Raw genomic sequence first — 57671 nt, 5'->3', positions numbered from 1 at the left:
GTTTGACTTTTATCCCCTTTGGCTCCGGAATAAGACGAACCAGCCAGTAAAAAGCCACCTTCTTTGGTTTCAGTAAAACTTCCTAATTGATCATCGCCGTTGCCTCCGTAGCGTTTGTCCCAGATTTTAGTACCGGTTGAACTGATTTTGACTAACCAGTAATCTTTTAAACCCGGACTATTCTGGCTTACATCGCCGTTTACCGGAGATTTGGTAGTGCCACCAAGCACGAATTCGCCGGTAGAGAGTTGGATAATTTTTACAAATTGATCGAAGTCACTGCCGCCGTAGGTTTTATCCCATTGTTTGTTGCCCAAAGCATCAGTTTTAACGATCCAGAAGTCACGATCGCCCTGACTAGGTTGGCTCTTGTCGCCACTTTTACCCGATAAAGAAGAACCCGCCAGTAAGTAGCCCCCATCTTGCGTTTGAATAACCCGGTTTAGGTAGTCCTGATCGGAGCCTCCGAAGCTTTTATCCCAGAGTTTTTTACCATTTTTATCAGTTTTTACAATCCAATAATCGTTTTTGCCCTTACTGTTTTGTGATTTATCGCCGCTCACCTTGGAATCAGAGTAACCGCCAGCTAAGTAGCCGCCATCGGAGGTTTTAATAACATCGGTTAAGTTATCGGTGCCTGAACCGCCAAAACGCATGTCCCAAGCTAAAGCCGGTGCATTCTTTTCTTCTTTTAACTTGATAACCCAAAAATCCTTTATTCCTTTAAGAGGTTGGCTTTTATCGCCATTATTTTCGGAGTAAGAAGAGCCTCCCACTAGGAAGTTGCCATCTGAAGTTACTAAGAGTGAACTTAATTGTTCATTGTTATTGGTACCCCCCAAGGTTCTATCCCAACTTATTACACCGTTGAAGTCTATCTTTATCACCCAATAATCACCTAAGCCTCGCTTTTCTTCACTTTTTTCGCCACTCACGCCAGAGTTGGTAGTACCACCGAGCAGGAAACCTCCATCGGGCGTTTTTATTAAAGCAGAGAGCAAGTCAGAACCATTTCCGCCAATAGTTTCATCCCAAACCTTTTTTCCGGCTTCATCTATTTTAACCACCCAGAAATCATTACCGCCCCGGCTTGCCTCACTCTTATCTCCACTTTTACCTGAATTGGAATAACCGCCTAAAAGGTAACCGCCATCTGTAGTATTCGCCAAAGCCGATAGATTATCATATGCATCGCCGCCAAAAGATTTATTCCAAAGTTTTAGTCCCTGACTATTAATTTTTACAACCCAGTAATTGCCTTTATCTATTGAAGTTGTGCCTCCTAATAAGAAGCCGCCATCCGAAGAAGGAACTATTGACTGTAAAGTACTGAGGTCGTTGCCTTCGTTATCATAAGCTTTGTCCCAAATCTTGTTACCATCCCCATCTATTTTTACAATCCAAAATTCCTGACCACCAATACCTGCTTCGGTTTTATCACCGGATTTGCCGGAGATCGACGTGCCTCCTAGTAAATAATTTCCATCGGGAGTGGCGATTAAAGTGGTAAGCACATCGCCTAGGTGACCGCCAAAGGTTTTATCCCAGATTTTATTGCCGTTTGCAGATATTTTAACTATCCAGTAATCTTCATATCCTCGGCTGGCTTGTGTTTTATTACCATTCCCGTTTGATTTAGAAGAACCTCCTAGTAAGTAACCTCCGTCGGGGGTGGCCAAAATTGCTTTTAGTTCATCCCGGTCGTTGCCACCAAAGGTTTTATCCCAAAGTTTTTCGCCATTGGCATTGGTTTTTACAATCCAATAATCAGTTATAGGTTGCTGATCAGAAAAGCATTGTTCCTCTAAAATAGAACCCAGGTGGTCGTCGCTTTTGTCATTCCCTTTTTTAGAATCGGAAGTGCCTCCCAGCAAATAACCCCCATCTGAAGAGCGAACCATAGCTGTAAGAGAAGAGGTACCAAAAATTTTATCACATTCATTTCCCTGGCTTTGGTATTCGGTACGAATGCCGCCAAAAGATTTATTCCAAAGCCGGGTTACGGGCGGAACCTGTACCACAAAAGTTTGAGTAACGGCGGGAGCGGCGTAATACTTGGCGTTACCAGTTTGTAAGGCCTCCATGGTAACCGTGCCACTTCCACCCTTAAACGTTACCGTGTTGCCTTTAACCGTAGCCGGACCGGAAACAACCCGAAAGGTAACGGGTAAACCAGAACTGGCAGTAGCTTTTAGACTAAGTGTTTTTTGAGTTGCAAAATTTACTTCCGGCAAAGCGGCAAAAGAAATGGTTTGTTTAGCTTTGGTATCATTATCTAATTTTACTACCCAATAATCATAACCGCCTTTACTTGCTTCTGTTTTAGTTCCGGAGATAGGAGATTTAGAATAACCACCTATAAGATAACCGTTATCCTTTGTTTGTATAACATTTTCTAAAGCATCTTCGGCGTTCCCTCCTAAAGTGAGATCCCAGGCTTTTGAACCATTAGCGTTTAATTTTACTACCCAGTAATCAAAAATGCCCTGGTTATCTTGCGTTTTATCGCCGCTATTGTTGGAGCGAGAGCCACCACCTAGCAGGTAACCCCCATCGCTGGTAGGTTGCAAAGCATGTAATTGATCGCTATTGCTTCCGCCAATGGTCTTGTTCCACTCCTGAGTACCTTTGTTGTTTAATTTAATTACCCAGTAATCAAAACCACCTTTGCTTTTTTCTGATTTAAATTCACCTAGGCCAGCATCGGCATAACCGCCTACAATATAGCTCCCATCCGGGGTTTGCCGGATGGTGCTTAAGAGATCATCTGCTTCTACGCCAATGGTTTTATCCCAGGCTATAGTCCGGTCTGGGTTCAGTTTTACCATCCAAAAATCACTTAAGTTTCCATCATTTTTTTGATCTTCCGATTTGTCCCGGCCTTTTCCAGAGTCCGAATTGCCACCTACTATAAAGCCGCCATCTTTGGTTTGCTGAAGGGTAGTTAAATTATCATTACTATTTCCGACAATGGTTTTATCCCAAGCTTTAGAGCCATCGGCGTTTAATTTAACTAGCCAAAAATCGCCAAAAAGGCCAGCTTCAGTTTTATCACCGCCAAACCCAAAGGCGCTTCCTCCCAAAATATAGCCTCCATCACTAGTTTGTTGCAGTTCAGTTAGAGAGCTACCGCCTTTCTGTACCCCAAAAGTTTTATCCCAGGCAATAGTGCCATCTGGTTTGAGTTTTACCACCCAGTTTTCTTTCGTGCCGGTTTTATCGCCGGACGCACCGCCTACAGAGTAACCTAATAAAATATAACCACCATCACTAGTCTGCTGTAAAGCATCTAACCGGTCGTTGGCTGCACTGCCAATCGTTTTATCCCAGGCTTTGGAGCCATCGGCATTTAGCTTAACAATCCAAAAATCGCTTTGGCCATTTTTCGGCTGGGACTTATCGCCATTCTTTCCGGATCCAGAAGTGCCTCCCAGAATATAGCCACCATCACTGGTTTGCGTGGCGGTTGTGAAATAATCATTTAAATCGGCTCCTATGGTTTTATTCCACTGAACATTCTGGGCAGAAGCCAAGAATGGAAAGCCTATGGCTAATAGTAAAGAAAACTTTAAAAAGTGCTGGAAAGTAAACTTACCAGGCTTTTTGTGAAGCCAAACGATGTTTTTTAAAAGTATTTTCATAAGCTTGGTAAAATTTGAATGGTAGAGAAAGGAACCCGAATAAAAAAATTTGGCTACCGGAAAACTTTTCCGGTAGCCAAAGATAAATCTACTATTTTGTTAAGAGTAGTTTGTGTTGTTGCCGTATGGTAGGTGTTTGCAATTGAATAAAATACAAATTTGCCTTGTAGCTGGAACCCTGCCATTGCACTTGGTAGGTTTGATTCGCTTGTGCTTGGCCGTTAAACAAAGTGGTAATTTCTTTGCCCTGGCTATTGTATACTTTTACCGAAGCAGTTTGTGTATTAGGTAAAGTAAATTTGATGGTTACTTTATCCTGGGAAGGATTGGGATAGGCAGTTAAATTTACTTTTTCGCTTGTTAAAATAGACGAAGAAACGGAATTAGTAACTCGTGCTGCTATAGTAGCCAGAGTAGACAAACTATCCGGTGATACTTTTACTAACCAGAAATCCGTTTCGCCTTGGCTGGGCTGGGTTTTATCCCCGCTTTCACCCGAAGCGGAACGGCCACCTATTAACAAGCCGCCATCTTGCGTTTGAAACACAGTCCGAACTTCTTCGAAGCTGCTGCCCCCATAACGTTTGTCCCATTGTTTAGCACCGGAAGCATCTATTTTAACTAACCAGTAATCATTTGATCCCTGACCAGCCTTGGTTTTGTCGCCACTCACCTCTGACCAAGAGCTACCCGCTAGAATAGTACTTCCGTCAGCCAAAGTAGTGCTAGCTTCTAATTGATCGTTGTCGTTGCCTCCAAAGGCTTTATCCCATAGTTTATTGCCTTGCGCATCTATTTTTACTACCCAGTAATCATTTTTACCCTTGTTGGCCTGGCTTCTCTCCCCGCTAATGGAGGAAGAGCTGGTTCCGGATAAAATAAATGTTTCTCCGTTACTGCGACTCACCGATGAAATAGCATCTTGGTTACTGCCACCGTAGGTTTTATCCCACAGCTTTTTACCGTCTTTATCTACCCGTATTACCCAGAAGTCGCTGCCGCCCCGGCTGGCCTGGTACTTGTCTCCGTTAGCACTGGAAAATGATTCGCCGCCCAGTAAAAAGCCGCCGTCGCGGGTTTCGGTAAAACTGCCTAAAGTTTCTTCGCCGGTGCCCCCGTAACGCTTATCCCATATCTTGGTGCCGGTGCTACTAATTTTCACTAGCCAATAATCATTTCGGCCTTGGGTATCCTGGCTTTTATCACCGCTCACGGGTGAGTTGCTGTAACCTCCTAACACGTATTCGCCCGTGCTCAACTGCACTATTTTTCGTAACTCATCGTAACCGTTGCCACCAAAAGTTTTATCCCATTGTTTGTTGCCTTGGGCATCTACTTTTACTACCCAATAATCCCGATCGCCGCGACTAGCCTGGGTTTTATCTCCGTTTACTCCGGAGAGTGAAGAACCGCCGAGTAAATAGCCGCCATCCCGGGTTTGAATGATTCGATTGAGGTAATCGTTCCCCGATCCACCGTACCGCTTGTCCCAGAGTTTACGGCCGTATTTATCAGTTTTTACAATCCAGTAATCATTCTGACCCCGACCTGCCTGGCTTCTTTCCCCGGAAATAACGGAGCTAGAGTATCCACCAGCCAAATAACCGCCATCGATAGTTTTAATAGCGGTGGTTAAGTTGTCGGTACCAGAGCCGCCGTAGCGCATATCCCAGAAATTAGCATTTAAAGGAACGCTCACTTGAAAACTGCGGGTAACCGCTTCTGCCTGGTAATATTCATTGTTGCCGGCTTGGGAAGCTTGTACCGTTACGGTTCCCGGACGACCAGTAAGCGTAAGTATGTTGTTTTGGATGGTGGCCGGGCCGGATAGTAAACTAAAAGAAACCGGTAAGCCGGAACTGGAGGTGGCTTTTAACGTAACGTTTTTTTGCGTGGCATAATCTACGTCTGGCAGCGGAGCGAAGGTAATCTGCTGGTTCTTTTTGGCGTTGTTATCCAGTTTTACTACCCAGTAATCGTACCCGCCCCGGCTCGGCTCGGTTTTGTTGCCTCCCGTTTCTGGAGTGGACCCGGCGATAATATACCCACCATCTTTGGTTTGTTGCAAAGAACTTAAGATATCGTAGCTTTCGCTGCCTAAAGTTTTATCCCAGGCTTTGGAACCATCGGCTTTCAGTTTAACTACCCAATAATCATCTACATATTCGCCCCATTCATCCACAAGATCGCCCCGGTTTTTTTCGGTTTTATCACCACTGATGCCGGAGCGGGAAGTTCCGCCGAGTAAATAGCCACCATCATCGGTCAGCTCCAACGTTGCTAAAACATCGGTTACTGTTCCACCAATGGTTTTGTCCCACTGCTTGTTGCCTTGAGCATCTGTTTTTACTACCCAGTAATCTTCATAGCCACCTCTTGGCTCTTCTGATTTGTCGCCGGATTTACTTGAAAAAGAATTACCTCCCAGAATATAACCCCCATCATTGGTTTGTCGAAGTACAGCCAAAGCATCATTATCGGATCCTCCAATGGTTTTATCCCAATCCTTAGAACCATCAGCTTTTAATTTTACCATCCAAAAGTCGGAGGAGTATAGTTTACCTTTATTCGCCTGACTTTTATCGCCGCTGATGTCTGACTCAGAGGTACCACCCAGGATGTATCCACCATCGCTGGTTTGCCTTACAGATTTTAAAAAATCAGCGCCTGAACCGCCAATCGTTTTATCCCATTCTTTACTACCATCAGCTTTTAATTTTAAAACCCAGAAATCGCTTTTAGGATATTGGTCGCTTGGATCCCGTGAAGCCTCGGTTTTATCGCCCGAAATACCAGAGGCAGAATTCCCGGCTAAAATGTAGCCGCCATCTTTGGTCTGCTGCAAAGAGTAAAGTTGATCATCGCCGGTGCCGCCATAGGTTTTATCCCAAACTTTCGTGCCATTAGCACTTAATTTTACTACCCAGTAGTCATATTCGCCCTTACCGTCAGCGGATTTATCGCCGCTTTTAGTAGAAGAACTATATCCACCCAGAATATAACCGCCATCACTGGTCTGTTGAAGTGCCATTAAATAGTCATTTCGGTTTGCGCCAATGGTCTTATCCCATTCTTTACTGCCGTCGGCTTTTAGTTTCACAATCCAGTAATCTCGGTAAATACCGCCGGCGGCATCCTTATTATTTTGGGATTTATCGCCACTTTTATTTGATTCTGAAAAGCCCCCAAGAATATAGCCACCATCGCTGGTTTGCTGAACAACTCTTAAACGGTCGTCTTCACTTCCCCCTAAAGTTTTATCCCATTGAATATTCTGGGCAAACGAGATGGAAGAAAAAAAAATAAGTGTAATTAAAAGAATAGCTAAGCGGAATGGGTAAGATAACCTGCCTGGCCGTTGTGGGAGCAGGGTGAGCCATGTAAAACGTGTGTTCATAAAATTATATTAAAGTTTAATTGCCAGTATATAGGAATATCCTTTCACTATTAAATTCTAATAGTGGATTCTCTATATTAAAACAGGTAAATGTACCAGTAATTAGAATAGGGCGGTATCCCTAAACTTAGGTATTTTTATACCTGAAATATTAAATTTTTGTTAAATAATTGTTTAGGAAAAGGAAAATACAGGAATAATAGAAGGATTCTGGAACAAAATAGTATTTACGGAAAAGGTAGTATTTCCTTTTAAATGATTAAAGGAACTTGAACAGTTTAAGTGTAGAATTTATTAATAAGAAATAGTATTGTACCAACAAGGATTTTGTTGAAAAAGCAACGTAACCGAACAGGTTACTACCAGCCGATAATTATTCGATTATGATTCTGGACGATTTTAGTTAACGTAAAAATAATATTTTTTGTTGACTGATTTTTTCGGGAGTTTGCAGACGTAACAGGTACAAACCATTGGGTAAATGGGGCCCAGGTTGCCACTGCCATTTTAAAAGCTGACCGGCAGGTGCTATTGCCCGGTATAAAGTTGTTATTCTGCGTCCTTGGCTGTCAAGGACTTGGACATTTACTAATTGCGATTTGCTGGTTTGATAGGTAATGGAAAGTTGTTGCGAAAAAGGATTAGGGTAAGTTCTCAAATCAGGTTCGGCGGGTAAAGTAACTTCCGAAGTGGAAAAAAAAGTAAATGCTTCGGCTGGGATGCGGGGAGTAGTAGTTGCCGGTACTTTTACCAACCAAAAATCGGTGCGACCCTGGCTGGTTTGGGTGTGATCACCACTTTGGTCTGAGTTTGAGCGGCCACCCAATAAATAACTGCCGTCGTTTTCCATCCATAAAGTACGTAGCTCGTCGCTACCAGTGCCACCAAACCGTTTGTTCCATTGCAAAGTGCCCGCGTTATTTGTTTTTACAGCCCAATAATCGCAGCTGCCCTGGCTAGGCTGCGTTTTATCGCCGCTGGCTCTGGAAAAAGAAGTGCCACCGAGCAATAAACTGCCATCTACCGCTATAGCTACCGATCTTAGTTCTTCGTTTTGATTGCCGCCGTAGGTTTTATCCCATATTTTTTGACCAGTATTATCTACTTTTAAAATCCAGAAGTCTTTGCCGCCCTGGCTATTTTGGCTTTTGTTGCCACCTTCCGGCGAGTTGCTGGACCCCGCTAACAGGTAATGATTATCTATTGCCGCTATTGTAGAAAGATTATCTTCGCTGGAACTGCCGAAACTTTTATCCCAAAGTATTTGCCCCTCGGCATTTATTTTAACTATCCAGTAATCAGAACTGCCCTGGCTAGGCTGGGTTTTGTCGCTGCTTTCCCCGGATAAGGAAGTACCGCCTAATAGTAAGCTGCCGTCGGGGTTAATCAATACGTCTTGCAGGTAATCGTTGGCATTACCGCCGTAGCGATAATCTGCTATTTTATTGCCGTTAGAATTTAATAAAACAATCCAAAAATCATAGCCGCCACGGCTGTTTTCGCTTTTATCATCGCCGGCCGGAGAAATGCTGTAACCGGCCAAAACAAAATTTCCGGAAGGTAGTTGCCGTATTTGACGTAAATCTTCGAAACCACTACCGCCATAAGTATGGTCCCATTCTTTTTCGCCTGTAGAGCTAATTTTTACCACCCAAAAATCCCGATCGCCCCTGCTCACGCCGGTTTTATCGCCACCCACCCCAGACTCTGAACTGCCGCCCAGCAAATAGCCGCCATCGGGGGTTTGTAAAAAACAGTTAAGATAATCGTTGCCAGTGCCGCCAAAACGTTTGTTCCAGATTTCCTGGCCGGCGGCATTGGTTTTAACTACCCAATAATCGAAACCTCCCTGGCTCGGTTGGCTTTTGTCGCCATTTTGGCCGGACCTGGAATAACCACCTAAAAGGTACCCATTATCGCCGGTTTTTATAAAATTAGTAAAATTGTCGTGGTCGGTTCCGCCAAAACGAACGTCAGTTATCGAAGTAACCGGCGGAAAAGCTTCGATTAACTTTACCAGCCAATAATCCCGGCTACCCTGGCTATTTTCGGTTTTATTGCCGCTAATGGTAGAGTTAGAAGTGCCGGATAACAAGTAACCTCCATCCGGGGTAGGGAGTATGGCTGCGAGTAAATCAGAATCGCGGCCACCCAAAGTTATATCCCATATCTTTTTACTAGCCTTTAAGCAAACCAGCCAATAATCTTCGTAGCCTTTGTTTTCTTCGCTTTTATCTTTGCCGGCTCCGGAAAAGGAAGTACCACCTATTAAAATATTTCCCTCCGGGGTAGGAGCAATAGTACTCAGAAAATCGTTTTTTTTACCGCCTACGGCTACTATATTGTTTTCTACTCCGTTTTCATCAATGTTGGCTACCAGATAATCATAATCAGTTTGACCCGTTGAATTTCCGATGGTAGAACCTCCCAGAATAAATTGAGAACTTACCGGCTCAAATAGAATAGTAGTTAAATAGCTATCAAAATTGGTAAAGCCATAGGTGAAATCCCATTTTTTATTTCCCTGGCTATCCATTTTAATAACCCAGAAATTATAGGTATTGAGGTTTTGCGCATTATTGGCAGCCGTTTTATCGCCGCTCACGAGGGAGTTAGAAGAACCACCGAGTAAATAATCACCATTGGGAGTCGCAATTATAGAAGCCAGGTTATCCATGTGGGTGCCGCCAAAGGTTTTATCCCATTCTTTATCCCCGTTTCGGTTTATTTTAACAATCCAATAATCGGAGCTGTTTTCGCCCCGGTTAATGTCGCTTTTGTCGCTGCCCATACCCGAAAAAGAAGTGCCTCCCAGTAAAAAACCACCATCGGGAGTAGCTATTATGGCTTCCAGGTCATCGGCGTTATTGCCACCAAAAGTTTTATCCCAGATTTTATTTCCGTACAAGTCAATTTTTACAATCCAATAATCGCTGTAGCCCCGGCTGTTTTCACTTTTATCCTCACCGGCAGCCGAATAAGAGCTTCCTCCTAAAAGGTAACCACCCTCGGGTAAAGAAATAATTACTTTCAAGTAATCACTTCCTCTTCCACCTAAAGTTTTATCCCATACTTTCTTGCCGTTGGCATCGGTTTTTACCAGCCAAAAATCTTCGGAGGTATAATAACACGGGCCAAAGCTGCAATTAACATCGCCTTTATTTACTTCGCTTTTATCTCCGCTTTTGGTGGAATAAGAAGAGCCTCCCAGTAGATACCCGCCATCCAAGGTGGGGGCTGAAGCACTAAAATAATCGTTCACGCTGCCGCCAAAAGTTTTATCCCATTGTTTGGTCACTTTGCTTTGCGCGTTTGCCCCACTGGACTTTAAGAGAAAAAATAAAACAAAAATGAAACTCAGACGAAGGGGAGAAATTGAAGAATTACAACCAAAAAGAGTAAGCAATTTTTTCATAGTACAGTATTAGCCCGTTGTAAGTAATTGATAGATAAAAAGTAATCATAAATTACGTGGATTGCACTTTAGAACAGCAGAAAAAAACGCATACTGCGCTTATAAGCAAGCAGGATTTATAAAAAGCGGAAATTTTATTTATTAAAGTTGCTTAAGGAAGGTATAAGGAGAGAAGTAGCTTATTTTATTACGTATCTTAATTAAAACAAAGAAGTTAAAACCCCAGCAATATCTTATTTACCCGCGCGATCGTTTTATTTTATTTGCTACAATGCGCGGCTCGCGGGTAAGAATTGTTTTAATGTTTAATCGTACTAAATCGCCCATGTTTTTACACCTTAGAAAATCTTCAGATTGATGGTGTTGCGCTAATTCCTGTTTTAGTTGCTCAATTTTGTCGGGGGTAGACAAGGTGTCGGTGCGCATACTGTCAATTAAGTCTTTTAAACGATAACGGGCTAGTTTTAAGCGTTGGTACAACAAGGTGCGTTCTTCGCTTTGGTATTGCTGCACGGTTTGCGGACTAAGCAATTCCATTACTAATTCTACCACTTTGTTATTATCTTTAAAAAACTGGGGCAGGTATTTAAGGCGGCGGCCTTCGTACGATTGCTGGTCGAAATCAATGGAACGTACCCGGTATTGCTCGTCTTCAAAATCGGGAGTTACATCAATTACGTAGTTGTACGAACGCATGTCGCCGAGCAGCCGGATAAAGCAGCGTTCGTTAAATTTTACAAATTCTTTGGCAATGCGTACTTTGTTGGTGTTGGGCCGGTCGAGGTGTTCTTTAATAAAAACATCACCGGGAATACCCGCAATGTGTTCCTCAATTATAGTTTCGCCGTCTACCCGGTAATTAATGCGGCTCGGCGATAAAATATGTTCCAATTCTAAGCCGTACACCCGCGATGCATCGGCGCGCTTTACGTAAAAATAATCGTAATTATCGTTGAGTTGGTTTTTTATTTGAATCCGGAACGGGTTAGTGTTCCCGAAGGTGCAATAATCAATGCGCGATACCCGCAAATGCTCCATTACCGAAATATCGCCGGCGGTTTTAAGCAAGGCGTAGTTCATGGTTAAGCCCTGACTTAGTTCCTGTTGCCGGCTTTGTTCGTACAATACCGTTTCCCACAAAGTATCTTTACCCGACTTATCGTAATACGGAAACGATTCGCTGTTATGCAGTAAATCTTCGTACCGCACAGGTAGCTTGGCTTCGCGGTCGTAAGTTTTCAGGTATTTACGAAGCCGTTTTGAAATAGGGTAAACCAGCTTTTTCTGCGTTACAACAACAGGTTCTTTAATCGGCATAATTAGGAAATTGCTTTTAGTAAAAATAAGTAGTTGTTCGTTGTTTGCCTTATAGGGCCTTGTAAGCTATACGTTAATTACATCAAAGCACTTAACCTACTCAACTGGAATTCTAATGGTTCTACTTTAATGCAGTTATTTAAATCTTCCGACAGGGTTATTTTACCGGTTTTATAAAAGTAATTATGGAGATTTTTTTATTTTAAAACGTCATCCTGAAAGGATCTAATCAGAAGAAAAGTAAAGGAGTAAGTTTGGTAATTACCTGTTGCTTAACTGATATTTCTGTATGAATCAGGCTCCCGTATTTACTAATTATTGTTAGATATTTTCAGGATGACGTAAAAAGTTGAAAATATATGAAACTGAAGTTTTAATTTTTTTTGATTAAATTAAGGAACTGACCAAAACTAATTTACTATTCTGGATTTACAAATTGCAGTAATAAGTGTCTGATATTAAATTAGTTAATTTAAAAAAGTCTAACATCTACTAGCTTGATACTTGTGTCTTTTTACTTAATTTTTCTGAGCGGTAGTTTTTAGAATAGCGTGATAAGCCGGTTTAGGCTGATACTGGCGGTCGAAAAGCAGCGGATAACTGGTACGCCCTCTAATTGGCCAATTGTTGAGCCAGGAATTGGAATCGGTTACGCCCCAGAAAGTAATCCGGCCAATTTTATCGCGGTGTTTCCTAAATAAAGTAAATAAATCAGCGTAGCGTTTGGTTAATTTTTGCTGTACAGAGTCTGGGAGCCCGTTGGTGTACACGTTAAATTTCTGATCAGTGGTAAAGGTTTCCGCAATATCCGCACCTTGCCGGCGACTCGGGTTAGGGAGCACATCAATGTCTAATTCGGTAAAATTAACTTCTACCCCTAACTTCGAAAAAGCGACAATACTTTCTTCTACTTGCTCAATGGTGGGTACCGTTAAACCATAATGTCCCTGCATACCAATTGCTTTTACTTTTATGCCTTTGGCTTGCAAACTTTTTACTAAACGAATTGTGCCTTCGCGTTTATCGGGGCGGTATAAGCTATAATCGTTGTAATATAATTCCGCTTGTGGGTCAGCTTTATGGGCGTATTCAAAAGCTTTTTGAGCAAAATCTTCCCCGATAATGGAAAGCCACTTGGTTGGCCGCATCTTACCACCTTCGTCGGCAATAGCTTCGTTTACTACATCCCAACCGTTAATTTTACCTTTGTAGCGACCTACTACCGTTGAAATATGATTTTCCATCTGTTTTAAAAGCACTTCGCGGGTAACCGGTTTACCGGCTGCGTCTTCAAAAACCCAGTCGGGCGTTTGCTGGTGCCAAACCAAGGTGTGGCCCACAATAAACATCTTGTTCTGCTGGCCAAAAGCTACGTAATCGTCGGCGGGCTTAAAATTGTATTCATCAAATTTAGGATGTACCGGCCCCCATTTAAGTGCATTCTCCGGACTAATGGTGTTAAATTGTTTTTTTATTAATTCCTGAGCTTTGGAATCCTTGCCAGAAACTTGTGGGTTGTTCACGGCCGCCCCTACGTAAAAATCCTTTTTAAAAGCTTCTTTTAAAGTAGGTTCCGATTTTTGCATCATCCCCAAACTAAAAGCCGCTAAACAAGTGGTAATCCAAATTTTATTGTTTTTCATGAGTAATGTAAAATGAGAAAATTATGTATGCTTTAAGTTTTATTAGTTGTAATAAGTAAGATTCTAAACAGATTTTAATGGAAAGAAGAAGTCTCTTCGGAAAAAAGTAACATTTGACATACAGACCTTAAACGTTTTATTCTAAGGTTTAGCAATGTAAATTGTCAAAATTCAAACCTGAAAATTAAATACCCGGAACAAATTTGGGATCTTGTTTTAGGTAATAATCCAGGGTTTGCGTCGGTTTTTCTAAACCTGCTGGAATAGGCTTACCAGAGAACGTTTGAAAGTAAAGTACGCACGCATCGCGCCACCAGCGAGCTTCTTTTTCCTGAATGTTCAGTAACATTTTTACGTGGTTAAATCTTTCGGCATCTACATAAGCCTGAGTACTTTGCCAGGTTTGCCGCATTTTACCTACTTCAGCAGCACCATTGTAGTAGCGGTGGCATAATTCATCCCACAAGCTACGACCCGATTTAACTTTATAATCCCATTTTAGGTGATGAAACCAGAGGAGAAATTCTTCGGGGCAGGTTTGTGGATTGCCAAATTTTTGCTGAAAAGCCGGGGCATATTGCGAAAGCGCGTTGCTTCCCGTTGAAGTCCGATCAAAACCAATTCCCTCGGGTGAGGCTTTATGGTAATACACCGATGTCCAATCGGCGCGTTTTTTATCTTTTATCCAGGGACCGGGACCATAGTGGTGGTCGTAGCCCATAATGTGGTGTAAACCCAAAGGCGTCATGTAATTTACTAAAGTTTCCCGCGACTGCAGCATCATGGCTTTTACTGGTTTAATAAAAGCTTCTTCGTTCGTGAACGTCATGCGCAACCATTCATCGGCCATTTTATCCGAAGATAAAGTATGATCCCAGGCTAAACGCCCAAAGCAATACCAATTGGCTTGACCGAATAAATGTCCGGTCCAGTTGCGGTCGTTGCCAATATTAGCTACACCGGCAATGCCAGTAAGTTGATACTGGTGCAAACTACCGTCTATTACTTTCGCTACTGTAGAGCCGGTGCCCTGTACGTAGGTGTCAGCCTCTAACGTTTCTTTGTAAAGCGGTGCCTGGTAAACCAGGTTGGTGGCCTGGCCTAAGTATTCCTGGGTAATCTGAAATTCCATCATTAAAGGCGTTTTAGGCATAGCACCAAATAAAGGATGAAACGGCTCGCGGGGTTGAAAATCAATCGGGCCATTTTTTACCTGCACCAATACATTCTTCCGAAAGCTTCCGTCCAGTGGTTTAAATTCGGTAAAGGCTTGTTTGGCCCGGTCGTCGGGTACTTTATTATCATACACAAAGGCACGCCACATTACAATTCCGCCTTTATCGGCTACGGCATCGGCTAACATATTGGCACCATCGGCGTGGTTACGACCGTAGTTCTGCGGGCCGGGCTGCCCTTCTGAATTAGCTTTTACCAGAAAACCGCCAAAATCGGGTACGTACGAGTAAATTTCAGCCGCTTTATTTTTCCACCAGGTTTTTACTTCCGCATCCAGCGGATCGGCCGTTTTTAAACCGCCAATTTCAATGGGAGCACTAAACCGAGCTGTTAAGTAAACTTTTAATCCGTAGGGGCGAAAAGCATCGGCCAGGGCTTTTACTTTTACTAAATAATCTTTGGTTAAAATTAAAGCGTTGGCATTTACATTCGTCAACACAGTGCCGTTAATCCCAATAGAGGCATTTGCCCGGGCATAATCCAGGTAGCGTTGGTCGATGTAGTCGGGCAGTTTATGCCAGTCCCAGATAGAAAAACCCGCGTAACCTCGTTCAACGGTGCGGTCCAGGTTATCCCAGTGATTTAAAATCCGGTTTTTAATTTTGGGCGCGCTGCTGATAGATAATTTACTAATATCCTGCTGCGTTTGCAGTAATTTTAAAAACTGAAACGAACCGTATAAAACGCCGATATCGGAATTGGCCGTAATAACCGTAACCTTTTTTCCATTAACGGTAGTAGATAAAATCAAAAATCCATCTGGGCCCAGCGGGTTTAGTTTGGCTGCTAAATTTAAATTTTTAATAATAGGCGAGTTCTGCGGGGTACCAATTATTAAAGCTCCGGTGCCTACAGTGGTGGAAGTTCGGAATGGCTTACCTGTTAAACCAGATAATGCTAATTCTAATTCCTGGCGGGCAACGGTTAGAGTAGGGGAGTTGCCTGCCGTAACTAAACTAGTTATATTTTCCTGATACTGCTGCCGCTTTTGCGGGTTTTTTAGTAAATCGTAGCGTTGCCAAAGCCGGTATCCATCGTCGGCGCGAGCAGGAAAGCTAGAGCAAACGGTGAACAGGAAAACCAGGAATGCAGGTAAATTTTTAAATTTCATACGCTTCATCTTCATTCGTCAGCTGCCTTAAGCATAAATTGGAAAAGACAGCAAATAAATATCTATAATGGCTAAAGTTTAACTAAAACAAGGCAGGTAATACTAAAGCAAATTTAAAATTACAGCTTTCTTTGATTTGTTGCTGTTGAGTCTAACAGAAAAATGAAAATTACTTACCAGGAATTTACTGTTTTTTCATTCAGACCACAGAATCTTATAAAAAAGTAATTAAGGCATAAAAGGTTGGCGGAGATGAAATCTTCAGGAATGAATTTCTGAAATAATTTAGTAATTAAATTAACCAGTTTAACGCCAATCTTAATTTGGGTAAATGATTGCTTTCCGCTACTTTCGGGAGTTAAACTTTACTCGCTACGCTATGAAAATGAGACAAACCTGGCGTTGGTTCGGCCCAGCCGATCCGGTAACGCTGCAAGATATTCGCCAAACGGGCGCCGAAGGAATTGTTACGGCTTTGCACCACGTGCCGCACGGCGCCGTTTGGCCCGTAGAAGAAATAAAAAAACGCCAGCAGGAAATAGAAGCCTTTGGTTTATCCTGGGATGTTGTAGAAAGTGTAACCGTACACGAAAGTATTAAAACCCGCTCCGGCGATTACCAGCACTACATTGATTTATACAAAGAATCGATACGAAATATAGCAGCCTGCGGCATTAAGATTGTGACCTACAATTTTATGCCCGTAAACGACTGGACCCGCACCGACCTGAACCTGGTAATGCCCGATGGCTCCAAAGCTTTATATTTTAATTGGTTCGACCTGGCCATTTTTGATATTCACTTGTTGCAGCGGCCTAATGCCGAGCAGGATTACCCGGAATATGTAGTTAGAGAAGCGGAAAAGCGGTTTCAGGAATATACCAAGGAAAAACTGGAGCAACTAGTGTACATTATAATGTTTGGCATTCCGGGCGAACAAAAGCAAACGCTGGAACAAATGCAAGACAACCTGGCCCGTTATAAAGATATTGACCGGAATGTTTTACGCGAAAATTTAAAATATTTTCTGCAGGAAATTTCCCCGGTAGCCGAAGAAGTAGGCATAAAACTAGCCATTCACCCCGACGATCCGCCCTATCCTATATTAGGTTTACCCCGCGTGGTAAGTACCCTGGATGATTTAAATTACATTCTGGAATCTGTACCGAGTCCGAGTAATGGAATATGTTTTTGTACCGGTTCCTTAGGAGCAAACTTAAAAAACAATTTGCCTGATATGGCAAAGCAAATTGGTAAACGGATTCATTTTGTGCATTTGCGGAATGTGACTAAAGACGAACACGGCAATTTTTTTGAGGCCGATCATTTAGGCGGCGATGTAGATATGTATGCGGTGGTAAAAGAAATTCTTACTATTCAACAGCAAGTAGCCAATCCTATTCCTTTCCGCCCCGATCATGGCCACCAAATGCTCGACGATCTGGCAAAAGTTACTAATCCGGGTTATTCGGCTATTGGGCGGTTACGCGGTTTAGCGGAAATAAGAGGCTTAGAGTTAGGTATTTGCCGTGCCCAAGGTTGGGAATAATCTTAAAATTTTGCAATGATAAGAAGTTGTACTTAGAGTTAGCAAAGCGCTTTAAGTACTTTTTGGATTGTCAATCTCTATTCGGCGATTATTAGAATTTAGCTTTACGCCAATCGGAGATTGGCTGTCCATAAATGGGTAGAGACCGCTTGCGCGAACTCTACCCATAACTACAATAGTTTTAGTAAAAAATGTTGAAGCTGTGGGTATATTTTATAAAGACAATGCTAAAATGTGCTGGCTTTAACTTCTGCTGCCAAGCTTAGTAATTGTTGGTGAATTGCTAAAACCTGCGGAATAACCAATTGTTGCTCGTCATTATAAACTACAAAATCCGCCCGTTTTGATTTTTCGGAATCATCGAGTTGTTTTTGCATAATGGCTTCTACGTCGGCAATAGTACGGTGCGTATCGCGTTTTTGCGTGCGGGCCAAACGAAGCGCCGCCGGAGCCAACACTAATATCATTTGGTCTACTTGTTTGTGCGCTTCCGTTTCGTACATCAGCGCTGCTTCTTTAATAAGGTAGGGTGCATTGGTTTGCGCAGCAGCCCAATCAGTAAAATCCTGTTTTACCCGTGGGTGAACCAGGCTGTTGAGTAAAGTTAATTTCTCCGGATTATTAAATACCAGTTGGGCTAAATATTTTCGATTTAATTGCTCTGTAGTAGCATCAAAAACCTGCAAACCAAAAGCATCAATTAATTCCTGGCGCAAGCCTAAGTGGTGTTGCATTACCCATTTTGCCCGGTAATCGGAGTCATAAACCGGAATTCCTAGTAACTCAAACAAACGGCAAATTATACTTTTGCCCGACCCAATACCGCCGGTTATGCCCACTTTTAACATTTTATTTAGTAGCGCGGGTAAGTTTTACCACCGGAATAACTTTTATTTTGTTAGGCTGCAACACTATTCGGTGCACGTTGGCCGGTTTACCCGTTAGTTCTACCGTAACCATAGAATCTTTGGGATTTAACTGCGCGCAATTGGCCACTAAAGAAAATTGAGTAGGATCAATCTGAACACCTTGTTCCGGAAGAAAACTGTACTTTATAGTAACGGTGGCAGGTTGTAATCTAACGGAATCACTGGGCTTGTTTTGCAAGGTAGGTATCATTATTAGATTTTGCCAGGCCAATGGTTTTACGTCAAAAGCAATTTCGGCTTCTACAATATCGCTTTTTACCAAAGCTTTATACGGATAATCCAGAGGTACGTAACTTTTAAACGGACCTTTAATGGGAGTTTTAGGTACAGAAAGTATAAAAGGATTTGGTAAAGAATCTAAAACAGATACCGGACCTTCAAATTCAACTTCGCTGGGCGTAATAGTAATAGGTTTTACCAGCGTATAATTTTGATTAATGGGCAAATGCAGGGTATCAATCGCTAAAGGAATCTTTCGCTTTACCTGTTTATCAAATTTAAAGCGAAGACTATCCGTTACAATAAAATTAAGTTGCAATCCGTCTAAAGCATTTGCTACGTTAGAACGAAATAAGTTGGCCGAAATGGATTTTTGCCGGATGATGCCTTCCATGGGAATATCAGCCGGTTGTACATCCAACATCAGGTATTTGCGCAGTAATTTCCAGCCTTTACCGCTTACGTTCAACACAATTTCTTCGGGCAAAGGCCGCAACGGAATGTACTCCCGTTGGTCATATTCAAACCGGACAGGGTAGGTTATCCGGATGTTCGTATAATTTTTATTTAACGCGTTCAAAAGCCAAAAGGTAGAGGCTGCCATAAAGCATAGCAGCACTACCCGCCAGTATTGTTCCCGGCCGTTAAATGGTTTTAAGAACCATAAGACGATATTTTTGGCTCGTGTTAATGGCAATTTAAGCTTTTTCGTTCGCTTTCGTGGTAGATTCTACCGCAATGGCAGATTTATCAAATTTAAGTCGTAGCCCTTTATCTACTTCAACCCAAACGGTGGTATCATTAATTTCCACGAGCTTCCCGTGCAAGCCTCCGATAGTTACCACGTTCATTCCTTTAGTAAGCGCCTCCCGGAATTTTTTAGCGTCGCTTACTTTTTTCTGCTGCGGCCGGATCATGAAAAAATAAAATACGAGCACAATGGCTCCAATAAAAATTATATTGGAAATATTGCTGGGGGTATTAATCTGTAATAATATATGCAACATGCTCCTGTGATTATTGGGTTCTTAAGGGACCATTGGCCGCCAGATCGGGTAAAACATTGGTTTTAATAGAAATCTGGTTCATTGCCGGTTGAGTATTGGCCTGAATGGTAATTGTTTTAGATACCTGACCCGATTTACCGTGGCTATCGAACTGCACATCTATTTTACCGTCGGCTCCAGGAGCTACCGGTTCCTTAGGCCATTCGGGTACGGTACAACCGCAGGTAGACGAGGCATTAGAAATAACTAATGGCGTTTTGCCGGTATTTTTAAATGTAAAAGTGTGTTTTACCACGGTGCCCGGTTTAATGTCACCAAAATCATGTTCCATTTCCGCGAAAGTCATCACGGGGGCATCCGCGTTTGAAATTACCGTTTCATTCGTCAGGTTCGGATTTGCTACCGTTGCCTCGGTAGGAGTAGAAGTTTCCGCAGAAGCCGTGGAATTTTCTCCCTCGGTTTTGTTTTGTAGGTTATCGCAGCCGGCGGTCAGTAAAGCTACTGCCAATAAGCCAGCATAAAGTTTAGTTACTTTCATTTTTATAAAATACACTGTAGGTGAAACAATTTAAGCTAAATATAAGAAACAGTTGCTTCTGAAAATTCTATTTCAGAATTAGGAGCGAATTTAATATACTGTTTGAAGAAAGTAAATTTTTTAACCCGATTACGTTCTTCTATTTAATTTCTTCTGGTAAGAAATGTATAAAGTATTGTTGGTTATTACCCACTCTAAACAATATTTCTACTATCCAGTACCGTCTGGTAAATCTGCCCATAAGTTACTTTAGTAAAGCAGTTAGTTGGGCAAAGTCTGTTTATTTTAAACGCGAAATTACGTTTTGGGCAAATTCCATGGTGCTGGCTTTACCACCCAGGTCGCCGGTGCATTCCTCGCGGTTCTGGAAAGTTTCGTCCATAGCGGCCTCAATCCGGTCTGCATGTTCGTGTTCGCCAATGTGGTGCAGCATCATAACAGCTGAACGTAAAAGAGCCGTAGGATTGGCAATACCTTTGCCGGCAATATCCGGAGCCGAGCCGTGTACTGCCTCAAAAATAGCCATATCTTTCCCGATATTTGCCCCGGCAACCACACCTAAACCGCCCACAAGACCCGCGCATAAATCAGATAAAATATCTCCAAACAGGTTAGTGGTAACCATTACATCAAACTGCTCCGGCTTGTTTACCAGTTGCATACACATGTTGTCGATAATTTTATCATCTAAAGTAATTTCGGGATACTCCGGGGCAATGGTTTTGGCCGCGTTGATAAATAAACTACCCGCTAATTTTAAAATATTGGCTTTGTGCACTACCGTTACTTTTTTACGATTGTGCTTACGCGCGTACTCAAAAGCTGCCCGGCATATTTTATCGCAACCTTCTTTGGTTACGCGGGCAATAGCATCGGCAATGCCGTGGCGCTCGTCGTAAAACTCCAGACCCGAGTACAAGCCTTCGGTATTTTCGCGGAACAATACCAGGTCAACGTGCTTAAAAGGAGTTTCAATGCCAACAGTACTTTTAGCAGGGCGCACGTTCTGGTATAAATCGAACATCTGCCGCAAGGTAACATTAATGCTTTTAAAACCAGTACCTACGGGCGTAGTAATTGGACCCTTCAGCGCAATGCGGTTTTTATTTAAAGAAGCAATTAACGAAACCGGTATTAATTGCCCGTTAAGGGTGTAAGTAGTTTGGCCCGCATTTTCTTCTTCCCAGGTAACCGGCACGTTGGCAGCAGCAAAAATGGTTTTTACCGCCTCGGTAATTTCCGGACCAATGCCGTCACCAGGAATTAAAGTAATTTGTGTCATAGTTTTGGATGGTTGTTAGTTGCTGGTTGCTGGTTATTAGTTCATAATTTAAGATTCATTCGGAACGAACAACTAATAACCAGCAACTAGTAACAAAATTTATATAACTTCCTTGCGGCTGTTAATCTGGTTAATGAGCAGGTCTACGTCACCCAGTAATTTTTCGGCTTTGTCTTTGGCGTCTTTTATTACGCGCTGACCTTCGGAACGGGCAGCCGATTGGGGCGTTTCCCGGCCTTCACGCAAGGTGTCAGTTAAATCCTTTAGCATATCGCGGTATTTATCTAGCTGATAGCTTAAACGATCGCGGGTTTCGCGGCCTTTATCCGGTGCATACAAAACGCCAAAAGCAGCGCCGGTTGCTACCCCGGATAAAAATGCCAAAAGCGTTGTGGTTACTTTCTTGCTCATAGTTAGTATAGGTTCTGATTAGCCTTTTGAAGCCTCAATTTACGTTTAAAAATCGAAACTTTAAAAGACTAACTGGTTTGTGGGCTTATTTATTGTCAATCAAGCCTCGGCCCGATTTCCGGATATTTCCTTTATCTGTGAGTTCCTGGGCAATTTTATCCAGTACGCCGTTAATAAACTGTTTGCTCTTAGGCGTGCTGTATATTTTTGATATTTCTATATATTCGTTAATAGTTACTTTTACGGGAATGCTTCTAAAAATATGCATTTCGCAAAGAGCCATTTTCAAAATAATTTTATCCAGCAGTGCTACTCGTTCTACGTCCCAGTTTTTTATTTGTCCGGTAATAAATGCTTCGTAGGTGGCATCTTCCTGAATGGTTTGGTTATATAAATCCTCAAAAAATACCTTGTCGTCTTCCCAATTCGGTGATAAATCCAGCAGAGGCAAATCGTCGGAAGCGGTTTCTTCTAAGGATTTAATGGTTTTATTTACCAGGCTTTTCACAATTGGTTTGTTCTCGGCCCAGTTCATGTCCTGCTCTTCAAAATATTTCTGCAAGGTTTCGTCTTTAAAAATTAAGTCCTTGTAGATAAACTTTACCAGCTCGTGATCTTCTTCGTAGGTGTGTTCGGAATTTGTTAAATAAGCTAAAAACGTTTCGTTGGGCTTTAATACGTTTTTGTACCATTGCCGAATCTGATCAGTATCAGAGCCCCAGTTAATGTTACGCCGGATAAGGCGTTGCTGATACGATTTGTTGGCCAGTAGTTTTAGAACTACCTGGTTGTGCAGGAATAGTTTGTAGTTGGGTTCTTTTTTCTCGGTAAAGCGGGTGGCTTTTTTCTCTTCTTCGTTTTCGATTAAGCGTACCAACACATCTGTTATTTGCAAGATACTCAGATAGTGGTCGTATATTTTTTCAACGGCTTGTACCATCTGGCTACCATACACTTTAAAGTCTTTTTTGAGTTGAGTTTGGTAAAACCGGATAGCGCTGTTTACCGCATCAATAATGTCTTTGTCGGTTTCTTCGGTGTCGAACTGGCGGGTTTCGTACCACTCTTTAAATAAGAGGGTAGCAATTTTTTTCTGACCTTCTAATTTTTTCCGGTCCTGTACTACCATCGAGTTTAAGTCGGGCGCAAAATCTTTCTCGATTTCGTCGAGAGCCAAAAGATAATCGGAACCTTCGGCTTGCATGTAGGCGTAAATGGCTTGCATCGCCTTGATTCGTAATGTTCTGCGGTTAAGCATTCTAGTATGTTAAAGAACGGTAAGTAATTATTTAGTAAATTTTATTTTTTGTAGTCGAGAATTCTATCGACTTACTTTAGAGCCTTCCCTGCTTTGGTTTTGACTCTTGGCCGGTAGCCCCGTTAAACCCTCTACCCTAAAAAACAGGGGGGGAGAGGCAGTTCCTACTTCTTTTAAAATTAGAAGTAAGTGCGTGCTACCTTGCTGGAATATTGTTGTTCATTCTTATGTTACTGCTACCCTGGTTTTTACTTTTAGTAGCAGGTTCTGAAATTAAGTTTGGCTCATCTTTATTTAGTAGTCCGGTTTGTCAAACATCCAGACTTTGAATTTTGTTCTGTTTATTTAATTGTTTTGTTCCTCATTCAGTTAATAGGTCCGGAAAATAGCTGCCCCGGTACATTCTGTTTAATTTACCGGAAAAGTTAGACTTTGCACAGGTAAATCGCGTACGGAAATGCCAACGGCTTACCTTATCTTTGTAATCTTCGTTAGTACGGTAAGTTTCCGAAGGGAGGCGCGAAATTAAAGCTTTTTTTACAGTTACCAGTTATCATTTACCAATTACCATTTACCATTTACCAAATCATAATATTTTTACTGTGTAGAATTGGTAAATGATAAATGGTAATTGGTAAATGGTAAATGTTTTAAACTAAATTTATTTGTGAAATCACTTAAATACTTAAATAAATACCTGTTTAAATATAAATGGCACCTGTTGCTGGGAACGCTGTTTATCATCATCTCTAATATTTTCGGCATTATACCGGCCCAGATTGTGCGCTATGCCTTTAATTTAATTGTAGAAGGCATTAATCAATATCACTTGTTTGAAGGCACGGGTAAACAAGCCGAAATTTATAAAGTGTTTGCCTGGAATGTTACGTTGTACGGTGGCCTTATTATTCTGCTGGCTTTACTCAAAGGGGTATTTACTTTTTACATGCGCCAAACCATTATTGTAATGTCGCGCTTAATTGAGAACGACATGAAGAACGAGATTTACGCGCATTACCAAACTTTACCGCTTAGCTTTTATCGCCGCAACAACACCGGCGATTTAATGGCGCGCATTTCCGAAGATGTGAGTCGGGTGCGTATGTACCTGGGGCCAGCCATTATGTACGGCATTAACCTGGTAGCGCTGTTTTTATTGGTGGTGCCGTATATGTTTACCATTAACGCCAAACTTACCTTTTACACCTTGCTGCCTTTGCCTATTTTATCGGTGAGTATTTATTACGTAAATACGATTATCGAACGGAAGTCCGACGAAATTCAGAAAAGCTTATCGGGGATTACCACCTTTGTGCAGGAAGCGTTTTCCGGTATCCGGGTTTTAAAATCGTTTGTGCGCGAAGACGATTCACATAAGAATTTTACAGGTGCCAGCGATTTGTACAAAGATAAATCATTAGAGTTGAACTTTGTGAACTCCTTGTTTTTTCCGCTGATTTTATTTTTAATTGGCTTAAGTACTATTATTACGGTATACGTAGGCGGTAAAGAAGTGATGAACGGCAGCATTACCGCTGGTAACATTGCTGAGTTTTTAATTTACGTAAACATGCTCACCTGGCCGGTAACGTCGCTGGGTTGGACCACCAGTCTGGTGCAACGTGCCGCCGCCTCCCAAAACCGCATTAACGAGTTTCTGGAAACGAAAACCGATATTATTTCGCGGAAGAATGTTAAGGAAAAAATTACGGGTGATATTTGGTTTGAAAACGTAAACTTTACCTACCCGGATACCGGTATTCACGCGTTAAAAGATTTATCGTTCCGGATTAAGCACGGCGAAACGCTGGCTATTTTAGGAAATACGGGTTCGGGTAAGAGTACGGTAGCGGCCTTGTTGTGCCGCTTGTACGATACCAGCAGCGGCCGCATTGAAATTGACGGGATAGATATTCGGGATTATGAAATTGCTACGCTGCGCAGCCAAATTGGGTACGTGCCGCAAGATGTTTTTCTTTTTTCGGACAGTATTCGGAATAATATTGGCTTTGGCTCCGCTAAAATAACCGAAGAACAAATGGTGCAAGCTGCTAAAGATGCCGATGTTTACGAAAATATAATGCGTTTTCCGGAAAAGTTTGAGACTAAGTTGGGCGAACGCGGCATTACCTTATCGGGAGGGCAAAAGCAACGGGTTTCCATGGCGCGCGCATTGGTGCGGGAACCCGCTATTCTTATTTTAGATGATTCGTTGAGTGCCGTAGATACTAAAACCGAAAACGCAATTTTAAATAATTTGCAACGCATCATGCACAATCGAACCTCCATTATTATTTCGCACCGGGTATCGTCGGTGAAGCTAGCCGACCAGATTCTGGTACTCGACGACGGCGAAGTAGTGCAGCACGGTACGCACCAGCAACTTATGGAAGACGAGGAAGGCTTGTACAAAGCGCTATACGAACGGCAGTTACAAACCGAAGAACAGGACTAGTACAGAATTAAGTAAATTTTTTAGAAAAAAGCCGGCTCCGGCATTTTATCTTTTCGGAAAATATTTGTTGATTTGCTGACCAGTCATAAATCAATCAGCCATCGGGGTGTAGCGTAGCCTGGTATCGCGCCAGCATGGGGTGCTGGAGGTCGTGGGTTCAAATCCCGCCACTCCGACTTAACAAAAGGCCTTAAACGAGTTGTTTAAGGCCTTTTCTATTCGGTAGCTTGGTAAAACCATTCCGGAAATTGAAAACTTTGTTTTTTCTATGATATAAAAAGGATGGATCCTGTTGCTAATATCCAAGAATATGCGCATTCTTAAGTAATTTCCTAATTCCTGTTTTTAAGTCGCTATCATAGTTTCGGTTTTAGAATTAAAAGTTTGAATTTAGCCTGGCTAAATACTACTTTACCTTATGCATCCAGCTTTAAGGAAATACCTGGACGGAAAGATTATAATTACCCCGGAACAGGAACAATTAGTGAACAGTTGTTTCCAACTAAAATTTACTCAGCGCCACGAAATTCTGGTACCCAAAGGTAGTATAGCCAAACATTTGTATTTGGTAGTGAAGGGTTGTTTGCGGGTGTTTTTAACCGGCGAGGATGGAAGCGAGTCCACGCGTTTTTTGTTGTTTGAAGGCCAGATGGGTACGGCCTTTCCCAGTTTTATTTTAAATCAGCCGTCGGTGGCTACCGTGGAGAGTTTAGAACCGTCGGAGTTGCTTTTGCTTAGTTACCCGGACCAGCAAATTTTGCTGCGCGAAGTGCCCGGTTGGGAAACCATGTACCGCGTCAGTTTAGAACGCAACTATATTGCTTCCATTCAACGGATAGAAAGTTTTATTACTTTAAATGCCAAAGCCCGCTACGATATATTAATGCAAAATCACCCGGAAATAATAAAACGGCTGCCCTCTAAAATTGTAGCCGATTACCTGGGAATTTCGCAGGAAACATTGAGCCGCTTAAAAACAAAAAAGTAAATTTTTTGACATTTGTCAATTTTTAGGAGGTCAGAATTTTCTTGATTTGGTAGTTTAAAACGTCAACTATGAACAAATTACTAATTCTCGCTTTCTTGTTGTTTTTTCACGGTGTCACTTTTGCGCAAAGTAATAGGGTTACTTATATAGGCCAGCGAACCTTGCCCTTAAACGATCCAACCCGCAATCGTCCACTAGTTACCGAGGTTTGGTATCCTACCACAGATAGCGTACAAAAAAGCGATAAAGTATTTTCTCCATTTATTCGGCAGTATACCGTCCGGAATGGCCGCTTGCCTACGGGTAAATATCCCTTAATTCTACTTTCGCACGGTACCGGTGGGGGGCGGCTTACCTTAGAGTGGCTGGCCCAGGCACTGGCGCAAAGCGGGTTTATTGTAGCGGCCGTAGATCATTGGGGAAATACCTTTTACAACAAAATTCCATTAGAGTTCTTAAAACCATGGGAACGGCCACAAGATATTAGTTTTGCTTTAACCGCCTTGCTGCAGAATATTGAATTTTGTAAAATTATTAACCCGCAAAAAATTGGAGCGGCTGGTTTTTCTATAGGCGGTTATACTGTTCTGTGTCTGGCAGGAGCGGAGCTAAACTACCACACGCTCATTACTTTTTATAAAACTGTTGGGCACAAAGAAGCAGAAATACCCGAACTTCCCGGCATAGCGCGCTATTTTGATGATAGTTCGCTGATAACCGCCAGTAAACGCGTGCCATCCTTGCAAGACAAGCGCATAAAAGCTTTTTTCGCTATTTCGCCCGCATTAGGAGCCGGGTTCACCGGCAAACAACAGGTAAAACTGGTAAAGCAGCCCGTGTACCTGATTGGTGCGCAAAGCGACAGCATAGCGCCGGTAAAAACCAATGCCCGCCATTACCACCAACTCCTATCGGGAGCAGGCTATTTTGAATTTCCGGGTAAAGCAGGGCATTATGTAATGCTCAACGATGCCATTGAAGAAGTTAAAAAATCGGATGCTACTTATTTTAAGGACGATGATTCGGTAAACAGGGGGCAGGTACACGCAAAAACCGCCAGTTTAGCGGTAAGTTTCTTTAAGAGTAATTTGAAATAATGGCTCAGGTAAGTAGTAAAAAACAATACTACTTACTATTTCTTATTTTTTAAAAAATCGAAACTGTTTCGCCTTTTAGAAGTTTATTTATTATTAGGAATTTCGGCAATCCATTAGTTCGTTGCCAGCCCCTATAAGTTTGTGAGGACACCTCCTCAGCCAGAATTTTTACTTTTTTAAAGAGGCGGAACAGCTCTAATGTTTAAGGGTTAGTCCTAAAAGTTATTCTTTAAATAGAAAACTTAATCAGGAGTATTTAAATATGTACCTGGACAACAATAAATATTCATTTTCACTGGCAGCTTTAATAGGAAAACAACCATTTCTATCTTTCCTAAACTTAGGAGGGAAGCTTTTCCCAACTTATCACCTTAAATTTAATTTGTCTCTTTACTTTGAAGCTGTTTAGACTTTTAAATTTTATTAGTTACAGCGCTTTAAATAGATATTACCAGAAGAATTGTGGTAAGATATCCAGCATTGGTGATGAGGATACTACCAATGACGACGTATTTCGACCTTATTACAAATACTAAACAGCTTCTTTGGAAAACATGGTACTTTTTATTGTATAAAATTCTTACTCTCAACTTATAGCATGGCTTTACTTATTTGAATTGCCATAAAACTGTAAATTTCTGCTGCAATTAACGCCCTTTAGAGACTGTAAATCCAATAAATTCAATATAAATACTATTTAAGATAAGCGTAAATGTTCTGGTAAATTAATGCTTTTATTAGTTTTGTTAAAATAGTAAAAATTTATTTAGGGGCTTTATAATGACAAAATTTTAGCCATTTTACCCGGATTTAATTCAATAAATATAACATTTCAAAGAAATACCTATAAATAGCATAAATATTTCGAGTTGCTATTTTGTGGTTAAAAATTCGTCCCTTAAATTTGTATCAGAAATTAAGAATAGCAGCAAAGATAAATATCGAATTTGTTACATTTTTTAAAAATAACATTAGAACAAAGATCAATAAAAAATTATAGTTTATAAATTTGTTCTATCTTTTATAAGTAAAATCTAAATTTTTTAAATAGTTCCGGTACTATCCTGCTACAGGTATGCCTTATTGTAATCAAAATTATTTTATGAAAAAATTTTTACTAATCGCCCTTTCTTTCTTAACAATTGTAACTACTTCTTGTCAGAAAGACGAATTAGAAGAAATGCAATCTTATTCGTACGCCGAAAAAACTGCTGCAAGCAATGCTTTTAGCTCCGAAGGCAGAAACAATTTATTAGCGGAAGCTAAATTTGAGCCTACTTTAAGTTCTTATTTTAACAAACAAATTTATACTTCTTTCGGATTTGCTATTAACAGCGATTTTGTTCGCAGCGGTTCTAAAGCAGCTAAATTCGAAATGAGAAGCAGCGACAGCCAGATTCGTTCTGAAATTTTGTTGCCTTACGAAACAAACAGTAATCGCTGGTACGGTAACAGCTTATATTTGCCAAGCAACGCCTGGGAAAACGATTATAACCCTGAAGGTTGGGATATTATCTCGCAGTGGCATGCCGTAGAAGATGCAGGTGAGGCGGCACGTCTACCCCCCTTGTCTTTAGTAGTAAGTAAAGGTCGTTTAAACTTTGTAATCTATTGGGCTACTAAATCTATCAATACTAATACAACAATAAGCGGTAAAAAAGTTTTCGACTTAGGTCCTTTAGAAAAAGATAAGTGGTTAGATATGGTTTACCATTTTAACTTTTCTCACCAATCAGACGGAGTGTTAGAAGTATGGAAAAACGGCGTGAAAGTAGTAGATTATAAAGGCCCTAACTGCTATAATGATAAAAATTACCCTTATTTTAAAACTGGTATCTATAAAAGAAGATGGTATAAAGTTACTAAACGCGTAATTTACATCGACGAAGTACGGGCTGGTAACGAAAAAGCTACTTATAAAGATGTTGTTCCTTCTGGAGCGGTAACTCCTCCAACTACTCCTCCCACTGACTCTACCACTGTAGACAAACCAACAAGTAACGAACCTTTAACTTTAACCTTGATTAACGCCAATACCGACCAACCTTTACAAAAACTTACCGAAGGTTCTACTTTTGACTTAGCTACTTTACCAACTTACGACTTAAATATTGAGGCAACATCTGCCTCGGCGGTAGGCAGTGTAAAGTTTAATTTATCAGGTACCGAAAACCAGGAAATGATTCAGTCAGGTGCCCCTTATTCTTTATTCGGAGATGCCGGTGGAAACTTTAACAACTGGTTACCTGCCTCTGGCGACTATACTTTAAAAGCCACTTCTTTCAGTGGAGCTAATGCCACCGGAAATGCTGTTGCAACGGCTAGTGTAAGCTTTAAAGTAGTAAACTCTAATGCTTACGGATCAGGTGCCCCAAGCGTAAAACTGGTAATTAACAGTGACTCCGCTTCTACTTCTTCTACCCAAGCCAGACTTAATATTTCAGCAGTAAATGCTACTCACATGCGTTTCTACGATAACGCCAACAGCAACTGGACCGATTGGGAACCAGTAACTGAAATCAAACCTTGGACTTTATCGAGCGGAGCCGGTTCTAAATGGGTAAAAGTACAAGTGTTAAATACTGTTGGAGTAATGTCCGAAGTAGTATCAGATGGTATTATCCTGCAAAATCCAAATATTGCCGATTTAAATGCCAACCCAAGTGTAGCCATGGTAATTAATAATAATGCTGCTACTACAACTACTACTAATGTTACCTTAAATATTACTGCCCTTAATGCCACTCAGATGCGCTTTTACGACAACGCCAATAGCACTTGGACAGCTTGGGAGTCGATAGCTGCTACCAAAGCCTGGACATTATCGAGCGGGGCTGGTTCTAAATGGGTGAAAGTACAAGTTAAAAATGCCTCAGGCATAATGTCTACTACCGTAATGGATGGTATTAACTTAGAAAACCCTATTGTAAGCGACCCTAATGCTACTCCAACGGTAAAAATGGTAATAAATAACAATGCGGCTAGTACCACTTCTACTAAGGTTACGCTAAATGTTACCGCTACAAACTCCACCCACATCCGCTTCTACGACAATGCCAACAGCAACTGGACCGCTTGGGAGGCAGTAAAAACTACCAGAGCCTGGACATTATCAAGCGGAGCTGGTTCTAAATGGGTGAAAGCTCAAACTAAAAATGCCGCTGGTAAAATGTCGACCTCCGTTTCAGATGGTATAATTTTAAAATAGACTTAAAGTACTCAAATATACACTCTTTATAAAAAAGGCTCTGGTTGAAAATACCAGAGCCTTTTTTATTGTATGCAAGTTTAATAATATAGGAATACTGTTCTTTATGGTATAAAATTAAATTTAGCTGTTTTAAAATGAATGTATTTAATTTATCCTTTAATGAAATTTTAATTTGACAGGCTTATAAAACAACTGGTTTTTAATTTTATTTTAATTTCAAAATCTGGTTTGTTTTAAATATTACGGAATACTAATAAAAAGTATAAAGTAAAAGGGATTTAAGGTAATAGACTGTTTATTTAAAGGGTGTTTAATGAATATTAGTAAGTATTCCTTAAAATGGCATTAAAAATTAGGTTAATATTTACTAAATCAGTTTAACAACATTTTAATGTGTCTTTAATTGGGGCTTAATTTTAGGTTTGAACATTTGCATCAAAACTACTTGCACTGTTTCATTAAACTTAAAATTTATGTCTGTAAAAAAAATAGTAATCCCGACGGATCTAACCACCCAATCATTAAACCTGATTAAATATGGCCTTGAAGTTATGCAAGGCCAAACGTGCCAGATTATTTTACTGCAACTTATTCCTCTACCAGATTCTATAACGGATCTTATAATGCTACCGCGGGAAGAAGATAAACTGGCAAATATTCATACTCCTTTCCAAAAAGCACTAGACCGCATCCGAAAATCTTACGCCGTAGAAATTAGTAAATTGGACGTTGTACCTCTTTACGGCGATAGCACTGTAAAGATTAGAGATTTTGTACAGGATAATAACATCGACCTTATTTTGTGCCCGGTAAAAGATTCTAAATCTTCGGTGCCCAACGGGGTAGAGTTGTTTAGTAGCCTGGTAACAGCAGTTTCCTGCCCGGTGCTGTACATTCCTGACGATACCGAAGCCAGCCGTTTCCGAAAAATAGCTTACGTTCTGGATACAGATGATACTTATACCTTGCTGGTGGATGAATTACTTCTTAATCTAACTTCGGGTAAAGATTATTACGTAACATTCCTGGTAATTTTTAAACCGGGTACCGACATCTTAAAGCTAGAATATGTACTCAAAAAGGTATACTTAAACAAAGAACTTAAAGAGAAAAACTGCTCGGTTCATTTAATTCAGGAAAACGATTTTAGAGGCGGAGTTTACACTTTTGTGGACGAGTTTAAAGTAGATCTGCTGGTAGCCGGCCGCAAAAAGAAATTATTTAGCAATTTTTTTCATAAAAAAAGAATTTCGAGCGACGTGGCCAAACAAACCAGGGTGCCCTTCTTAACTATTGCCTAACCTTTATCTACCCAATCAAAGGCTATACACGGTAATTGCCTTTATATCTATAAAACTATGTTACTCAAAAAAAATATTCCTATCTCGTACGTTTTCGGAAAAGTAAAGTACGAGGTAACATTTGTGGTAATCTACGCCACATTAATTGGTATCTGGGATAAGTACTTGCATGGTATAAGTATGTCTATTCCGCTGAGCGTACCCATGGTATTAGGTACGGTGCTCTCCTTACTTTTAGCATTTAAGTCAAATCAGGCTTACGACCGTTGGTGGGAAGCCCGCATTGTTTGGGGCGCCATTGTAAACGACTCCCGGACTTTGGTGCGGCAACTGCTTTATTTTATGGCCGATCCGTACGTTTCGGTAAGCGTTAAAAATTTTCAGGACCGGTTTATTAACCGGCAAATTGCCTGGTGCTATAGCCTGGGTCAGTCGTTGCGCAATCAATCGCCCACAAACCGGTTAAATAAATACCTGGAGCCGGAAGAATTAGAATTTGTGAGCAAACACGATAACGTACCAAATGCCCTGCTGCAATTACATGGTCGCGACCTGAAAAGATTGTTGCAGGAAGGTCAGGTAAATAAATACCAGCAAGTAGAACTCGACGATACGCTCACGCGCTTGTGCGACTCTATGGGTAAGTGCGAACGAATTAAAAACACCATATTCCCGGTAACTTATGGTTTATACATCCATTTTTCGCTGTTTATATTTATTCTTTTACTGCCCTTTTCTTTGCTGGATACTTTTGGGATTTTAGAGATTCCGATGGTGGTTATTATTGCGGCATCTTTCTTTTTAATTGAGAAAATGGCCATTCACTTGCAGGACCCTTTTGAAAATAAACCCACCGATACCCCGGTAACCACTATTGCCCGCACCATTGAACGAAACCTAAAACAAATGATAAACGACCATAAAGTGCCAGAAAAAATTAAAGCAGAAAGTTTTTATGTATTGTAAATTGTTAAAAGAAATAAGTCTTCGATAATATTGGTTTATGGAATGATGATTTTTCCCGTCCTTCAGGAGGAACCTAATTGGCTACATAGCGGAATAGGTTCCTCCTGAAGGACAAAAATATTTTTACTTATTGTTGTTCTATTGCTTAAGACTTTACTGCTAACGTAATAAGTATAAAGTACCCAAACCGGTCCTGTTTACTTTTTTTGATTTTATAAAGGAATAGTAGCCGATAGAAACTTGGATACAAGAAATGAACTTTTACTTTTCTAAATTTTTCTTCAATACCGCCAGGTACTTTTTCATGGTAGAACGGGTGTAAAAATTAACCAGAAATTTAGGCAAGTTAAAGCCTAGGCCATGCTTTACAATATTTCGGTCGAACTGAAGCTGGTACGTTACTTTCGTAAAATTACTGGGTAATGGTTCTACCATCCGGGTGTTTTTGGCCCAGAACGGGTTGCCGGGGATTGTTTCACTGGTAATTAGCCGGTTGTTTTGAATATCTGTGCACTGTAAGGTTGAAACATAATTTGGCACCCGGCGCGATAAAAAAGATTCTTCGGTTATTACGGTTTCTTTTGCAATTGTTCCGGTATTTAACTTTACCCAGTTAATTTCTTTACGCCATAAGCTATCGTTGGTATAATTAGATAAGTAGGCAAATACCTTTGCGGGGCTTTTAGAAATTTTAATTGTTGCTGTTAGATCGATTATATTGTCTGCCACGGGAAACTGAATGGTTAAGGTGAAAGAGGTCTAATGAATAATAAGTACAAATCTAAAATTGCTAATAAATTTTTAAAAATAACATTGAGCCCAAAGTTCGCTAAAAACAATATTTAACGTGAATTCGAGCTAAAAAAGAATAGAGCGCTAACCTTCTCTAAGCACGTCATTCTGAAAGAAATCGGCTACCTACTGGTTAGATCCTTTCAGGATGACTGAAATGGACAGCAAGAACTGAAAATAGAATTTTGCTTGCGAACACGGCTATAGGTTGTTTAGGTAGTTAAAATTAGTGCTTACATAAAACTCACGTTATTTAGTAAATTAGAATGCAGCCGTTCTGTTCAAAAAGTCATCTATTCTTTGCTTTTGTCTTAGATGATGGCGAAAATGGATTTCAGCAAATTGTAACCATTCCTGCGCATTAAAATATTTTAACCCTGGGTGTTTAGTTTTACCTGTAATCTCACTGCTCTGGAGTAAAATTCCAAGTTGCGTTATTTCGGATTTTAAAGCAATTAAATCTCGGGTTAGTTGTTCCTTGCTAGCGGGTTGCGGAGTATGCGCATTGGAAGATGGCCCTTCCAAAACTGCGTCCGGAAAACTATTATTTTGAAACATAAGTTTTGCCACGGGTGCTGCTTCTTCGGCTGCATGGCTATTCGTAATCAGACAGGCTTTAACTTGTTCCATAAAAAAAGCGGTAGCATCTAATAAATGCACGTAAACCTGCCCCATTGACCAGTTTTCCGGAGAAGGTTTTATAAGCAATTGATCAAGAGTATATTGCTCTAACTCGGCTAGCCAAATATCTATGGTAAAGGTAAAATCTGCAACTATCTTTTTCGATTCGTCTTTCAAAATTCTATATTGAACAAGGAGTAATATTTTTAAAAGTAAAAAATTTCAGGACAGAAATTTACTTAAAATTTATTGTGACTTTAAATGGACATCAGGCTGAATATTCTATTTTGTCTGCCACATTTACTAAAAAATGCCATGCAATTAATATTTTCTAATGCTTATCAAGTCGAGTAAAATAAGGGAGGGTTTCGAGTTTAGTTGGGTATTCTATGGTTTTGTTGCCTTGCCATATTTTACCGTTGGAGTCTTTCCATTTTCCCTTGGGCAGCACAATTTTACGCGTAGTGGCATTCTTTATCAGTACGGGAGCAATTAAATAACTATCTCCCAACATAAACTGATCTTTGATCTTTTCGAAGCCCTGGTGCGGAAATTCGTACTCCATCATTCGTACAACGGGCTCCCCGGTTTGGGCAGCATTTTTCACTAAAGCCATAATGGTGGGTACAAAATTTTTGCGCAACGCAACAGCCTCTTTAACCGCCTTAATGTGCTTTTCATCCAGAATACGAAAGGGGTTTACCGAAAACTGCATCATGGGCATAAAGGCGTGGCATTGCGCGGAGCGTACAATCAAGTCCTGATCAATTTGTGCGAGATTAAGGAACGAACCAAACTCCCCGCCGCCAATCATATCGGGGCAGGCAAAAGGATATCCCATAATGCCTTGCAGGGTAATTTGGGGAATTAATTTTTGTAAATCTTCCCAATTGTGGGCTTTGTCGGCTAAGCGTTGCGCCAACGGTTCCCCGCCAACTTTCCAAGCCGCCCGAAACTCATTTAATGGATATTGTACCGCCAGTTGGTTAAATAACAAACACTGTTGATGCGGCGAAATATTGCCGTACGATTTCCCGTTTTCATAAAAACGGATATCTCCGGCATCAAATTTAAAACCGTCTACGCCATATTGGTTTTGCAGATAATCCAGTTTGGCTTTAAACCATTTAACTCCGTTTGGATGGCTTAAATCCAAAACGGCGCTAACGCCATTCCACCATTCTACCATCTTGGGTTTGGAATCTTCTTTATTTAATAATAATCCTCCATCTTTGGCTAGTTCTCGGTATTCCCGGCTATCGGGGCTCACGAAGGGACATATCCAAACCATAACTTTAAACCCTTGGCTGTGCAGGGTATCCAACATGGCTTTGGGGTTAGGAAACTTATTGGCATCGAACTCCCAAACGCCGTAATCATGCTGCCAAGTATCGTCAATCATTATTACTCCGGGTGGCATGCCGTTTCGGAGCATGGATTGCGCGTATTTTAGTACGTCTTTTTGGTTTTGATTATAGGTTAATTCAATCCACGTATTGTACTGCGGTTTCTGGAATAAATCCGGATAAGGGTATTTGCCGTGGAAGGAAAAGTATTTGGCGGCTGCCTCCCGGTAAGCAGTTTGCAGGGATTTGCCGGCAGTCTGGACTTTAAGGTTACTAGCTCCCTCTATTTCCAGGCTGTTCGATTTAATTGTAAATTTTACGGGTTCTTCCGGAAAAATATACCGCCCGCTACTGGAAATAAACAATGGCTGAAGTTGATTATACGTGTTGTTCGCTTTAACCATATCAAAACTAAAACTGTTGGTGAGCGGCATTAAATGCCCCTGGTCAATAATACCAACCCACCAACTCTCGCCCTCTAAAAATTTAATTTCGGTTTTCTCCTGAGAATACGCCGATACTGTTATAAATAAACCAAGGAGGAGTGTGATCAGCTTCATGTTTATAATTTGTTTGTCTTGGTATAGTAAGTAGTTGTTCGTTGTTCGTTTAGTAAATTTTTAATGATCAGCAACTTGCTATAAATAATTGTCTTAATTCTGTCCGGTTACTTATAAGTATAGTGGCACTAGTATCGAGATAATAGATGTTAGAATTTTATGAATTAACTAATTTATTATTCGTAGTTTATTGCATAAATTCCGATAGCAGGTATATGAAATTAAAATTTGTCTGGTTACTTAATAGAGTTTATGTTCTAAAAAGTATTGCAATTAGCCATAATACTAAAAGTTAGCGGTTTAAGGCTTTGGGTGGTTAAGCCAATTATTACATAAATGCTAAATTTTACACAACAGCTAATTTAATAAGAAAGGGCCGAAGTACTAAACTTCAGCCCCTATAACATAATAACAAGTTGTTTGCTTTATAATTTTTCTACTTCTATTACCAGGGTATTTCACCCGTATCCGGATTTGTTTCTTCACTGAAAAATTTTCCGTTTGGTCCGTTTTGGTCGATTAAAGCGTATTTTATAATGCGTTTTCCGGCTTCTTCCACTTCCCCGCCCATATAATTGGTGAAATCTCTTTTGGTATAACCCGGACAAACCGCATTTATTTTAAAAGGCGTATCCCGTAATTCTTAAGCTAAATGAATTGTGTACATATTCATGGCCGATTTGGAAGAAGCATATACCGCATATTTGGCATAGTCGTAAGCCGGCCAGTTCGAATTGCTTTGAAGGGAAAGGGAGCCCACACTGGTACTTACATTTACAATTCTCGGTTCCGGCGATTTTTTTAATAAAGGAATAAAAGTTTGGGTTACGTTTATAACGCTGTATAAATTAACTTCAAAAACCTCTTTATAATGATCTGGGGTTGTTTCAAGCGCATTTTGCGGCAAAACTCCACTAATACCGGCATTGTTTATAAGTACATCTAAATGCCCTTGTTCTTTTTGAATAATAATCTTGGCAGATGCAATTGTGTCCGGCTTGGTAACGTCTATTTCAATTGCCTTTACGTTTAAGAAGCCATTATCTTTTAATTCTTGGACAATTACTTCTCCTTTTTTTATATCCCGACTGCCTAAATAGACGAACAGTCCTTGTTTGGAAAGTTGTTTTGCTGTTTCCAGGCCAATGCCTTTGTTGGCTCCGGTAATTAATGCTGATTTCATTTTTTTAATTTTAACTTTTACATAGCAAAATTGCTGCGTTAAAAAATGAAATCATTTATCATTTGGTAAAAAGCGGTTTAACGGATATTCTTTCTTATTCTACTCATCGATTGTTGCGTAACTCCCAGGTAGGAAGCAATGTAGGCCAATGGAATGCGGTTAGAAAGCGTTGGGAAGTTTTCTATAAAATCCAAATAACGGGTAGTGGCATCTTGCGATATTACCGGGCCTTTTCTAGATTTTTGGAACATACATATTTGCACCATTTTATTTTTGATATTATCCCAGCCCACAATGGTATGCGAGAGTTCTTCCCAATTTGGTTTGGAAAACACAATAAGCTTACAGTCAGTACTGGCTTGTAAATATTCTGTGGAGGATGTATTGGCCTCAAAATTTACATAATCCACTACTATACTATTCTCACTAATAAAGCATCGGGTTATTTCTTCGCCTTTGTTGTTGTAATAGCAACCACGCATAACACCTTCCACAATGAAACCGACTTGGGTGGGGATTTTGCCTGCTTACGAAAAATACGTACCCTTTTGAAGTTGTATTTCAGTCGCCTTTTTCTCGACCAGATTAATTTGTTGTTGATTTAAGTTGCCAAACTGTAATATATATTCCATCAATTCTTTCATAGCCAAAAGATAGGCAAGCTAAATTTTGATGCGTTTACCATTTGGTAAAAAGTGGATGAATTAAGATGGCGAACGGACTGGGCTATGGAGTGGGGCAGCTACCGTAAAGGTGTGGGTAGCCACAGTTATTAGCCTCTATTTTTAATGTTTAAAATACAAAAAGATAAACTCCTTATCGCCACTCATTTCAAAAGCAACCAGGTACTCTAAATTAAAATAATAGTAGCCGCTCATTTGATGGGTAGGGGTATTATTTATTGGATAGGTCTTAGATGATGCACCATTTAGAAAGAAATAATTGCCCTCTACATAGAAAAAAGTTTCCTTCTCTACCCATAATTGACTATCTGCAGCTAACCTCCAATCTCCTGTTGCTGGGTTATATTCATAGATTTTAGCAAATTTAAGAGTGCTCTGATTATCACTCAATAATTTTTTAATGGATTGTGCATTCTCCTTAGCTTTGGATGGCATCACCTCAGCAGCATCATCGTTACAACTACTAAAGATTATTGCAAAAGCAAGCACAATATAAAAGTTCAGGATTTTCATTATAGTAAAGATGTGGTGATAGATATTTAGCAGAATATTATTTTAAATGATAGAATGATTTTATAGGTAGTAACTTACCAGTAATACTCATTGTAAGTTTTCTTATATCTAGGATATTATGGAAAAAATCGATTAAAGTACAAGATTTTCATTTTTTATGTACTATTGATTCTTAGGAGCCGAACAATTTCTTTCCCCCAACTTCCCTGAAGAACTGTAAGTATCCCTAAAAATCGGACAGTTTGAAAGGAGACAGAAAATGGATACCTTAAAACTGGACAAATGAAAAAGACAAGGATTACCGAAAGTCAGATTATCAAATCGCTACAGGAAAATGAGTCGGGTCGGAAGACAGAAGACATTTGCCGGGAATTAGAAGTTAGCCGGGCTACCTTTTACCGGTGGAAGAGCCAATACGGCGGCATGGAAGCTTCGGATGTAAAGCGGCTCAAAGAGTTAGAAGAGGAGAATGCCCGATTAAAGAAAATGTATGCTGATTTAAGCTTGGATCACTCTATCCTGAAGGAGGTCATCACAAAAAAAGGTTGGGGCTCTGGCAGCAAAAGCAGTTGACTGCAGAAATCATCTCGGACTACGACTTACCCGTTGTCAGGGCCTGCCACTTAACTGGTCTGACCCGTTCTCAATTTTATTACAAGAGCTGTAAAGATGATTCCGAAGTGATTACCGCCTTGCAGGAGTTAGCTGCTGCTCATCCAGCTTATGGTTTTCGGAAGCTGTTAGCTTATCTGAAAAGAGCCGGTCAGCCGTGGAATCACAAACGGGTATACCGGATCTATAAACTGTTAAAGTTCAACAAAAAGAGAAAAGGAAAACGTAGGCTACCAACCCGAGTAAAGCAACCATTGCTGCAGCCGGTAGAGATTAACAGTAGCTGGAGCATGGATTTTATGAGTGATAGCTTAGCATCAGGTAATAAGTTTCGGACCTTGAATGTGCTAGATGATTGTAACCGGGAAGCACTGGTCATTGAAATAGCAACTTCAATTACCGCCAAAAGAGTGATTCGCACTCTGGAGCAGCTGATTGACTGGCGCGGTAAGCCAACGGCCATCCGGGTAGATAATGGCCCGGAGTTTACTAGTGTTGATTTTACGAACTGGTGTAAAGAAAAAGAAATTAACATCCATTATATTCAGCCGGGTAAACCCATGCAGAATGGCTTTATCGAACGCTTTAACGGCAGTTATCGCCGGGAAATATTAGATGCTTATCTGTTTTTTGAACTGGCGGAAGTCCGGCAACTGACAGAAAATTGGCTAGAAGAATATAATACCCGTAGGCCGCATGAAGCTTTAGGAAATCTGACCCCAAACGAGTGGTTGCTGAAAAGCAGAAGTGGGAATATGGAAAACTCGCCCCAGCACACTCCTTCAGCGCAGCCAGTTTACCACATTCCTACTTCATAATAGTGGTAGTAAAAACAATGAGAATAGTCTCATCTACACTGTCCGAAAAATGGGGCACTTACAGAACCTGTAACTAATATCCTTTTCATTTTTTTATTGATTGCCACTAACGGCAGTTTGTCTAATAACCTCGGCTAGATAGTTTCATAAAGATAGTATTCTTAAGATATATAAAGTAGCAGTTTAGACTTATTGTTATATTTTCCATGTATCGCTGCAACTGTACGCTAACTTTAGTACGGGAGCCGATTAGTAAGGCAGCTCGTGCTTGGATATAAGCCATAACGGCCTGCATCCCCAGTATGTGGAGCAGCCGGCGTAGGTTGTAGGCCACCAGCATGAGTCCCACATCAGCCGAAGCACGGGCTATGCCCTTCTTGGAGAGTACGTAGCTGTAGCCCCACTGCCTTTTCAGGGTGCCGAAAGGATGCTCGACAATGGCCTGTCGCCGCTTGTAAAGCTCCGGGTTGGCGGTAATGTTCGCTCGATTCTTTTCAAAAACGGGGGAGTAGACGTTGCGTTCGATAAGTTTGCCGTTTTTAGCCGTGGTGCAGCGAATACGGGCGAGACAACTTTTACAGGACCTGGTGCGGTACTGCCAAAAGCTAGTCTGGTTGGAATAACCCCGATTTTTAGTGTAGATGCTACCGTTGGTGGTAAGCACCTGTTGCTGCGGGCAGACATACACATTTCTGGCAGGGTCATAGGCAAAGTGCTCTAGGTTGTAGTTGGCGTCCGGGGCACTAGCAGCCGGTGCTGGAATGGCTACCAGTGTGCGGATACCCAGCCGTTGGGCGATTTCCAGTTCTGAGCCCGTATGGTACCCCTTGTCAAAGAGAGCGGAGAAGGAACTATGACCAACGATACTCTTGGCCCGGCGCAGCATATTACCCATCGCCTTACTGTCGTTGTGGTTCGTCACTTGGTAGTCAATAGGCAGGCAGTGCTTGGCGTCTACGGTAGTCTGTACGTTGTAAGCTACTTCGGTAATAGTATTTCGGATGATCATCTGCCGGCTTTCTGGATCTGAGGTGGACACCTGTTCCTCTCCCGAGTTCTTTAGCTGCTGAGCCAACTGGCGGTAATACTGTTGCCGCTGCAAGTGCTTGGTCATCGCCTGGGTGATCTGCTCTCTTTCCGCGGCATTATCTACTAGGGCAAGGGCTTGGGTGAAGCCAGCCAGCTTGTTTTCAATGTAGGCCAGGTGACGCGCAATCTTGCTTTGGTTATAGTTATTTTTCTTGGAGTTCTGAGCCCGCAGCTTCGTGCTGTCACCAGCCAGCAGTTGTCCCCCGATCAGTTGAAAGTGACGGGCCATTTGAACGGTGGTCCGAAAGACCTGGGTGATGGCTTTGGGGTAATTCTTGCGGAAGTTGGCAATCGTGTTGTGGTCCGGGGTGAGTTGGCCCAGCAGCCACATCACTTCAATATTGCGGTGGCATTCCTTCTCCAGGCACCGGGAGGAGCGGATGCGATTGAGATAGCCATAGATAAAGAGCTTAAGTAAGATGGCTGGATGGTAAGCCGGGCGGCCATTCTCGGTAAACGCCAGGCGGAAGCCTAGTTTCTGGAGCGGGAGTGCGTCTACAAAGGCATCGATGTAACGCACCTCATTCTCCGCTGAAATGGCCTCCTCCAGGCTGGCACCGGAAAAAGGAACTTGACTGCGTGGGCTACTTTGTATAAACTTCATCAGGTAAGTGAGCTAGTACTTTATTGTTTAGTTACTTAGCCTACTGGAGGTTACAAATTATATTATGTTATTAGACAGTCTGACGGACTAGTGTAAACGACGCGCTAGGCCGTCGGCCGAAGGGTGACGTTTATACATTGTTAGCTATGGTTTTTTCTTTGCTCTATCTGTACCTAAAGTCACTAAAAAATCTTCAAGGTCAATATCAGATACGCTGTATGATAAATCGTTAGTCCCGTTTGTCTGATAAATGCTACTGAAATTATTGCCGAACTCTTTGTAGAAGCTACCCTTGCCATCTGGGGAACTGAGGTCAACTTCAGATTGCTCTAAAATGATTTTGCCGTAGGACTTGCCATCCCTACAAAGCACGAAGAATCCGGCTTCATCTCCTTTTAATCGGTAAGGTGAAAAATATCCCGATGTAGGTGCTATAGTTTTTTCATACAACAAGGAAGTGTTAACGTCCTTATTGAGGATTGGGATAATTCCTCCATTTGGTGCTGCTACTATTGTTGTTGGCTGTTCTTCCTTTTTAATAATTCTGAACCAAATATCAGATTGTGTGGTGTCGGAATGGGTAGTTTGAGATTTGAAATCATATCCAAAAGTCTCTGCTTTTTTAAAATCCAGTTCTTTGCCGTCTTTGTCACCGTAAATCCGAACTCTCAAAAAAGTTGGTTCTTTCCCAGGCTCTGCTGAAATATTATCTGTCGTGAGCAAAGACTTCAGAGTAGGGTTATCCCGTTGCCTTGCCAACTTTAGATTAACTACAATCTCGTTCTTATTTAATTCATTGTAACTTCTAGTCGGTTGGTAGCCTTTGGCTTTTGAAGCTACGTCAATCTGATGCCCCTTCACAAAACGGGCTTTAAAGTTTCCGTTTTTATCTGTCGTTAAATTCTGTTTAGCAAAGGAAGCATCATCTATATTGTTCATATACCAACCTAGCACAACAACTTCAGCGTTGGTAATGGGTTCTCCTGTTTTTTCATCAATAACTTTTCCAGTCACAACAATATTCTTCCTGTCTTGGCAAGAAGCGATAGCTGCCAAAAAAGTTAATAGGGTTATGGTGAAGTAAACTTTATTCATAAAATCATAGCTAACTAGCAGATAAACGGAGTTACTCCGTTTATCTGCATTGTATTTTACTTCCTTATTCCATATATCCTGCCAAAAACAACCGATAACCGGAACAAGCCAACATCTAACGGGCTTCGGTTACTTCCAGAATAACGCTGGTACGGCGGGCATTTACGTTGGGGTTGAAGCCGACCGTCATGAGGTAATTGCCGGAGTAGGAGGTGTTGCCAGAAATTGACGATTGGGTGCCGGGATACAAATTAATTTCTTTTACCTGATACTTTTTGTTAGGGTCTAAGCCGCCCATTTTAACAGGCGATAGAGTACCGGCATCGTAGCGATTAGACACCAGGTAATTAAACATAACCGCCCGGTTTTGCCCTTCGTTTACGTACATAACCGAGGCAAAATCGTTTTCGCGGGGGCTGGCTAAGCGGTACAAATCGCCGTGCCAGATTACGTCGCTCAACGATTTATAGGTGCTTACCGCATCCTGGCAGAATTTTAAATCGTTTGGTTCCAGTTTGCTTACTACAATATCAAAACCTAGTTTTCCTATCATGGCCACGTCGGTCCGGAATTTAATGGGTTGTTTGCCCCAGTCGGTAACGTGGTTGTCGTGGGCAATGGCCGGGAAAAAGTAAGAATATTCGTACTGCATAAAAATACGTTCCAGTGGGTCGGTGTTATCGCTTACCCAAAACTCGGTAAAGTATTTTAAGGCAGCGTAATCTACGCGGCCCCCGCCCCCGGAACACAGCATCATGGGCAAATCCGGGTATTTGGCCCGGAAACGTTCGAGCACTTTGTACAGGCCCCGCACGTAATCTACGTACAAATGCGATTGCTTATCTTTTAAATATTCGGAATGCGCGTTGTAAATAACCGCGTTGCAATCCCATTTAAAGAAAGCCACGTTTGGGTTTTTGGTCATAATGTTATCTAAAACACCAAACACAAAATCCTGCACTTTGGGATTACTTAAATCGAGTACCAATTGGTTGCGGTACAAATGCTCAGGTCGTTTGGGTTCCCGAATTACCCATTCCGGGTGTTTTTCGTAGAGCTCACTTTTGGGGTTTACCATTTCGGGTTCTACCCAAATACCAAATTTTACCTGATTGTTCTGAGCTTCTTTTACTAAATACCCAATGCCGTGCGGTAATTTTTTTACGTTTTCCTGCCAATCGCCCAAGCCGGCGTTATCGGCGTTGCGGGGGTATTTGTTCGCGAACCAGCCATCGTCTAACAAGAACATATCTACGCCTAGCTTTTTCGTATCTTTAATTAGTTCGGCCAGTTTAGGCTCGTCAAAATCAAAGAAAGTAGCTTCCCAGTTGTTCAATAAAGTAAGACGGGAACCATTGCCCTGCATAATGCGGTATTTGCGGGCCCAGCGGTGCAGGCTGCGGCTGGCAGCGCCTTTCCCTTTATCGGAGTAAGTGTATAAAAATAGGGGAGTAGTAAATTCCTGGCCTTTGCTTAAAGTATATTCCGAAGCGTGCGGGTTAATCCCGGCAATTAAACGCAAATTATTTAAGGGGTCCACTTCCAAATCAACTCTAAAATTACCCGTCCATTCTACGGAACCGTACAGTACGCGGCCTTCGTCTTCGGTGGCGGGCCGGTCCAGAGATACCATAAAAGTAGGCGGTTGGTACAAATTGGCGCGCGTACCCAGTTTGGTGTCGAGTACTTTAATGCCCGATGTCAGGCGAACTTCTTCGGTTTGCATTTCTTTGGCCCAGTCGCCGTGGTAATGTTTCAGCCAGTAATTATTAGCCGATACGTACAAATTAGCCGAGGCGTATTTGTTAAGGGTTACATTCCCTTTTTCGTTGTTTTTTATCACCGACCATTGCTCCACCACGTCTTCGGCGGCGTATACTTTGTAATGTAAAGTAACTTCCAGACCATAAACGGGATCGCGGAGTACCACGCTGGTAGTAGAAACGTTATTATCGGTCTTCTGCACGTTGTGGCGCACGTACTGTAAATCCAACGAAGTATTGCCATCGGCGTGCCTAACTTCTAAGGCCGGCTCTACCAGGTTGCGCGAGCCGCTGGGCGTGTACGCCGAGTTTAAAATGCCGGAATAATCGTCGCCGCGGTGGTACATGGCAGGGGAATACTGGTATTCGCTGCTATTATTTAATTTGGTGCCGAAGTGAATAATACCTACCCGCTTGTCGGTACCTACCTGCAGCGCCATACCAAAGTGCTGCGTTTCAATGGGAATAACCGTAGCTTTTTGAGCAAAAGCTGCCATATTCGTGAGCAATATTAAAACCAATAAACGGCTTACTTTTAAGAATAAGCCGGAAAAATAACTACTTCGGGTATTATTGTTCATAGAAACTAGAATTTTAAAAATTAAGATTGTAATAGGCTGTTTTGTATTGATTGTGACCGGTAAATTACAGGTAAGTTGCGGAATTTTTTAGTTTTTTTAATTATAAGATAGGTTAAAGTAGAGAGGTTTAGAAATGGTGTTTTTTGACGCTAAGAAAGTTTTGAAATTTATTTGCATAGCTGCGGCTGATACTCCTAATATTCTACTAACTGGTTCTTGTTTGCATCGCTGCGGCTATTGCTTTCGTTTCTTAGTGATGTTGTTTCATTGCTTAGGTATTTGTTCTTTTCGTCTTCACAACTATGGCGCGGATTTACTTCCGTGTCTTTCAAATTATAACATGGTAGATAAACTTAAAAATTCTCGTTCGCATAGCTGCGGTTGATGCTTTGGTTTATAAGTGAAGTTGTTTCATTGCTCGCTTCTGGTTCTTTTTGTCTTGACACAAAAAGAACCAAAAAAACGCAAGACGCTAAAAACTCGCTGAACGCTCGAACAGTTTAGCGTCATTCTTTGCTCCGGGCTACTGTTGTTTGTTGCATAGTAGATGGGCAAAATTTTAAAAAATTAAAAAATTTAATTTTTATAATGCTTCCGCGAGCGTCCCCGCTTGTGTCTAATCATGTGGTAGGCCTCTGGCCGGGCAAACCGATACACTTGAATTAAAAGGCTATCAGCAACAAATGTCAACTGGCCAGATGCCGGACGATAGGCATCACGAGCGGGGACGCTCGCGATAGGTGGAGAACGTACAAATTACCCTTCGTTGGGGTAGGGGCGGCATAGCCACCACGAACAGTGTTTGGAAATTAATATTTGATAAATGGTACTTGCAAAAAAGCTCTCCGCCTTAAATAAGGAGGGGTTGGGTGTGGTTGACTTATTATCAGAGCCTTTAAATTTTCTTACATCCAGCGGCAAAGTATAACAATGTTAAAATGGAGAGGATAATTTCCGCATCTTCTTCGCTGCTTTTAGGAAAGGTGCCGCAGGCGGAAGAATTATCAGTAAAATAAATATGGTAACCATTCCTGATTTCCACAAAAATCTGTAAACAAAATCTTTATTAATAAATTTCAACCTTATATTTAACGGTATTAAACATTTAAACTTCGAATACGATTCATGTTAAGAAACGCGCTACAGTTTTGGGCTATCTGCCTTTTATTTCTTCTTTCAAATCAAACAGTAAAGGCGGTTTCGCTGCCTAAAATATTTGGCAGCCATATGGTATTGCAGCAAAATGCCGAAATTACCATGTGGGGCTGGGGTAATCCGAGTGAGGAGATTACGGTAACAAGTAGCTGGAACCAGGAAGCAGTTAAAACAAAAGCCAGTAACCTGGCCCAATGGCAGGTAAAACTTAAAACCCCGGCAGCGGGCGGCCCATTTACGATTATGGTAAAAGGGCATAATGCCATTAACCTGGAAGATGTTTTGATAGGTGAAGTGTGGCTTTGCTCCGGACAATCGAACATGGAATGGACCACGAATGCAGGCATTGATAATGGCGCCGCCGAAATACCAAAAGCTAATTTTCCGTCTATCCGGTTTTTTACGGTACCTCGTAAGTCGGCAGACGGTGCCCAGTTAGATGTAGATGGCCAGTGGGTAGTATGCACACCCCAAACTATGCCATATTTTAGCGCCGTAGGTTACTTTTTCGGTCGGCAAATTCATCAGAACTTAAGCATGCCGGTAGGTTTAATAAATAGTAGTTGGGGCGGCACTCCCGCCGAAGTATGGGTAAACCCGCAAGCTATTGCAAAAAGTGAAAATTTAGTTGATGCGGCTGCTAAGCTGAAAGAGGTGCCCTGGGGACCGGTAAGACCTGGTAAAGCGTATAATGCCATGATTGCCCCATTGATACCTTTTCGGCTGGCCGGTGCGTTGTGGTACCAGGGCGAAGCCAACGTGAGCGACCCTGGTAATTATGCCCAATTGTTACCCGCTTTAATCCAGAACTGGCGACAAGAATGGAGCAATGATTTTCCGTTTTATTATGTGCAACTGGCGCCTTACAAATATGGCCGTCCGCACGAAGGAGCTATGTTACGCGAAGCCCAGCGGCGAACGTTAACCACACCTAACACGGGAATGATAGTTATCAGCGACATTGGTAACAAAGAAGATATTCACCCGCGCAACAAAATTGATGTTGGTTTAAGGCTCGCTAACCTGGCTTTAGCTAAAACTTACGGTAAAAAAGATATTGTTTATTCCGGACCGCTTTATAGGAGCATGAAAGTAGAAGGCAATAAAATCCGGGTTTCTTTTGATCATGCGGAATCTGGGTTGGTAGTGAAAAATGGCAAAGAACTAACCGATTTTGAAATTGCCGGATCCGATCAGAAATTTGTGAAAGCCTCGGCCCGTATTTCAGGTAAAACCATAATTGTACAGGCTCCCGAAGTGAAAGATCCGGTGGCGGTCCGGTTTGCCTGGGATAATATCGCGGAACCCAATTTGTTTAATAAAGCCGGATTACCTGCTTCTACTTTTCATCCCGGAGATAACTTTGCCGATAGTCAGTAGCTATGCGTAATTTTATTTAAGGACTTACCAGTATTCGGCAAAAAAGTAAATGTAATAGTAAAATGCTGGGAATGGAAACATGCTCTTCATCCTGGGAATAATTTAGATAAACTGCTGCATTTTTAATCTCTGTTATTGCGTATAGTTTATTTTGACTTCAGGAATTTTACTATTTCTTACTGGTAAAGCTCTCTGGATTTAAAATAAATTTTTAAGCCTGCATAATTCATCAATTAAAAGGTTGAAAGCTTTAAGGTATTCCGGAATGCTTTATTCCTTGGTTATCATTTCCGGGTAAATACAAAAACTATTAGTGCTACAATATGGAAAGCTTGAAATTAGCGGATACAGATTCGCATTCGCTGGAGATGAATGCCGCATTATCTTTGATTTACTTAATCTTAAAAAAGCATATCGCTAATGGAGAGCTAAGAGAAACAATTTTACGAACAGTAGAGGTTGCAAGAGAACACCACCTTAAGCACATCATGATTAATTCGCAGCAGATGGATTATGTGGCCATGAGTGACCAGCTCTGGTTAGCTAAGGAATTTCCAAGGGCAGTAGCATCCCTCCCGGATCGGGAAATGGTACCTTACCGGAAAATAATTGGTATCTTACCAGAAGAGTCTACGCGGTTAGTGGTAGGCTATTCTATCATCGAAAAAGCTCAGCAATTTTTAAAAGAATACCAGCAGGTAGAAATAGTAATTTTTACGAGTGTAAATGCGGCCTTATTAACGATTGAACCTTCTTAAAATAAAACTCCCTGCGTTAGCTAATTAGTTTTACTAATTTAGTTAACGCAGGGAATTATACGGGAATTAAGTTTTACTTGGTGAGCCTAAGTTTTTGATGGTATGTGTTTTTGCTGGTTACCAAACGGCTAATGTACCAGCCCCCCGGCAGCGAACTGCCATCTAGTACGTACTCGTATTGCTTGCCGGCAATGGCTTCGCCGTTGTGTAAAATTACTACAGGTCTGCCGTTTAAATCATAAATTGTAAGAGTAGTATTTCCGGTTTCGGGTACGCTAAATTGCAGTTTGGTTTTTTGCGGAAAAGGATTTGGATACACCGTTAGCTGCTCTTTTGAATTATCATTTTTGGTAGCTCTATCTGTTACCTTAAAAGTAATTGTTTTAGAACCACCTACCATACCCCGGGCCATTTCGTAGGGGTAAATGGATGCTGATAAAGTATAAGTTCCCGGTTTAAAATCAATGCTTTTCCCTGAACTACCAGCCAGATCGTAAGTATTTAAATTTTCGATGGTAGTTTTATTATTTAAGGTAAACTGCACGCTGCCTACCCGAACCGGATTAGTAACTGCCCGAATGTTTAAGTGAGTCGGTAAAGTTGCTAAATTTAATTCATCGCCTTCTTTCAGCTCCTGAACCACGCTGCCGTTGTTTATATCAAAAAGCTCGAACCGAATTATTTTTTCTTCTACAACCCGGAAGTTAAGGGTAAGCGGAACGCCTGCTGTTCCTTTGCCATTGGCTTGGGTATACGGAACGGCGGTAATGGTGTAATTACCTTCGGTTATTTTAAAATAATCATCGGTTGACCCCGGGTAGTTGTAAGGGGCTTTGCTTTCTGTTTTCTTATCTCCGTTTACATCAAACAATACACTGCCCACGTGAGTAGGACCGGTACGGACATAAATAAATACATTGCGGGTTGGCAAGCGGGTAAGATTAATAATGTCGCCTTCCTGCAAGCGTTTAATCGTTTTACGCGAGTCGGCATCTACTAAATTAAACTCCCGAACTCTGGGTGTAGATACCCGCTCTAAGGCTTTCTGGGCATTTATTAAACCGTAACCTGTTTCAAAATCAAAACCAGGATCGTTCATATTTTGCGCCGTTTGTTCCAAGGTGGTTTTTACTTTATCGGGACTTAAATTATTGCCGTTGGCTTCCTGCATGAGCGCTGCTACCGCGGCCGCATGGGGGGCAGCCGCCGAGGTGCCAAAAAAGTAAAATTCATCTAAATAAGCCTCGCCAAAGAACGTATTACTGCCTCCGTCGGGTGCCATAATTTCGGGCTTTCGCCGCACGATCCGGGAGCGGGGTTTACCATTCTCGTCGTAAACCAAGGGGGTGCCACCGGCCGAGGAAAAACTTTCCGCTACCGGATCTTCAATACCGTAAGCCGGGGTATCCAGAAAAAATACGGCTCCGGTGGTAATGGCTCCCGCTGCATTGTTGTGTCCGTAAATAGTACTGCTATTGGTATTGTATTCTTTTATGCTTATTTCGTCGGTAGGAGCTCTAAAAAGAACGTATTTTATAATGCTCGGCGATGCACCTTCAAATTTATCAATGAGAATGTTAAAGTAATTACTGTCATAAGAGCCATCATTAAAAAAAGAAAATACCTCAACGGGGTCGTTGTTTATGTTGGCGTACGTACCTGAACTTACTACATCGGTGGTATCTTCGGTGAGCAGGTAAATATCTAAATCAGATTGCGCTCCCTTGCTGCTGCCATTTCCTACGGAATAGAAAGGTTCGCTGTACTGGAAAGAAATGATAAAGCTGGCTCCAACCGGAATAAAAATGCGCTGGGTAACATCTTTTTTCTTGCCGGCCGGGGCAAAGTTATGCGCATTACGGGCTTTTTGAGGACCAAGGAATGATTTGCTGCCAAAATAAGCTACGCCTCCTGGTTTATAAGCGGCCTGATACGAATCGCGCCCCTGGTTACCGGCCGCGGTAAAGTAACTGGTTCCGTTTTTCTTCACCTCATCTATCGCCTGGGCAACAATTCCATCCTGAAACATGGGTTCGTCGAAGTAAAGAATATCGTCTACGATAACGTTACAACCAACTTGCTGTAAATCTATAATTCCCTGAGCAAAACTGGCCTGGCCAAAATCAGCGGAGTAAAAAGCGAGTTCAGCGCCGGGTGCCACATCGTGCACCACTTCTGCCATAGCCCGTCCTTCGTCGGTTCCCCAGCCGGGAGCTTCATCCAGAAGTACCTGCACGGAAGTAGTAAAACCGTTCGGGTTATTTTTACCAGGCAAGTCTCCGGATTTAATACCTTTATCGGCTTCTCCTATTGAATTATAACTATCCGATATCAGGCCAACTTTAGAACCTTTGCCGGTTACTACCTGCTGCTTACGGGCCGAATCGGCGTATACGGCTCTATCGCCTTGAGTGGTTGCCTTGCCTATTCTAGTAGCTGGTTTATAAGCCGGACGAGCCGAGCGCATGCTTTTTAATTTTGCTACTTTATCAAGAGCGGCAATGGGTATCAGCCCCGAAACCATGCGGCCGTAAGATGCGGGATGGGTTAAGCCAAGTTTTTTTAAATCAGTTAGTAATTGTTCGGTATTACTTTCGGCCAATGCCTGTATAACAACCTGGTTGTTCTTTATCTGCAATAAACTTTTATTAACTGGAAAACGAGATATAGCGGTGGCACCGGTACCTTTATTATTTGTAGTGGCTTGATTTAGTAAAGTAGCTAATTCTGGTCCTATTTTTTGTAAAGCTTGCCCCGGAGCCATCTTAAAAGACGATCGTAGGGACTGTGCCTTGGTGGATACTATTACAAAACATATAAGAAATAATACAAGACCCAGCCATCTTAAAGTAGATAGTGGTTTGGGGTAAAGGTGAATCATGAGTGTCATTAAACTTAAGGTATTTTGTATTCTTAAAAATCAGGTATTACTCCAGGAAAATCCTATTCATTAACAGAATTTAATCCGTGGCACAAAGTGTCTGTGGTGGTTGTTGGTAGCAATCAGCCCAGTTATTTCATAAAAAAGTAAAATTTTGCACGGAACATGAATCTAAGATACCGGTAGAATAAAGAGCAAATCAGAATAATTAAATGGGTGTACCAACTTATATGTATCTGATTATTATTTGATTTTATACCTAAATAGTATCAAAAATTCTTTGTTTTAGTAAAAAACTACACTGTTCCTGCAAAGTAAATTTATTTTCTTCTAAATGAAAGGTGTTAAATTAAAAATACCCGGTAGCTTAAAGTATTTAAATGCCGGTTAATTAGCGCTGATAAATAAGAATGCGGTAACATAAGAGTTTTATATTTCTTCTATCGTTCATAAAAAATTATCTTTTATATAGTTTAATTGGCTAAGCATACTAATAGAGGCAGCAACATGTTGCATTTGGTTATTATTATTGGACTAGATGGATTGGAGCGGAATAAAATATAAGTAATAGGTAGGGTAGCAAAGAAGATTTTACCAGCAAAGAAAATTAAGGCTGCAGTGGTTTAATGGTTTTGTCCGGAAAATAGTAAAAATAAAAAAGAACTTATTTCTAAAGCATTTAGGAATAAGTTCTTTATAAGAATGGTAAAGTGAATTTTACTAATTATTCGCCAGCTACGGTTGCTGTAGGTTTGTCGGAGTACGATATTACATCCCATAGCCGGCAGGTATGTTCGGTTGTCGGATTTAATAATTTTAATTTAACGGTATGTTTGCCTACGGGTAATTGGTATTTCCAGAACAGTTCGTAACGGCGGCCTGTAAAGCTGGTAGGTAGTTCTACGATTTCGACCAATTGGTTATCTAAGTAAACTTCGGTTTTAAATACCTAATCCGATTTTGAATCCCATTTTGCGGTTTCGCCGGTTACCACAAATCCATTTCCTTCAAAGTTAAAAGTATATTCATCTTTCAGGTCCTTGTTAATGCTGGTGCGATTACCCGGCGGAAAATGCCCCACAAAACTTTGTTCTAATTTTACTGGCTGGGTTTTTTGTACGGCAATGGTAACGTTATTACCATTTATTTTACCCCCGTTGCGCGTAATTTGTTCTAAAGCATGCTTAAAGCCTATTTCGTACACATCGTTCAACGACATAGTAGTATACTTAAAATCTAAAGGCTCTGCTTATTTTAAACCTTGTTTCCAGTAAGCCGGAATTTTATTGTACCCTAACATGGTGCCTAAAATAACGGCCGCGGAAGAAGGATTACAATCGGCATCCTGGCCACAACGCGTAGTAATTTCTACAGTTTTACTAAAATTGCCCTTGCCATAAAGCTAACCAATTACCACGTAGGCCGAATTTACGGTGGCATCTATGTTAAACGATCGGTACACTCCTTCGGGGCAACCAATATCCGACGACCATTTTTTCTGAACTTCAAACCAGGTTTGCTTCCAATCGTTCGGGTATTGCTGGTGCCAACGAATAACATCTCTAATACATTGGTAATAGTTACTTTTAGCCGGAATTGTTTTTAATCCTTCTTTTACTATGTAATTCATGTCGTTAGAAGTAAAAGCCAGAGTATACAAGGCACCTAAGTATACGCCACCATACCAACCATCGCCGTAATTCATTATAAGTCCGATTTTGTCGCTGATTTTGTAAGCCGTATTAGCCATTCCCGGCGACATTAAACCGGCAAAATCAGCTTCTATCTGGTAGTCGATGCAATCGGCGTGCGGGTTATGCAACCAATGTCCGGATTCAGGAGCCTGAATGCCGTGCAAAATATTGTACCGGCCCGCCTGGTTAGCGTGCCACAGGGCATAGCCGGCGTTAGCGTAGGCTTTTGCAAACGAACTTACCGGGGCGTCTATACCTTCTTTCTCGAATACATCTACAAAAGTAAGATCCATGTAAATATCATCGTACAATCTCGGATTTTCGGTCATGGTTTTCTTTAAATAGCCATCGTACCATGCAATTGGTTGATATTCCTGAATAAGAGTACCGTTGTAGCGAAATTCCATAGGTCCGCCGTAAGTAATGCCAATAGTTTGCCCCGCCCAGCCACCTTTAATTTTATCTTGCAAAGCTTCTTTCGTAAGGGTAATGGTGCTAGGAGCAGTTTTTGAATTTTGACCAATATTGGTTTTAATTGCTTGAGCCGAAGCATTGCCAAAAAATAAGCTTAGAAAGAAAACCAGAATATTTCTCATGTTTTGTAGTAGTGATTTATGGTGATACTCCCTTGTTAGTTCTTGAATAACTTGACCCAAAAACTTACTTATCATCTCGGTGGTTTATAGCCAGACGTTAACTTGCTATTTTATATTTAATAAATTGATTAGCAGAGTTCTAATCCGGGCTTTATATGTGAAAGTAGCAGGTTTTTTAGGTAAATAACCGGCCAACTTCTACTCTCCGGACATCCCTAACCGAATTCACCTTTAGCCTAAACCAACCTTAATTTAAAAAGTAGTTGTTAAATCCTTTTTTACCTAAAAAGATTAGTGCTGAATAATTAACTACTTAAATGGTTGCAACAGGTTTCTACCATAAAGATTGATAAACTTGTCGGCCTAAATTTATTAAAGCCATCGAGTACTTGTAATAAAATACGGCTTTCTCTACGTTCAGCGTATACTTTTCTGCCTTCGGGTTAATCTATTTAAAAATTTTTTCCAATACTCCACAATAGCTTATTATAAAATAGCGGGTTATGTGGTAAAATCCAATTAGTGTATTAGTATATTCCATAAATATAATATGTGAAATAATTAAAAAGTGCAATTATTTATTTTGCTTCTGTTTTATAAATATATAAAAAATAAAAATACAACCAGCTGTAGATTAGTTTGGGCCATTAATTAAAAATTTAAATTTTTAATTAATGGCCATGTGACTACAAATCGATTAATTCTTGTATTTAGCTGTTTTAGAGTTTAAAATGAGGTTTATTGAAAATGGAATGATATCTGTAAGTTGATATAATTTGTACATTTCTAATATAAATATATCATAAAAAACCAATATAAAAGTATTTGCAACTTTATGTTGTATAGTTTTTTTGCACCTCAAAATCCTTCTTTATTTTTGTAACAGCAAATAAGTACAAAATAGAAATCTGGTTATAATTGTTGGTTGTTAATTTAATGTTTGTTTTATGATAAAAACTTCTACTCTTTCACTCTCCTTTATTGTCCTTTTCTCCATCTTTGCTAATCTTACTGGTAAGGCTCAAAGTTGGCTGGATGTAAATTCAACTGAAATCTCTACTGGGAGAGGGACTAATTTAAGTTTTGCTCTTACTAAAACCGGTACTCCATTCGTGGCGTATTCCGAAAGCGCGTTAGCTGGCCGGGCAGTTGTTAAAAAATTCGACGGTACGCGGTGGGTGCAAGTAGGTACCGGCGGCATTTCGGTTGATTATGCCGGAGAATTGGCCTTAGCTTTAGATAAAAATAATGTACCCTACCTGGCTTTTACCGATATGGCCAGCAATGGCCAACTAAGCGTTAAAAAGTTTAATGGTACTAATTGGGTAAATGTAGGTACTGGCAGCGTATCGGCCGGTTATCCGCAATCTATTCAATTAGTTATTTCTACTACGGGTGTTCCTTATTTATCATATACCGATAATGGCCGGGGTTGGATAAAACAACTGAATGGCACTAACTGGCAAACTATTGGTGCCAATGGCTTTGCTCTAAACCCTACCGAAAAAATTGCCTTAACTCTGAATGCCCAAAATGTACCTTACGTTGCTTTTGCTGATCCAGCACAAGGCGGACAAGTTACCGTACAGCGTTGGAATGGTAGTGCCTGGGCATCAGTAGGTGCGAATGGAGTGGGTACAGGTACCGCCTGCGATCTTTCTATTGTACTGGCAGGTAATGGCACTCCTTATGTGGCTTACCGGGAGTTTCGGGGAAATGCTTTAGATAAACTAGGCAAAATGAAAATGAAGCAATTTAACGGCACTACTTGGGAAGAAGTAGGTACTACTACCTTTTCAGATTCATGGGTTTATTTTGCTGCCATAGGAGTAGATAAAAATAATGTTCCTTACGTAGCTTACCGCGAAAGCTCTACTGGTATTGGTAACCCCGGTTTAACGAAAGTAAAACGTTTAAATGGACGTGAATGGGAAGAAATTGGTACTTCTAATTTAACTTCTGGTTCGTTAACCGATGTTTCTTTGGCAATTGCTGATAGTGGCTTGTTATACGTAGCCTTTGCCGATGGTGTTAGAGCCCGGCCAGCTACTGTTCTAAAATTAGATGTTCCAAAATTAGTTTTAACTACCAAAGCTCCAACAGAATTGGCTATTTTACCAAACAGCGATAATGGCATCAGCTCTACCGATGGTATTACAAATGTAAGCATGCCAACTATTACCGGTATGGCCAATCCGACCTCCTTAGTTACTATTTATGTAGACGGTAAAAATGTTGGAACTTGCCAGGCAGATAGCACCGGCCGCTGGACTTTTACCTTTACTGAGGCTTTAGATGCTGGTCACCGCCTTATTACGGCTACTGCCAGCGATGCTTTAGGAAATACCAGTGCGCCTAGCGTTTCATTATCTCTTAATTTAGATTTTACTGCTCCTGTATTTAGCGGCGTAACCGAAGGAGTTGCTTACCGTACCGATAAATCCATTACCTACAGTGGCGGAACCGCAACTTTAAACAACCTTCCGTATGTAAGTAATACTGCTATCAGCGCCGAAGGAAATTATACCTTATTAGTAACCGATGTTGCCGGTAATTCTATCAGTGTTAGCTTTTTCATTGATAAAACCATTCCGGTAGCTTCTGTACTCATTAACAATAATGCTGGTTTAACCAACATCAACAATGCAACCATTAATATCGTGGCCCCGGATGCTGCAGAAATGCGCTTCTACGATGATAATGACAATTCTATCTGGTCTAACTGGGAACCTGTAAATGCCATTAAAGCCTGGGCTTTATCTAATGGCAGTGGCAGTAAATGGGTAAAATTACAAGTGCGCGATGCAGCCGGTAATATGTCTGCTACTGTGTCAGATAACATTACTTTAGATCAAACGGCCCCTACTGCTGTATTGGCTGCTACAGTAACAAGCACTACCAGTTTAGCTACTATTCCGGTTAAAATTACCTTCTCCGAAAATGTGACTGGTTTTACGGCTAACTCTATTACGGTAACAAATGGCTTAAAAGGTACTTTTTCCGGCAGCGGCAAAGCTTATACTTTAAACGTAGTGGCACCAGTTCTGCTACCATCTATGTCAGCAACCATTTCGGTTAACATGGCTGCCGGATTAGTAACAGATGCAGCCGGAAACAAGAATGCAGCGGCAACTACTTTAACTGTTAACTACGTATCACCTATCACGGCTCCAATAGTTGCTACCAACGCTATTGCACTGCTTAATGCTAATACCATGAACGTTGGAGGTAATGTAACAAAAAGTGGAGGAAGCCCTGTATTAGCCCGTGGTATTGTTTATAGTACTACTTCAACTGCTCCTACTATTAACAGCGCTAAATTATTGCTGGGTTTGGGTGAAGGTGTTTTTTCAAGCACCCTTAAATTAAAAGCTGGTCTTACCTATTATGTACGTGCATACGCTACTAACCTGATTGGTACTTCTTACGGAACGGTTCAAAAAATTACCATACCCGCAGCTACTGCTGCTGTAACCCAATCCGTAAATGCTTCTGCTCCGAAAGTACAGTTAAGCAACTATCCAAATCCATTCCAGAATCAAACTACCATAACATTTACTTCTGGGGTGGCTACCGATTACCAATTACAAGTATACGATGTAAATGGTACATTAATGAACAGCTTAAAAGCTGGAAAAGCTAAGGCTGGTGAGAAGGTGCTGGTAGATTGGATGGCTACCAACAACATGAAAGCCGGTATTTACATTGTTCGGTTAATTACTAATGCCGGAGTACAAAATCTAAAAGTTATATACAACAACTAGCAGTCTAAATAACTGTGTGTATAATCACAAAAGCATAAACTTTTAAATAAGCACAATAAAAAACGGCCACCTTTAAAGGTGGCCGTTTTTTATTGTGCTTATTTAATTTAATTAATTTATTAAAGATTTGTCGGACGACGATTATCCGGATCAACGTCTGAATCTAAGTTTTCGATCTCTACATCAGTTCGACGAATAGTATCCCGGATGGT

Annotated in this window: 38 protein-coding genes, 1 tRNA gene and 1 pseudogene (2 of these 40 cut by a window edge); 12 read left to right on the top strand and 28 right to left on the bottom strand. The window is 41.1% G+C overall.

Annotated features, from left to right (window positions below; all coding sequences use genetic code 11):
* From HUW48_RS16440 to HUW48_RS16415, 6 genes are all read right to left on the bottom strand, one after another.
* A protein-coding gene (locus HUW48_RS16440; protein ID WP_182411984.1) for a T9SS type A sorting domain-containing protein crosses the window boundary here: on the bottom strand, nucleotides 1–3641 show its 5' portion. The gene continues 907 nt to the left of window position 1, outside the view; 3641 of the gene's 4548 nt are visible here — the first part of the coding sequence; its start codon is at nucleotides 3639–3641; the stop codon falls past the left edge of the window.
* A 91-nt stretch (nucleotides 3642–3732) separates the two neighbouring features.
* Entirely contained in the window at nucleotides 3733–7038 is a 3306-nt protein-coding gene (locus tag HUW48_RS16435; RefSeq protein ID WP_182411983.1) for a T9SS type A sorting domain-containing protein, read from the bottom strand.
* Between the two features lie 403 nt (nucleotides 7039–7441).
* Entirely contained in the window at nucleotides 7442–10453 is a 3012-nt protein-coding gene (locus HUW48_RS16430) for a T9SS type A sorting domain-containing protein (RefSeq protein ID WP_182411982.1), read from the bottom strand.
* 237 nt (nucleotides 10454–10690) lie between these two features.
* Nucleotides 10691–11770, bottom strand: a complete 1080-nt coding sequence (locus tag HUW48_RS16425; protein ID WP_182411981.1) for a hypothetical protein — start codon at nucleotides 11768–11770, stop codon at nucleotides 10691–10693.
* Between the two features lie 518 nt (nucleotides 11771–12288).
* Nucleotides 12289–13413 (bottom strand): endo-1,4-beta-xylanase, encoded by a 1125-nt coding sequence (locus tag HUW48_RS16420; protein ID WP_182411980.1) that lies wholly within the window; start codon nucleotides 13411–13413, stop codon nucleotides 12289–12291.
* A gap of 184 nt (nucleotides 13414–13597) precedes the next feature.
* A complete protein-coding gene (locus tag HUW48_RS16415; RefSeq protein ID WP_246343518.1) occupies nucleotides 13598–15760 on the bottom strand; it encodes an alpha-glucuronidase family glycosyl hydrolase in 2163 nt (720 codons plus the stop codon).
* 379 nt (nucleotides 15761–16139) lie between these two features.
* Between HUW48_RS16415 and uxuA the strand changes: the two genes are divergently transcribed.
* Nucleotides 16140–17309 (top strand): mannonate dehydratase, encoded by a 1170-nt coding sequence (gene uxuA / locus HUW48_RS16410; protein WP_182411978.1) that lies wholly within the window; start codon nucleotides 16140–16142, stop codon nucleotides 17307–17309.
* A gap of 227 nt (nucleotides 17310–17536) precedes the next feature.
* Here the strand turns inward: uxuA and coaE are convergent, their stop codons facing one another.
* The 7 genes from coaE to nusB all read right to left on the bottom strand — a co-directional run bounded on the left by coaE (nucleotide 17537) and on the right by nusB (nucleotide 22953).
* Entirely contained in the window at nucleotides 17537–18157 is a 621-nt protein-coding gene (coaE, locus tag HUW48_RS16405; protein ID WP_182411977.1) for a dephospho-CoA kinase, read from the bottom strand.
* Nucleotide 18158: 1 nt separating this feature from the next.
* On the bottom strand, nucleotides 18159–19154 hold the full coding sequence (locus HUW48_RS16400; RefSeq protein ID WP_182411976.1) for a YbbR-like domain-containing protein: 996 nt from the start codon (nucleotides 19152–19154) through the stop codon (nucleotides 18159–18161).
* Nucleotide 19155: 1 nt separating this feature from the next.
* Nucleotides 19156–19464 (bottom strand): preprotein translocase subunit YajC, encoded by a 309-nt coding sequence (gene yajC, locus HUW48_RS16395; RefSeq protein WP_182411975.1) that lies wholly within the window; start codon nucleotides 19462–19464, stop codon nucleotides 19156–19158.
* Nucleotides 19465–19474: 10 nt separating this feature from the next.
* The gene (locus HUW48_RS16390; RefSeq protein ID WP_182411974.1) at nucleotides 19475–20002 is read right to left on the bottom strand and encodes a DUF1573 domain-containing protein; all 528 of its coding nucleotides are present in this window, start codon (nucleotides 20000–20002) and stop codon (nucleotides 19475–19477) included.
* A gap of 280 nt (nucleotides 20003–20282) precedes the next feature.
* On the bottom strand, nucleotides 20283–21284 hold the full coding sequence (locus HUW48_RS16385; protein WP_182411973.1) for an isocitrate/isopropylmalate dehydrogenase family protein: 1002 nt from the start codon (nucleotides 21282–21284) through the stop codon (nucleotides 20283–20285).
* A gap of 99 nt (nucleotides 21285–21383) precedes the next feature.
* Nucleotides 21384–21695 carry a YtxH domain-containing protein gene (locus tag HUW48_RS16380; protein WP_182411972.1) on the bottom strand — a complete coding sequence of 104 codons (312 nt, stop codon included), beginning with the start codon at nucleotides 21693–21695 and terminating at the stop codon, nucleotides 21384–21386.
* Nucleotides 21696–21780: 85 nt separating this feature from the next.
* Nucleotides 21781–22953: a transcription antitermination factor NusB gene (gene nusB, locus HUW48_RS16375; protein ID WP_182411971.1), complete on the bottom strand. Its 1173-nt coding sequence runs from the start codon at nucleotides 22951–22953 to the stop codon at nucleotides 21781–21783.
* A gap of 667 nt (nucleotides 22954–23620) precedes the next feature.
* Between nusB and HUW48_RS16370 the strand changes: the two genes are divergently transcribed.
* The 7 genes from HUW48_RS16370 to HUW48_RS16340 all read left to right on the top strand — a co-directional run bounded on the left by HUW48_RS16370 (nucleotide 23621) and on the right by HUW48_RS16340 (nucleotide 32971).
* The gene (locus tag HUW48_RS16370; protein WP_182411970.1) at nucleotides 23621–25408 is read left to right on the top strand and encodes an ABC transporter ATP-binding protein; all 1788 of its coding nucleotides are present in this window, start codon (nucleotides 23621–23623) and stop codon (nucleotides 25406–25408) included.
* A 102-nt stretch (nucleotides 25409–25510) separates the two neighbouring features.
* Nucleotides 25511–25584: transfer RNA gene (locus tag HUW48_RS16365), tRNA-Pro, on the top strand.
* 242 nt (nucleotides 25585–25826) lie between these two features.
* Entirely contained in the window at nucleotides 25827–26396 is a 570-nt protein-coding gene (locus HUW48_RS16360; protein ID WP_182411969.1) for a Crp/Fnr family transcriptional regulator, read from the top strand.
* A 68-nt stretch (nucleotides 26397–26464) separates the two neighbouring features.
* Nucleotides 26465–27493, top strand: coding sequence for an alpha/beta hydrolase family protein (locus HUW48_RS16355; RefSeq protein WP_182411968.1), 1029 nt, complete (start codon nucleotides 26465–26467; stop codon nucleotides 27491–27493).
* Between the two features lie 1102 nt (nucleotides 27494–28595).
* A complete protein-coding gene (locus HUW48_RS16350; RefSeq protein WP_182411967.1) occupies nucleotides 28596–30701 on the top strand; it encodes a polysaccharide lyase in 2106 nt (701 codons plus the stop codon).
* A 476-nt stretch (nucleotides 30702–31177) separates the two neighbouring features.
* Nucleotides 31178–32005, top strand: coding sequence for a universal stress protein (locus HUW48_RS16345; protein ID WP_182411966.1), 828 nt, complete (start codon nucleotides 31178–31180; stop codon nucleotides 32003–32005).
* A gap of 57 nt (nucleotides 32006–32062) precedes the next feature.
* Nucleotides 32063–32971, top strand: a complete 909-nt coding sequence (locus HUW48_RS16340) for a bestrophin family protein (protein ID WP_182411965.1) — start codon at nucleotides 32063–32065, stop codon at nucleotides 32969–32971.
* Between the two features lie 261 nt (nucleotides 32972–33232).
* Here HUW48_RS16340 and HUW48_RS16335 read toward each other — a convergent pair whose 3' ends face one another.
* The 7 genes from HUW48_RS16335 to HUW48_RS16310 form a co-directional block, all read right to left on the bottom strand.
* Nucleotides 33233–33700: an SRPBCC family protein gene (locus HUW48_RS16335; RefSeq protein WP_182411964.1), complete on the bottom strand. Its 468-nt coding sequence runs from the start codon at nucleotides 33698–33700 to the stop codon at nucleotides 33233–33235.
* Nucleotides 33701–34024: 324 nt separating this feature from the next.
* Complete coding sequence (locus HUW48_RS16330; RefSeq protein ID WP_246343516.1) at nucleotides 34025–34561, bottom strand: DinB family protein; 537 nt, start codon at nucleotides 34559–34561, stop codon at nucleotides 34025–34027.
* Between the two features lie 154 nt (nucleotides 34562–34715).
* A complete protein-coding gene (locus tag HUW48_RS16325; RefSeq protein ID WP_182411963.1) occupies nucleotides 34716–36290 on the bottom strand; it encodes a glycoside hydrolase family 31 protein in 1575 nt (524 codons plus the stop codon).
* A 445-nt stretch (nucleotides 36291–36735) separates the two neighbouring features.
* Nucleotides 36736–36861 carry a hypothetical protein gene (locus HUW48_RS27510; RefSeq protein WP_317173704.1) on the bottom strand — a complete coding sequence of 42 codons (126 nt, stop codon included), beginning with the start codon at nucleotides 36859–36861 and terminating at the stop codon, nucleotides 36736–36738.
* Between the two features lie 72 nt (nucleotides 36862–36933).
* On the bottom strand, nucleotides 36934–37473 hold the full coding sequence (locus HUW48_RS16320) for an SDR family NAD(P)-dependent oxidoreductase (RefSeq protein WP_317173703.1): 540 nt from the start codon (nucleotides 37471–37473) through the stop codon (nucleotides 36934–36936).
* Between the two features lie 77 nt (nucleotides 37474–37550).
* Nucleotides 37551–37955 (bottom strand): Crp/Fnr family transcriptional regulator, encoded by a 405-nt coding sequence (locus HUW48_RS16315; protein ID WP_317173702.1) that lies wholly within the window; start codon nucleotides 37953–37955, stop codon nucleotides 37551–37553.
* Between the two features lie 303 nt (nucleotides 37956–38258).
* Nucleotides 38259–38669: a hypothetical protein gene (locus HUW48_RS16310; protein WP_182411962.1), complete on the bottom strand. Its 411-nt coding sequence runs from the start codon at nucleotides 38667–38669 to the stop codon at nucleotides 38259–38261.
* Nucleotides 38670–38951: 282 nt separating this feature from the next.
* Between HUW48_RS16310 and HUW48_RS16305 the strand changes: the two genes are divergently transcribed.
* A protein-coding gene (locus HUW48_RS16305; protein WP_394368415.1) for an IS3 family transposase occupies nucleotides 38952–40099 on the top strand; the annotation gives its coding sequence in 2 pieces (ribosomal slippage) (nucleotides 38952–39228 and nucleotides 39228–40099; 1149 coding nt in all).
* Nucleotides 40100–40220: 121 nt separating this feature from the next.
* Here HUW48_RS16305 and HUW48_RS16300 read toward each other — a convergent pair.
* From HUW48_RS16300 to HUW48_RS16290, 3 genes are all read right to left on the bottom strand, one after another.
* The gene (locus tag HUW48_RS16300; protein WP_182411961.1) at nucleotides 40221–41792 is read right to left on the bottom strand and encodes an IS1182 family transposase; all 1572 of its coding nucleotides are present in this window, start codon (nucleotides 41790–41792) and stop codon (nucleotides 40221–40223) included.
* A gap of 144 nt (nucleotides 41793–41936) precedes the next feature.
* On the bottom strand, nucleotides 41937–42887 hold the full coding sequence (locus HUW48_RS16295; protein ID WP_182411960.1) for a carboxypeptidase-like regulatory domain-containing protein: 951 nt from the start codon (nucleotides 42885–42887) through the stop codon (nucleotides 41937–41939).
* Between the two features lie 115 nt (nucleotides 42888–43002).
* The gene (locus HUW48_RS16290) at nucleotides 43003–45231 is read right to left on the bottom strand and encodes an alpha-galactosidase (RefSeq protein ID WP_182411959.1); all 2229 of its coding nucleotides are present in this window, start codon (nucleotides 45229–45231) and stop codon (nucleotides 43003–43005) included.
* Nucleotides 45232–46356: 1125 nt separating this feature from the next.
* Between HUW48_RS16290 and HUW48_RS16285 the strand changes: the two genes are divergently transcribed.
* Both HUW48_RS16285 and HUW48_RS16280 read left to right on the top strand, forming a co-directional pair.
* On the top strand, nucleotides 46357–47766 hold the full coding sequence (locus tag HUW48_RS16285; RefSeq protein WP_182411958.1) for a sialate O-acetylesterase: 1410 nt from the start codon (nucleotides 46357–46359) through the stop codon (nucleotides 47764–47766).
* Between the two features lie 323 nt (nucleotides 47767–48089).
* The gene (locus HUW48_RS16280; RefSeq protein ID WP_182411957.1) at nucleotides 48090–48524 is read left to right on the top strand and encodes a hypothetical protein; all 435 of its coding nucleotides are present in this window, start codon (nucleotides 48090–48092) and stop codon (nucleotides 48522–48524) included.
* Nucleotides 48525–48597: 73 nt separating this feature from the next.
* Here HUW48_RS16280 and HUW48_RS16275 read toward each other — a convergent pair whose 3' ends face one another.
* The 4 genes and pseudogenes from HUW48_RS16275 to HUW48_RS16270 all read right to left on the bottom strand — a co-directional run bounded on the left by HUW48_RS16275 (nucleotide 48598) and on the right by HUW48_RS16270 (nucleotide 53695).
* Complete coding sequence (locus HUW48_RS16275; RefSeq protein ID WP_182411956.1) at nucleotides 48598–51288, bottom strand: S8 family serine peptidase; 2691 nt, start codon at nucleotides 51286–51288, stop codon at nucleotides 48598–48600.
* A gap of 841 nt (nucleotides 51289–52129) precedes the next feature.
* Entirely contained in the window at nucleotides 52130–52321 is a 192-nt protein-coding gene (locus tag HUW48_RS27505; protein WP_317173701.1) for a hypothetical protein, read from the bottom strand.
* Nucleotides 52322–52354: 33 nt separating this feature from the next.
* Nucleotides 52355–52624: a hypothetical protein gene (locus tag HUW48_RS27500; RefSeq protein ID WP_317173700.1), complete on the bottom strand. Its 270-nt coding sequence runs from the start codon at nucleotides 52622–52624 to the stop codon at nucleotides 52355–52357.
* A 30-nt stretch (nucleotides 52625–52654) separates the two neighbouring features.
* Nucleotides 52655–53695, bottom strand: a pseudogene (locus tag HUW48_RS16270) (ADP-ribosylglycohydrolase family protein).
* A gap of 947 nt (nucleotides 53696–54642) precedes the next feature.
* Between HUW48_RS16270 and HUW48_RS16265 the strand changes: the two are divergent.
* On the top strand, nucleotides 54643–57459 hold the full coding sequence (locus HUW48_RS16265) for an Ig-like domain-containing protein (protein WP_182411955.1): 2817 nt from the start codon (nucleotides 54643–54645) through the stop codon (nucleotides 57457–57459).
* Nucleotides 57460–57578: 119 nt separating this feature from the next.
* Here the strand turns inward: HUW48_RS16265 and HUW48_RS16260 are convergent, their stop codons facing one another.
* Nucleotides 57579–57671 carry the end of a DUF2382 domain-containing protein gene (locus HUW48_RS16260; RefSeq protein ID WP_246343512.1) on the bottom strand. It continues 810 nt past the right edge of the window, so the window shows 93 of its 903 coding nt (coding positions 811–903); its start codon lies off the right edge, out of view; its stop codon occupies nucleotides 57579–57581.

Source organism: Adhaeribacter radiodurans, assembly GCF_014075995.1.
In the GTDB taxonomy this organism is placed as follows: Bacteria; Bacteroidota; Bacteroidia; order Cytophagales; family Hymenobacteraceae; genus Adhaeribacter; species Adhaeribacter radiodurans.
This window is presented reverse-complemented; position numbering and strand designations above follow the sequence as displayed.

Excerpts from the sequence above, each read along its gene's own strand:
- uxuA (WP_182411978.1), top strand. The coding sequence starts at position 16,140 with ATGAAAATGAGACAAACCTGGCGTTGGTTCGGCCCAGCCGATCCGGTA.
- HUW48_RS16340 (WP_182411965.1), top strand. The coding sequence starts at position 32,063 with ATGTTACTCAAAAAAAATATTCCTATCTCGTACGTTTTCGGAAAAGTA.
- HUW48_RS16390 (WP_182411974.1), bottom strand. The coding sequence starts at position 20,002 with ATGAAAGTAACTAAACTTTATGCTGGCTTATTGGCAGTAGCTTTACTG.
- HUW48_RS16300 (WP_182411961.1), bottom strand. The coding sequence starts at position 41,792 with ATGAAGTTTATACAAAGTAGCCCACGCAGTCAAGTTCCTTTTTCCGGT.
- HUW48_RS16315 (WP_317173702.1), bottom strand. The coding sequence starts at position 37,955 with ATGCGTGGTTGCTATTACAACAACAAAGGCGAAGAAATAACCCGATGC.
- nusB (WP_182411971.1), bottom strand. The coding sequence starts at position 22,953 with ATGCTTAACCGCAGAACATTACGAATCAAGGCGATGCAAGCCATTTAC.
- HUW48_RS16280 (WP_182411957.1), top strand. The coding sequence starts at position 48,090 with ATGGAAAGCTTGAAATTAGCGGATACAGATTCGCATTCGCTGGAGATG.
- HUW48_RS16355 (WP_182411968.1), top strand. The coding sequence starts at position 26,465 with ATGAACAAATTACTAATTCTCGCTTTCTTGTTGTTTTTTCACGGTGTC.
- HUW48_RS16360 (WP_182411969.1), top strand. The coding sequence starts at position 25,827 with ATGCATCCAGCTTTAAGGAAATACCTGGACGGAAAGATTATAATTACC.
- HUW48_RS27510 (WP_317173704.1), bottom strand. The coding sequence starts at position 36,861 with ATGGGCGGGGAAGTGGAAGAAGCCGGAAAACGCATTATAAAATACGCT.
- HUW48_RS16345 (WP_182411966.1), top strand. The coding sequence starts at position 31,178 with ATGTCTGTAAAAAAAATAGTAATCCCGACGGATCTAACCACCCAATCA.
- HUW48_RS16285 (WP_182411958.1), top strand. The coding sequence starts at position 46,357 with ATGTTAAGAAACGCGCTACAGTTTTGGGCTATCTGCCTTTTATTTCTT.
- HUW48_RS16430 (WP_182411982.1), bottom strand. The coding sequence starts at position 10,453 with ATGAAAAAATTGCTTACTCTTTTTGGTTGTAATTCTTCAATTTCTCCC.
- yajC (WP_182411975.1), bottom strand. The coding sequence starts at position 19,464 with ATGTTGCATATATTATTACAGATTAATACCCCCAGCAATATTTCCAAT.
- HUW48_RS16290 (WP_182411959.1), bottom strand. The coding sequence starts at position 45,231 with ATGAACAATAATACCCGAAGTAGTTATTTTTCCGGCTTATTCTTAAAA.
- HUW48_RS16320 (WP_317173703.1), bottom strand. The coding sequence starts at position 37,473 with ATGAAATCAGCATTAATTACCGGAGCCAACAAAGGCATTGGCCTGGAA.
- HUW48_RS16295 (WP_182411960.1), bottom strand. The coding sequence starts at position 42,887 with ATGAATAAAGTTTACTTCACCATAACCCTATTAACTTTTTTGGCAGCT.
- HUW48_RS27500 (WP_317173700.1), bottom strand. The coding sequence starts at position 52,624 with ATGTCGTTGAACGATGTGTACGAAATAGGCTTTAAGCATGCTTTAGAA.
- HUW48_RS16350 (WP_182411967.1), top strand. The coding sequence starts at position 28,596 with ATGAAAAAATTTTTACTAATCGCCCTTTCTTTCTTAACAATTGTAACT.
- HUW48_RS16380 (WP_182411972.1), bottom strand. The coding sequence starts at position 21,695 with ATGAGCAAGAAAGTAACCACAACGCTTTTGGCATTTTTATCCGGGGTA.
- HUW48_RS16325 (WP_182411963.1), bottom strand. The coding sequence starts at position 36,290 with ATGAAGCTGATCACACTCCTCCTTGGTTTATTTATAACAGTATCGGCG.
- HUW48_RS16425 (WP_182411981.1), bottom strand. The coding sequence starts at position 11,770 with ATGCCGATTAAAGAACCTGTTGTTGTAACGCAGAAAAAGCTGGTTTAC.
- HUW48_RS16275 (WP_182411956.1), bottom strand. The coding sequence starts at position 51,288 with ATGGCTCCGGGGCAAGCTTTACAAAAAATAGGACCAGAATTAGCTACT.
- HUW48_RS16435 (WP_182411983.1), bottom strand. The coding sequence starts at position 7,038 with ATGAACACACGTTTTACATGGCTCACCCTGCTCCCACAACGGCCAGGC.
- HUW48_RS16415 (WP_246343518.1), bottom strand. The coding sequence starts at position 15,760 with ATGAAATTTAAAAATTTACCTGCATTCCTGGTTTTCCTGTTCACCGTT.
- coaE (WP_182411977.1), bottom strand. The coding sequence starts at position 18,157 with ATGTTAAAAGTGGGCATAACCGGCGGTATTGGGTCGGGCAAAAGTATA.
- HUW48_RS16420 (WP_182411980.1), bottom strand. The coding sequence starts at position 13,413 with ATGAAAAACAATAAAATTTGGATTACCACTTGTTTAGCGGCTTTTAGT.
- HUW48_RS16265 (WP_182411955.1), top strand. The coding sequence starts at position 54,643 with ATGATAAAAACTTCTACTCTTTCACTCTCCTTTATTGTCCTTTTCTCC.
- HUW48_RS16385 (WP_182411973.1), bottom strand. The coding sequence starts at position 21,284 with ATGACACAAATTACTTTAATTCCTGGTGACGGCATTGGTCCGGAAATT.
- HUW48_RS16310 (WP_182411962.1), bottom strand. The coding sequence starts at position 38,669 with ATGAAAATCCTGAACTTTTATATTGTGCTTGCTTTTGCAATAATCTTT.